At 72.9% G+C, this 55082-nt stretch carries 55 protein-coding genes (1 of these 55 only partly in view); 27 read left to right on the top strand and 28 right to left on the bottom strand.

Going from position 1 to position 55082, the window contains the following annotated elements; genetic code table 11:
* On the top strand, window positions 1-267 hold the 3' end of the coding sequence (locus tag BMX74_RS27630) for a DUF47 domain-containing protein (protein WP_055504887.1). Its footprint begins 351 nt before the window's first position; 267 of the gene's 618 nt are visible here — the last part of the coding sequence; its start codon lies off the left edge, out of view; the stop codon is at window positions 265-267.
* A 5-nt stretch (window positions 268-272) separates the two neighbouring features.
* Entirely contained in the window at window positions 273-1277 is a 1005-nt protein-coding gene (locus BMX74_RS27635; RefSeq protein ID WP_055504886.1) for an inorganic phosphate transporter, read from the top strand.
* A gap of 151 nt (window positions 1278-1428) precedes the next feature.
* On the opposite strand, the gene mshD is transcribed toward BMX74_RS27635, so the two are convergent.
* Window positions 1429-2346 (bottom strand): mycothiol synthase, encoded by a 918-nt coding sequence (gene mshD / locus BMX74_RS27640; RefSeq protein WP_256257291.1) that lies wholly within the window; start codon window positions 2344-2346, stop codon window positions 1429-1431.
* Window positions 2347-2454: 108 nt separating this feature from the next.
* On the opposite strand from mshD, the gene BMX74_RS27645 reads away from it, so the two are divergent.
* Window positions 2455-4266, top strand: coding sequence for a bifunctional metallophosphatase/5'-nucleotidase (locus BMX74_RS27645; protein ID WP_091103643.1), 1812 nt, complete (start codon window positions 2455-2457; stop codon window positions 4264-4266).
* Window positions 4267-4298: 32 nt separating this feature from the next.
* Here the strand turns inward: BMX74_RS27645 and BMX74_RS27650 are convergent, their stop codons facing one another.
* Together BMX74_RS27650 and BMX74_RS27655 are read right to left on the bottom strand one after the other, a co-directional pair.
* Window positions 4299-4622, bottom strand: coding sequence for a MazG nucleotide pyrophosphohydrolase domain-containing protein (locus BMX74_RS27650; protein WP_055504883.1), 324 nt, complete (start codon window positions 4620-4622; stop codon window positions 4299-4301).
* Window positions 4623-4682: 60 nt separating this feature from the next.
* The gene (locus BMX74_RS27655; protein ID WP_055504882.1) at window positions 4683-6044 is read right to left on the bottom strand and encodes a sensor histidine kinase; all 1362 of its coding nucleotides are present in this window, start codon (window positions 6042-6044) and stop codon (window positions 4683-4685) included.
* Window positions 6045-6326: 282 nt separating this feature from the next.
* On the opposite strand from BMX74_RS27655, the gene BMX74_RS27660 reads away from it, so the two are divergent.
* Window positions 6327-7313 (top strand): NAD-dependent epimerase/dehydratase family protein, encoded by a 987-nt coding sequence (locus tag BMX74_RS27660; RefSeq protein ID WP_091103645.1) that lies wholly within the window; start codon window positions 6327-6329, stop codon window positions 7311-7313.
* A gap of 124 nt (window positions 7314-7437) precedes the next feature.
* Here the strand turns inward: BMX74_RS27660 and BMX74_RS27665 are convergent, their stop codons facing one another.
* Window positions 7438-8841: an MFS transporter gene (locus tag BMX74_RS27665; RefSeq protein WP_256257292.1), complete on the bottom strand. Its 1404-nt coding sequence runs from the start codon at window positions 8839-8841 to the stop codon at window positions 7438-7440.
* 167 nt (window positions 8842-9008) lie between these two features.
* Between BMX74_RS27665 and BMX74_RS27670 the strand changes: the two genes are divergently transcribed.
* Window positions 9009-10406 carry a purine-cytosine permease family protein gene (locus BMX74_RS27670; RefSeq protein ID WP_055504879.1) on the top strand — a complete coding sequence of 466 codons (1398 nt, stop codon included), beginning with the start codon at window positions 9009-9011 and terminating at the stop codon, window positions 10404-10406.
* 16 nt (window positions 10407-10422) lie between these two features.
* Here BMX74_RS27670 and BMX74_RS27675 read toward each other — a convergent pair whose 3' ends face one another.
* Window positions 10423-12231: an alkyl/aryl-sulfatase gene (locus tag BMX74_RS27675; protein ID WP_055504878.1), complete on the bottom strand. Its 1809-nt coding sequence runs from the start codon at window positions 12229-12231 to the stop codon at window positions 10423-10425.
* A 152-nt stretch (window positions 12232-12383) separates the two neighbouring features.
* On the opposite strand from BMX74_RS27675, the gene BMX74_RS27680 reads away from it, so the two are divergent.
* Complete coding sequence (locus tag BMX74_RS27680) at window positions 12384-13022, top strand: HAD family hydrolase (protein WP_236714853.1); 639 nt, start codon at window positions 12384-12386, stop codon at window positions 13020-13022.
* Between the two features lie 66 nt (window positions 13023-13088).
* Window positions 13089-14027 (top strand): ribose-phosphate diphosphokinase, encoded by a 939-nt coding sequence (locus BMX74_RS27685; RefSeq protein ID WP_055504876.1) that lies wholly within the window; start codon window positions 13089-13091, stop codon window positions 14025-14027.
* Between the two features lie 22 nt (window positions 14028-14049).
* Here BMX74_RS27685 and BMX74_RS27690 read toward each other — a convergent pair whose 3' ends face one another.
* On the bottom strand, window positions 14050-14865 hold the full coding sequence (locus BMX74_RS27690) for an SDR family NAD(P)-dependent oxidoreductase (protein ID WP_055504875.1): 816 nt from the start codon (window positions 14863-14865) through the stop codon (window positions 14050-14052).
* Window positions 14866-14979: 114 nt separating this feature from the next.
* Here BMX74_RS27690 and BMX74_RS27695 point away from each other — a divergent pair, with 114 nt between their 5' ends.
* Window positions 14980-15708, top strand: a complete 729-nt coding sequence (locus BMX74_RS27695) for a nucleotidyltransferase domain-containing protein (RefSeq protein WP_055505422.1) — start codon at window positions 14980-14982, stop codon at window positions 15706-15708.
* Between the two features lie 45 nt (window positions 15709-15753).
* Here BMX74_RS27695 and BMX74_RS27700 read toward each other — a convergent pair whose 3' ends face one another.
* Window positions 15754-16302, bottom strand: coding sequence for a helix-turn-helix domain-containing protein (locus BMX74_RS27700; RefSeq protein ID WP_082535233.1), 549 nt, complete (start codon window positions 16300-16302; stop codon window positions 15754-15756).
* 79 nt (window positions 16303-16381) lie between these two features.
* Between BMX74_RS27700 and BMX74_RS27705 the strand changes: the two genes are divergently transcribed.
* The 3 genes from BMX74_RS27705 to BMX74_RS27715 are packed head-to-tail and all read left to right on the top strand — an operon-like array spanning window position 16382 to window position 18000.
* Entirely contained in the window at window positions 16382-17035 is a 654-nt protein-coding gene (locus BMX74_RS27705; protein ID WP_091103793.1) for an FMN-dependent NADH-azoreductase, read from the top strand.
* Window positions 17032-17346, top strand: coding sequence for a DMT family transporter (locus tag BMX74_RS27710; protein ID WP_055504872.1), 315 nt, complete (start codon window positions 17032-17034; stop codon window positions 17344-17346). Before BMX74_RS27705 ends, BMX74_RS27710 begins: the two co-directional genes overlap by 4 nt.
* Before the next feature lie 18 nt (window positions 17347-17364).
* Window positions 17365-18000 carry a maleylpyruvate isomerase N-terminal domain-containing protein gene (locus tag BMX74_RS27715; protein WP_091103646.1) on the top strand — a complete coding sequence of 212 codons (636 nt, stop codon included), beginning with the start codon at window positions 17365-17367 and terminating at the stop codon, window positions 17998-18000.
* 37 nt (window positions 18001-18037) lie between these two features.
* Here BMX74_RS27715 and BMX74_RS27720 read toward each other — a convergent pair whose 3' ends face one another.
* A complete protein-coding gene (locus BMX74_RS27720) occupies window positions 18038-18607 on the bottom strand; it encodes a TetR/AcrR family transcriptional regulator (protein ID WP_091103648.1) in 570 nt (189 codons plus the stop codon).
* 73 nt (window positions 18608-18680) lie between these two features.
* On the opposite strand from BMX74_RS27720, the gene BMX74_RS27725 reads away from it, so the two are divergent.
* Window positions 18681-19859 (top strand): FAD-dependent monooxygenase, encoded by a 1179-nt coding sequence (locus tag BMX74_RS27725; protein ID WP_055504869.1) that lies wholly within the window; start codon window positions 18681-18683, stop codon window positions 19857-19859.
* A 4-nt stretch (window positions 19860-19863) separates the two neighbouring features.
* On the opposite strand, the gene BMX74_RS27730 is transcribed toward BMX74_RS27725, so the two are convergent.
* Window positions 19864-21030 carry an alpha/beta hydrolase family protein gene (locus BMX74_RS27730; protein WP_177227536.1) on the bottom strand — a complete coding sequence of 389 codons (1167 nt, stop codon included), beginning with the start codon at window positions 21028-21030 and terminating at the stop codon, window positions 19864-19866.
* A gap of 149 nt (window positions 21031-21179) precedes the next feature.
* Between BMX74_RS27730 and BMX74_RS27735 the strand changes: the two genes are divergently transcribed.
* Both BMX74_RS27735 and BMX74_RS27740 read left to right on the top strand, forming a co-directional pair.
* On the top strand, window positions 21180-22361 hold the full coding sequence (locus BMX74_RS27735) for a sensor histidine kinase (protein WP_055504867.1): 1182 nt from the start codon (window positions 21180-21182) through the stop codon (window positions 22359-22361).
* Window positions 22358-23005: a response regulator gene (locus tag BMX74_RS27740; RefSeq protein ID WP_055504866.1), complete on the top strand. Its 648-nt coding sequence runs from the start codon at window positions 22358-22360 to the stop codon at window positions 23003-23005. The genes BMX74_RS27735 and BMX74_RS27740 overlap by 4 nt, the downstream gene beginning before the upstream one ends.
* A 54-nt stretch (window positions 23006-23059) precedes the next feature.
* Here the strand turns inward: BMX74_RS27740 and BMX74_RS27745 are convergent, their stop codons facing one another.
* From BMX74_RS27745 to BMX74_RS27765, 5 genes are read right to left on the bottom strand one after another with little or no spacing between them, the layout of a single operon-like run.
* The gene (locus tag BMX74_RS27745) at window positions 23060-24100 is read right to left on the bottom strand and encodes an ABC transporter ATP-binding protein (protein ID WP_091103651.1); all 1041 of its coding nucleotides are present in this window, start codon (window positions 24098-24100) and stop codon (window positions 23060-23062) included.
* Window positions 24097-25071, bottom strand: coding sequence for an ABC transporter ATP-binding protein (locus tag BMX74_RS27750; RefSeq protein WP_055504865.1), 975 nt, complete (start codon window positions 25069-25071; stop codon window positions 24097-24099). The genes BMX74_RS27745 and BMX74_RS27750 overlap by 4 nt, the downstream gene beginning before the upstream one ends.
* Entirely contained in the window at window positions 25068-25952 is an 885-nt protein-coding gene (locus tag BMX74_RS27755) for an ABC transporter permease (RefSeq protein ID WP_091103652.1), read from the bottom strand. The genes BMX74_RS27750 and BMX74_RS27755 overlap by 4 nt, the downstream gene beginning before the upstream one ends.
* Complete coding sequence (locus tag BMX74_RS27760) at window positions 25949-27010, bottom strand: ABC transporter permease (protein WP_091103653.1); 1062 nt, start codon at window positions 27008-27010, stop codon at window positions 25949-25951. The genes BMX74_RS27755 and BMX74_RS27760 overlap by 4 nt, the downstream gene beginning before the upstream one ends.
* Complete coding sequence (locus BMX74_RS27765) at window positions 27007-28818, bottom strand: ABC transporter substrate-binding protein (protein ID WP_055504863.1); 1812 nt, start codon at window positions 28816-28818, stop codon at window positions 27007-27009. The genes BMX74_RS27760 and BMX74_RS27765 overlap by 4 nt, the downstream gene beginning before the upstream one ends.
* 147 nt (window positions 28819-28965) lie before the next feature.
* Between BMX74_RS27765 and BMX74_RS27770 the strand changes: the two genes are divergently transcribed.
* The 3 genes from BMX74_RS27770 to BMX74_RS27780 all read left to right on the top strand — a co-directional run bounded on the left by BMX74_RS27770 (window position 28966) and on the right by BMX74_RS27780 (window position 31606).
* Window positions 28966-29331: a ribosomal maturation YjgA family protein gene (locus BMX74_RS27770; protein ID WP_091103655.1), complete on the top strand. Its 366-nt coding sequence runs from the start codon at window positions 28966-28968 to the stop codon at window positions 29329-29331.
* Window positions 29332-29364: 33 nt separating this feature from the next.
* Entirely contained in the window at window positions 29365-29910 is a 546-nt protein-coding gene (locus BMX74_RS27775) for a type 1 glutamine amidotransferase domain-containing protein (protein ID WP_091103657.1), read from the top strand.
* 154 nt (window positions 29911-30064) lie between these two features.
* Window positions 30065-31606 carry an amino acid permease gene (locus tag BMX74_RS27780; RefSeq protein WP_055504860.1) on the top strand — a complete coding sequence of 514 codons (1542 nt, stop codon included), beginning with the start codon at window positions 30065-30067 and terminating at the stop codon, window positions 31604-31606.
* A gap of 47 nt (window positions 31607-31653) precedes the next feature.
* On the opposite strand, the gene lipB is transcribed toward BMX74_RS27780, so the two are convergent.
* The 4 genes from lipB to BMX74_RS27800 form a co-directional block, all read right to left on the bottom strand.
* Window positions 31654-32295: a lipoyl(octanoyl) transferase LipB gene (gene lipB, locus BMX74_RS27785; RefSeq protein WP_055504859.1), complete on the bottom strand. Its 642-nt coding sequence runs from the start codon at window positions 32293-32295 to the stop codon at window positions 31654-31656.
* A 45-nt stretch (window positions 32296-32340) separates the two neighbouring features.
* Entirely contained in the window at window positions 32341-32532 is a 192-nt protein-coding gene (locus BMX74_RS27790; protein WP_091103658.1) for a PspC domain-containing protein, read from the bottom strand.
* Window positions 32533-32593: 61 nt separating this feature from the next.
* Window positions 32594-33100 carry an HAD domain-containing protein gene (locus tag BMX74_RS27795; protein WP_236714852.1) on the bottom strand — a complete coding sequence of 169 codons (507 nt, stop codon included), beginning with the start codon at window positions 33098-33100 and terminating at the stop codon, window positions 32594-32596.
* On the bottom strand, window positions 33097-34017 hold the full coding sequence (locus BMX74_RS27800; protein WP_091103660.1) for an AraC family transcriptional regulator: 921 nt from the start codon (window positions 34015-34017) through the stop codon (window positions 33097-33099). The genes BMX74_RS27795 and BMX74_RS27800 overlap by 4 nt, the downstream gene beginning before the upstream one ends.
* Window positions 34018-34092: 75 nt before the next feature.
* Between BMX74_RS27800 and BMX74_RS27805 the strand changes: the two genes are divergently transcribed.
* The 3 genes from BMX74_RS27805 (at window position 34093) to BMX74_RS27810 (ending at window position 35867) form a co-directional block, all read left to right on the top strand.
* Window positions 34093-34638, top strand: coding sequence for an SDR family oxidoreductase (locus tag BMX74_RS27805; RefSeq protein WP_256257293.1), 546 nt, complete (start codon window positions 34093-34095; stop codon window positions 34636-34638).
* 56 nt (window positions 34639-34694) lie between these two features.
* Complete coding sequence (locus tag BMX74_RS45860; RefSeq protein ID WP_256257294.1) at window positions 34695-34907, top strand: hypothetical protein; 213 nt, start codon at window positions 34695-34697, stop codon at window positions 34905-34907.
* Window positions 34908-35036: 129 nt separating this feature from the next.
* Window positions 35037-35867 carry an undecaprenyl-diphosphate phosphatase gene (locus tag BMX74_RS27810; protein ID WP_055504855.1) on the top strand — a complete coding sequence of 277 codons (831 nt, stop codon included), beginning with the start codon at window positions 35037-35039 and terminating at the stop codon, window positions 35865-35867.
* On the opposite strand, the gene BMX74_RS27815 is transcribed toward BMX74_RS27810, so the two are convergent.
* On the bottom strand, window positions 35836-37137 hold the full coding sequence (locus tag BMX74_RS27815; RefSeq protein ID WP_091103661.1) for a serine hydrolase domain-containing protein: 1302 nt from the start codon (window positions 37135-37137) through the stop codon (window positions 35836-35838). The genes BMX74_RS27810 and BMX74_RS27815 overlap by 32 nt on opposite strands.
* 91 nt (window positions 37138-37228) lie before the next feature.
* Here BMX74_RS27815 and BMX74_RS27820 point away from each other — a divergent pair, with 91 nt between their 5' ends.
* Complete coding sequence (locus tag BMX74_RS27820; protein WP_177227537.1) at window positions 37229-37786, top strand: PadR family transcriptional regulator; 558 nt, start codon at window positions 37229-37231, stop codon at window positions 37784-37786.
* Here BMX74_RS27820 and BMX74_RS27825 read toward each other — a convergent pair.
* Window positions 37738-38886: an MFS transporter gene (locus BMX74_RS27825; protein WP_055504852.1), complete on the bottom strand. Its 1149-nt coding sequence runs from the start codon at window positions 38884-38886 to the stop codon at window positions 37738-37740. The genes BMX74_RS27820 and BMX74_RS27825 overlap by 49 nt on opposite strands.
* Before the next feature lie 93 nt (window positions 38887-38979).
* On the opposite strand from BMX74_RS27825, the gene BMX74_RS27830 reads away from it, so the two are divergent.
* From BMX74_RS27830 to BMX74_RS27840, 3 genes are read left to right on the top strand one after another with little or no spacing between them, the layout of a single operon-like run.
* On the top strand, window positions 38980-39330 hold the full coding sequence (locus BMX74_RS27830; RefSeq protein ID WP_055504851.1) for an ArsR/SmtB family transcription factor: 351 nt from the start codon (window positions 38980-38982) through the stop codon (window positions 39328-39330).
* Complete coding sequence (locus tag BMX74_RS45865; protein WP_091103664.1) at window positions 39327-42068, top strand: ATP-dependent RNA helicase; 2742 nt, start codon at window positions 39327-39329, stop codon at window positions 42066-42068. Before BMX74_RS27830 ends, BMX74_RS45865 begins: the two co-directional genes overlap by 4 nt.
* Window positions 42065-42811 carry a hypothetical protein gene (locus tag BMX74_RS27840; RefSeq protein WP_218154081.1) on the top strand — a complete coding sequence of 249 codons (747 nt, stop codon included), beginning with the start codon at window positions 42065-42067 and terminating at the stop codon, window positions 42809-42811. The genes BMX74_RS45865 and BMX74_RS27840 overlap by 4 nt, the downstream gene beginning before the upstream one ends.
* A 15-nt stretch (window positions 42812-42826) precedes the next feature.
* Here BMX74_RS27840 and BMX74_RS27845 read toward each other — a convergent pair whose 3' ends face one another.
* Window positions 42827-44062 carry a threonine synthase gene (locus tag BMX74_RS27845; protein ID WP_256257296.1) on the bottom strand — a complete coding sequence of 412 codons (1236 nt, stop codon included), beginning with the start codon at window positions 44060-44062 and terminating at the stop codon, window positions 42827-42829.
* 7 nt (window positions 44063-44069) lie between these two features.
* Here BMX74_RS27845 and BMX74_RS27850 point away from each other — a divergent pair, with 7 nt between their 5' ends.
* Window positions 44070-45512 (top strand): amidase, encoded by a 1443-nt coding sequence (locus tag BMX74_RS27850; protein ID WP_091103668.1) that lies wholly within the window; start codon window positions 44070-44072, stop codon window positions 45510-45512.
* Between the two features lie 9 nt (window positions 45513-45521).
* Here the strand turns inward: BMX74_RS27850 and BMX74_RS27855 are convergent, their stop codons facing one another.
* The 4 genes from BMX74_RS27855 to deoC are packed head-to-tail and all read right to left on the bottom strand — an operon-like array spanning window position 45522 to window position 48919.
* Window positions 45522-46367, bottom strand: a complete 846-nt coding sequence (locus BMX74_RS27855) for an aldehyde dehydrogenase family protein (RefSeq protein WP_055504847.1) — start codon at window positions 46365-46367, stop codon at window positions 45522-45524.
* Window positions 46360-46557 carry a hypothetical protein gene (locus BMX74_RS27860; RefSeq protein WP_055504846.1) on the bottom strand — a complete coding sequence of 66 codons (198 nt, stop codon included), beginning with the start codon at window positions 46555-46557 and terminating at the stop codon, window positions 46360-46362. Before BMX74_RS27860 ends, BMX74_RS27855 begins: the two co-directional genes overlap by 8 nt.
* Window positions 46547-47971, bottom strand: a complete 1425-nt coding sequence (locus BMX74_RS27865) for an aldehyde dehydrogenase family protein (protein WP_055504845.1) — start codon at window positions 47969-47971, stop codon at window positions 46547-46549. The genes BMX74_RS27860 and BMX74_RS27865 overlap by 11 nt, the downstream gene beginning before the upstream one ends.
* Window positions 47972-47977: 6 nt before the next feature.
* Entirely contained in the window at window positions 47978-48919 is a 942-nt protein-coding gene (gene deoC, locus BMX74_RS27870) for a deoxyribose-phosphate aldolase (RefSeq protein WP_055504844.1), read from the bottom strand.
* Between the two features lie 186 nt (window positions 48920-49105).
* On the opposite strand from deoC, the gene BMX74_RS44370 reads away from it, so the two are divergent.
* Both BMX74_RS44370 and BMX74_RS46355 read left to right on the top strand, forming a co-directional pair.
* Window positions 49106-49252 carry a hypothetical protein gene (locus BMX74_RS44370; protein WP_176573425.1) on the top strand — a complete coding sequence of 49 codons (147 nt, stop codon included), beginning with the start codon at window positions 49106-49108 and terminating at the stop codon, window positions 49250-49252.
* Between the two features lie 94 nt (window positions 49253-49346).
* The gene (locus BMX74_RS46355; protein WP_091103669.1) at window positions 49347-52211 is read left to right on the top strand and encodes an ATP-binding protein; all 2865 of its coding nucleotides are present in this window, start codon (window positions 49347-49349) and stop codon (window positions 52209-52211) included.
* Between the two features lie 55 nt (window positions 52212-52266).
* On the opposite strand, the gene BMX74_RS27880 is transcribed toward BMX74_RS46355, so the two are convergent.
* From BMX74_RS27880 to BMX74_RS44375, 3 genes are all read right to left on the bottom strand, one after another.
* A complete protein-coding gene (locus BMX74_RS27880; protein ID WP_082535152.1) occupies window positions 52267-52839 on the bottom strand; it encodes a TMEM165/GDT1 family protein in 573 nt (190 codons plus the stop codon).
* A 240-nt stretch (window positions 52840-53079) separates the two neighbouring features.
* On the bottom strand, window positions 53080-54117 hold the full coding sequence (locus tag BMX74_RS27885) for a UDP-N-acetylmuramate dehydrogenase (protein WP_055505417.1): 1038 nt from the start codon (window positions 54115-54117) through the stop codon (window positions 53080-53082).
* 11 nt (window positions 54118-54128) lie between these two features.
* Entirely contained in the window at window positions 54129-55028 is a 900-nt protein-coding gene (locus BMX74_RS44375) for a hypothetical protein (RefSeq protein WP_091103671.1), read from the bottom strand.
* Window positions 55029-55082: the final 54 nt, after the last annotated feature.

A 55082-nucleotide genomic window follows, 5' to 3' on the forward strand; every position in this document is an offset into this window, starting at 1 on the left:
CTGGAGCGGGCGGCCGAGCTCACGGCCGAGGCCATGCCCCGGCTGCGGTCGATGAAGAACCTCAACGAGTACTGGATCGAGGTCAACCGCCTGGAGAACCAGGGTGACCAGGTCTACAGAAGGCTGCTGGCCAAGCTGTTCAGCGGCGAGTACGACGCCCTCACGGTGATGAAGATGAAGGAGGTCGTCGACGCGCTGGAGGAGGCCGCCGACGCCTTCGAGCACGTGGCCAACACGATCGAGTCGATCGCGGTGAAGGAAAGCTAGGCCCAGTGGACCTCACGCTCGTCCTCGTCATCGGCGTGGTCGCCACCGCCCTGGCGTTCGACTACACCAACGGGTTCCACGACGCGGCGAACGCCATCGCGACCTCGGTCTCGACCAGGGCGCTCACCCCCAGGGCCGCGCTGTTCATGGCGGCGGCCATGAACTTCATCGGCGCCCACCTGGGCACCCAGGTCGCGCAGACGGTGGGCAAGGGCATCATCGACGCCCCGAACGGCTCGCACGGTCTGGTCATCGTGGCCTCCGCGCTGATCGGCGCCATCGTCTGGAACCTGATCACCTGGTATTTCGGTCTGCCCTCCTCCTCCAGTCACGCGCTCATCGGCGGCCTGGTCGGCTCCGCGCTCGCCTCGGCCAGCGTCGTCCACTGGGACGGCGTCGTGGAGAAGGTCGTCATCCCGATGGTGATCTCGCCCGTGGTCGGGTTCACGCTCGCGGCAGCGATCATGATCGCAATTTATTGGATCTTCCGCAACAGCCAGCCGGGCAGGACCAACCGGGGCTTCCGCTACGCGCAGACCCTCTCCGCCGCCGCCATGGCGCTGGGGCACGGCCTGCAGGACGCGCAGAAGACCATGGGCGTGATCTTCCTGGCGCTCACGGTGGGCGGGTACGCCAGTCCGGGCGAGGAGATCCCGCAGTGGGTCATCCTGTCCGCGGCGGGCGCGATCTCGCTCGGAACGTACGCGGGCGGCTGGCGCATCATGCGCACGCTGGGCCGCAGGATCATCGCGCTCGACCCGCCCCAGGGCTTCGCGGCCGAGTCGGCGGCGGCGACCGTCCTGTACGGGGCGGCCATCGGGTTCGGCGCTCCCATCTCCACCACCCACACCATCACCACGGCGATCATGGGTGTCGGCGCGACCAAGCGGCTGAGCGCCGTGCGGTGGGGCGTGGCCGGCAACATCGTGACGGCGTGGGTCCTCACCATCCCCGCCGCGGCCCTCGTGGCCTCCCTGTCCTACTTCGTCCTCCACTGGATCATCGAGTAGAGGCCCCCGTCACGGGACGCGCGTCACCCGGACGCGCGTCACCCGGGCCTGCGTCTTCAACAACGCGTCATCAACCGCACGTCATCAGGCGAACGTCGTCAAGCGCGCGTCATCAAGCGAACGTCGTCAGGCGCGCGTCATCGGTCGTGCGTCATCGGTCGTGCGTCGCGGGGGCGTACATCACGTCCACGTCCCACCGCTCGAACCCGAGTCGCTCGTACAGCCTGACGGCGGCCGGGTTGGCCTCGTCCACGTAGAGCATCACCTGGGCGAGGCCGCGCGAGCGCAGGTGGCGCAGCCCGACGAGGGTGAGCGCCCTGCCCAGGCCGGTGCCCTGCTGGGAGGGGTCGACGCCGACGACGTAGACCTCCCCCAGCGGCTCGTGGCCGTGCTCGGACGAGCCGTGGATCTTCGTCCAGTGGAAGCCGACGAGCCGGTCGCCGCGCTGGGCGAGGAAGAAGCCCTCGGGGTCGAACCACGGCTCCCGCTCGCGTTGCCGCAGGTCGTCGAGCGTCCACGCGCCCTGCTCGGGGTGGTGGGCGAAGGCGGCGGCGTTGACGGCGAGCCACGCCTCCTCGTCCCGGCCTGGGACGAACGTGCGCACCAGCACCCCGTCGGGCAGCGCGACGTCGGGCAGCGGGGCGGACAGCGGGCGGCGCATCCGCCACAGCGAGCGCATCCGGTCGAGCCCGAACGCGGCGGCCAGCGCGGCGGCGCCCGGGTGGTCGCCATGGGCCCACAGCCGCGCCCTGCCGCCGGTCACCTCCAGGACGGCGCGCAGGAGCGCGGCGCCGTGTCCCCTGCGGCGGTGCGCGGGGTGCACGACGAGTTCGACGCTGGGCCCCTCGGCCTCGTCGGCGGGGTCGACGTGGGCGTACCCGACGGTCGTGCCGTCGGCGTCGAGCAGGAGGGAGCGCGCGCGGGGGTCGCCGCCGTAGCGCAGGTGGAGCATGGCGTGCTCGTTGAGCGGCCGCACGCCGTCGGCCTCCGTCGCCGCCTCGACGACGCCCAGCGCGTCGGCGATCTCTCCGTCATCGAGCCGTTCGCTGATCTTCACGTGCGCACTCACAGGTGGAACTCTAGGCGTCCGGCTGGCAAATACCGCCATCCACCCGCCCGACAAATCGTTACCTTTGCGACATTGGTTGCATAGCCGACCCCCGTAACGTCTTCCACCATGACGTCTCGTTCCTTCCTCCGGCTCGCAGTGGCCGGAGCCGTCGCCACGGGGTCGGCCCTCCTGGCCACCCTTCCGGCGGACGCGAACACCGCACCCCCGACGGTCCCCGTCCGGCTGCTCGCGCTCAACGACTTCCACGGCAACCTCGAACCCCCGTCCGGCACCTCCGGGCGCATCGTGGACGAGCACGGCCAGACCGTGGACGCCGGCGGCGCCGCCTACATCGCCGCCCACATGGAGGGACTGACCGACCAGAACACCATCAAGGTGGCGCAGGGCGACCTGATCGGCGCCACCCCGCTGATCTCCGCCGCCTACCACGACGAGCCGTCCGTCGAGTTCCTCGGCAAGCTGGGGCTCAAGGTGGCCGCCGTCGGCAACCACGAGTTCGACGAGGGCTACGCCGAGCTGCGCCGCATCATGGACGGCGGCTGCCACCCGGTGGACGGCTGCTCCCCCGCTGGTGAGTGGAAGGGCGCCGCGTACGACTACGTCGGCGCGAACGTCCTGTTCAAGAACCCGAACGAGAAGAGTGACGCGCTCGACGGCCTCGGCGACTCACCCGCCACCAAGCAGCTCCTCGCCTCGCCCAAGGTCAAGCAGCTGCTGGCGGACTGGGGCGTGCCCGCCCTGCCGCCGGTCAGCGTCCAGTGGATGAACGGCGTGCCCATCGGCTTCATCGGCCTGGTCACCCAGACCACCCCGAACATCGTCACGCCCGGCGGCATCAAGGACCTCAAGTTCGTGGACGAGGTCAAGGCGGCGAACGCGGCGTCCAGGCTGCTCAAGTTCCTGGGCGTCAAGGCGCAGGTCGTGCTCATGCACGAGGGCGACCAGGTCAACACGAGCCAGTCGCCCGACGCGTGCAGCGCCGTCCCCGGCGCGGGCAACCGCATCGCCACCCAGGTGGACCCCGAGATCGACGTCGTGCTGAGCGGCCACTCGCACCAGGCGTACCTGTGCACGGTCAAGGACCCGGCGGGCAACGACCGGCTGTACTCGCAGGGCGGCTCGTTCGGGCGCGTCATCACCCAGGTGGACCTGAAGGTGAACGTCCGCAGCCGTGACATCGTCCGTTCCTCCGTCGTGGCCGACAACCACGTCGTGACCAGGACCGTCAAGCCGGACGGTGACATCGACACGTTCGTGCAGTGGTGGAAGGACAAGGTCGCCGGCGTCGCGGACAAGCCGGTAGGCAAGATCACTGCGGAGATCACGAACAAGGTCACCGCGGCCTCCGGCGAGTCGCCGCTCGGCGACCTCATCGCCGACGCCCAGCTCGCCGCGACCAAGACCGGCGGCAACGCGCAGATCGCCCTGATGAACCCGGGCGGCGTGCGCACGCTGCTCAGCTACCCCAGCTCGCCCGCCAAGGAGGGCGACGGCGTGGTGACGTACGGCGAGGCGTTCGCCGTCCAGCCGTTCAACAACCTCATGCAGGTCGTCACCCTGACCGGCGCCCAGCTGAAGACGGTGCTGGAGCAGCAGTTCACCGGCGGCCCGAACGCCCAGCCGTTCCAGAAGATCCTGCAGCCCTCGGCGAACCTCACCTACACCTACAGCAAGAGCGCGGCCTGGGGCTCGAAGGTCTCCAACCTCAAGATCGACGGCGTGCCGGTGACGGACACGCAGACGATCCGCGTGGCGGCCAACAACTTCCTCGTGGGCGGCGGCGACGCGTTCCTCGCCTTCCGGGACGGCACCGACGTGTGGAGCGGCCAGCTGGACATCGACGCCTTCGTCGACTACCTGGGCAAGAACAGCCCGGTGGCGCCCCCGGCGACGAACCGCATCACCGTCGTCGACTGATCACCTGACCCTGGCGGCCGTGAGGCGCCCGCTCACCCCTGGTCGGCGGGCGCCTCCAGTCTTTCCAGCCACTTGCGCGCGACCTCGGCCTCCAGGTCCACGCCGTGGTGGCGGGCCATGAGCAGCACCTGACACAGCACGTCGGCCAGCTCCGCGCGGAAGCCGGCGTCGATCTCCTCCGGCGTGAGCCCGCGCGTGCGCGCCCGTCCCGACTGCATGAGGAACGCCTGCGTCAGCTCGCCCACCTCCTCCTGCAGCTTCAGCAGGAACCAGGTGTCGTCCCGCTCGATGCCGAGGTGGGCCGCGTAGCGGCGCGACACCGCTTCCAGGTCGTCGGCGAGGCTGCGGAGTTCCATGCCTGGAGTGTAGGCGGGCGTCAGGGCTTGTACAGGGGCAGCCGGACGACCAGGCGGGCGTCAGGGCCTGTACAGGGGCAGCCGGGCGACCAGGCGGGCTCCCGGCTCGTGCTCGGCGACCACCAGGCTGCCGCCGTGCGCCACCGCGATCTCGCGCGACAAGGGCAGGCCCAGCCCGCTGCCGTCCTTGTCCATCCTGCGGGCGTCGGGGAGGCGGGTGAAGCGTTCGAAGACGCGCTCCCTGTCCTCGGACGCGATGCCGCCGCCGTCGTCCGTCACCGTGACCACCACCGCGTCGCCCTCCACCGCGACCTCCAGGTCGATCCGGCTCGTGGCGTGCCTGGTGGCGTTGTCCAGCAGGTTGGTGAGCAGCCTGTCGAGCTGGACGGACGAGCCGTGGACCAGGGCGGGACCGCAGGGGTGCAGCACGACGGGCACCCTGCCGCCCTCGCGGCGGCGCGCCTGCTCCTCGGCCAGCCGGCACAGGTCCACCGCCCGGCGGTCGGGCACCGCGCCCGCGTCGAGCCTGGCCAGCATCAGCAGCTCGTCGATGATGGACGCCAGCCGCTCGGCGCTGGCGAGCGTCCTCGCGCCGGTGGCGCGCCAGTCCGTCTCGTCCGGGTAGGCGTTGGCGACCTCCAGCTGGGTGCGCAGCGCCGAGATCGGGCTGCGCAGCTCGTGGGAGGCGTCGGCGACGAAGCGGCGCTGGGTCTCGGCGGAGCGTTCGAGCCGGTCGAGCGTGTCGTTCGTGGTGGCGGCGAGCTGGCTGATCTCGTCGTCCGTGGTGGGGACGGACACGCGCCTGCTGAGGTCCTGACCGGTGATCACGGCCAGCTCCGACCTGATGCGGCTGACGGGACGCAGCGCCGCGCCCACGGCGAGCCACGTCAGGACGCCGACCAGCACGATCACCAGCGGGACGCCCAGGGCGATGACCGTGTGGATCAGGCGGGTGGCGCGGTTGACCTCGCTCAGCGACGCGGCGGCGTACACGGTGACGGGGCCACGCGGGGTGTCCACGCGCATGGCCTTGATCAGGTAGTCGGCCTCCGTCTCCTCCCTGGCGCCGGTCAGCTTCCGCTCCGCCGAGTAGACGACGTCCGACCGGGCGATGGGGAAGGCCGGCAGGTGGCGCCCGTTCAGCCCGGGGCTGACGCCCATGATCCGGCCCCTGTCGTCGACGGCCTCGATCAGCTGCACCCGAGAGGGGACGTCCAGCGCCTGGGGCAGCCGCCCCACGCGGGTCTCGCCGGCGACGCGGCGCACCGCCAGGTCCACGCGGCCGTCCACCGCGCCGTACAGGTTGTCGGGGACGTTGATGAGGACGAGGGCGGAGGCGACCGCGAACACCACCGCCGCGACGACCGTGGCGATGGTGGTCAGCCGCGCCCGGATCGAGCGCGGGTAGAGCCGCTTGAGCATGGGATCCCCCGAGTCACCATCGGTGACAGTCTCCCCGCAGTCGGCCAAGGCCACACAACTGTCACCCATCTGGCCATATCAGTGGCCGGGTTTCGGTAACCGGGGTGTGAAGGGCGGCGGCGTCGCAGGCGCACCACCGCCCGCGCGGGCCCCGCCGGACCGCCACGTCGCACCGGGATCGCCGCGCCGCGGCGCCCGCCCGGGGAGGTTTCGCCACGGGCGATTCCGCTGAGGGCGTGCGGGGCTTCCGCAGGCGCCGCCGGACCGCCACAGTGAGGTGCCATGAGACTTCTCGTGCTGGGCGGCACGGAGTTCGTGGGCCGGGCCTTCGTCTCCGAGGCGCTGGCCCTCGGCTGGGACGTGACGGTGTTCAACCGGGGCAGCCACCCGCCGCCCCCGGGCGTGACGGCGCTCGTCGGCGACAGGTCGCGGCCCGGCGGGCTGGCGGCGATCGAGCGTGGCGAGTGGGACGTCGTCGCCGACACCTGGTCGTGGGCGCCGTCGGCGGTGCGCGACTCGGCGGCGCTGCTGTCCGGCCGCGCGGGCCGCTACGTCTACGTGTCGAGCAGGTCCGTCTACGCCTACCCGGCGCCGGTCGGCGCCGACGAGAGCGCGCCGGTCGTCGAGGCGTCGCCGGACGACGACGACGCGAGCGACTACGCGAGGAACAAGGCGGGCGCGGAGCTGGGCGCCGTGGCCGCGTTCGGCGACCGGGCGCTGCTGGCCAGGGCGGGGCTGGTCCTGGGCCCGTACGAGAACATCGGACGGCTGCCCTGGTGGCTGACGCGCGTCGCGCGCGGCGGCCCGGTGCTCGCGCCCGGCCCGGAGGAGCTGGACATCCAGTACGTCGACGCCCGCGACCTGGCGGCCTGGTGCCTGCGCGCGGCCGGGCAGGGGCTGGGCGGGCCGTTCGACGTGGTGAGCGGGGCCGGGTTCGCCACGATGGGCGAGCTGCTCCGCGCCTGCGTCGAGGTCACGGGGTCCGGCGCGGAGCTGCGCTGGACGCCGCCCGAGACGATCCTCGCGGCGGGCGTGGAGCCCTGGATCGACCTGCCCGTGTGGCTGCCGCCGGGCGAGACCTACGGCCACATCCACGGCGGCGACGTCTCGAAGGCGCTCGCGGCGGGGCTGCGGTGCCGCCCGCTGAAGGAGACGGTGGCCGCCACGTGGGCGTGGCTGCGGAGCCTCGGCGGGCAGGCGCCGCTGCGGCCCGACCGGCCCGCCGTGGGCCTGGACCCGGCCGTGGAGTCGGCCCTCCTCTCCGCCTGACACGCCCTCAGCCGAACTCCTCCTCAGACGGGCTCCCTCTCAGGCAGGCTCGCCCTCACACAGGCTCCTGCCTGAGGACGAGCTCGCCCTCAGGCAGGCGGGCTCACCGGCGGAGGGCTCGCCCTCAGGCGGGTGGGTCGGCGCGGGAGCGGAGGAGGTCGTACGCGGCGGCGATCAGGGCGGCCAGCACGAAGCCGATCACCACGAGCAGCCCGTGCCGGAAGGCGTGCGCCCAGCCGCCGCCGAACGAGCCGAAGAAGACCGAGCCGGCCGCGGCGATGCCGATGGCTGAGCCGAGCCGCTGCCCGGTCTGGAGCACCCCGCCGGCGCTGCCTCCGCCCGCCGGGGGCACCTCCGAGAGCGTGATCGCCTGGTTCGGGGAGATCACCAGGCCGCTGCCGATCCCGGCGACGAGCAGCGGCAGCGCGGTGGCCGCACCGACGCCGTGGCCGGGCACGAGGGTGGTGGCGCCGATGGTCGCGGCCAGCCCGGCGATGACGGCGGCCAGCCCGACGGCGACGAGCCGCCGTCCGGCCCGCCAGACGAGCCGGCCGCCCGCGACGGAGGCCACGGCCGAGCCGAGCGCGAACGGGGTGATCGACAACCCGGCCAGCAGCGGGCTGTAGCCCTCGCCGCTCTGCAGGTACAGCGTGAAGATGAAGAAGATCCCGGTGAATCCGGCGAAGTAGAACAGCGCGATGGCCGACCCGAGGCTGTAGGAGCGCTTGCGGAACAGCGCGAGGTCCACGACGGGCTCGCGCCGGTAGCTCCGCTCCCACAGGACGAAGCCGCCCAGCACGGCGAACGCGGCGGGGACGAGCAGCCATTTGGCGTTGCCCGGCCACTGGTGCTGCTGGATGAACGGCAGCAGCAGCGCGGCCACGCCCACGCCGAGCAGGAGCACACCCACCGGGTCGACGCTCTCCCTGCGTCCGGCCTCCTGCTGCTGCGCGGGCAGGAACCTGCGGGCGAGCGGCAGCAGCGCGATCCCGATGGGGACGTTCACGAGGAACACCCAGCGCCAGCCCTGCGCGGGGCCGAACGCGGTGACGAGCGCGCCGCCGATCAGCGGCCCCGCCGCGGTGGACAGCCCGATGGTGGCGCCGAGCGCGCCGAACGCGCGGCCCCGTTCGCGGCCCTGGAACATCTGCTGGATGAGCCCGGAGACCTGCGGGATGACCAGGCCGGCGGCCAGGCCCTGGAGCAGCCGCGACACCACGAGCACGCCCATGGTGGGCGCCATGCCGCAGGCGGCGCTGGCGGCGGTGAACAGGGCGACGCCCCAGACGAAGACGGTGCGCCGGCTGCGCGCGTCGCCGATCCTGCCGGCCGGGACGAGCAGCAGGCCGAACGTCAGGGCGTAGCCGGAGAGCGTCCACTGCAGGCCGTCGGCGCCGGCGTGCAGGCCGGCGCGGATGGACGGCAGCGCGACGTTGACGATGCTGACGTCGAGTCCGGACATGAACGCCGCCGCCAGGCACACGGCGAGCGCGCGCCTGCGCGTGTCGACTCCCGACGTCTGGATCACGGGGCACCTCTCCGCGGCCGCCGTGGTCTGGCCGGCGAATGCGGCCGCCGTGGTCTGGCCGGCGAGGGCGGCCGCGGGTGGGTCTCGCCGGCGGGGGCGGCCATGACGGAAAAGCTTCCCCCGACCCCCTCTCCAGAACCTACAGAAACGGGTGTAACGTCCCGATCATGGACACAACGGGCGTCGAGCGGAACGGCATCAACGCCGTCCCGCAGGCCGAGCGGCACGGCAAGCCGGCGGATCTCTTCTGGCCCTGGGCGGGCTCCAACCTGTCGCTCTTCGGGGTGGCCTTCGGCGTCTACATCGTCGGGCTCGGCCTGGGCGTCGTCCCCGCGATCGCCGCGGGCGCGCTGGGCTACCTGCTGTCGTTCGCGCTGGTGGGGCTGGTCGCGATCGGCGGCTCGCGCTCGGGCGTGCCGACGATGACGCTGGGCCGCGCGCCGTTCGGCCACCAGGGCAACAAGCTGCCCGCGGCGCTGTCGTACGTCTCGAACGTCGGCTGGGAGATCGTGCTCGTCACGCTCTCCGCGCAGGGCGGCGCGGCGATCCTCGCGCGGGTCGCGCCCGGCGTCCCGCGCACCACGGCCACCGCGGTCTGCTTCGCCGTCGCCGCGCTCGTCACGATCGTGGTCGGCGTGTACGGCCACGGCCTGATCATGCGCGTGCAGCGCTACCTGACGTACGCGTTCGTGGCGCTGACCGTGATCTACATGGTCCTGATGCTGCCGAAGCTCGGCACCTCGCTGGAGACGACGGCGGGTTGGGGCGGCTGGCTGGGCGCCGTCATCTTCGCCATGACCCTGCTCGGCCTGGGCTGGGTGAACTGCGGCGCCGACTACTCCCGCTACCTGCCCGCCGACTCCCCGCCCAGGTCGGTGGCCCTGTGGACGACGCTGGGCGGCGCGCTGCCCCCGATGGCGCTGCTGGTGTTCGGCGTGCTGCTCGCGGGCGGCGACGCCAAGCTGGCCGGGGACGCGGCGGCCGACCCGGTGGGCGCGCTCGCGACCGCGCTGCCGACCTGGTTCCTGCTGCCGTACCTGCTGACCGCGATCGGCGGGTTCCTGGCCGGGGCGATCATGGACATCTACTCGTCAGGGCTGTCGATGCTGGCGCTGGGCGTGCCGGTCAGGCGGCACTACGCGGTGCTGATCGACGGCCTGCTGATGGTGCTCGGCGGCTACTACCTGCTGTTCGTCTCCGACAGCTTCTTCGGCACCTTCCAGGCGTTCCTGGCGGTGATCGGCGTCGTCATGGCCGCCTGGGTGGCGATCTTCCTGGTGGACATGTGGCGGCTGCGCGCGGGCGGCGGCGCCTACGACGAGAGGCTGCTGCGGCCCGGCGCCCCGGCGCTGAACGCGGCCGGGCTGGTCTCGCTGGTCGTGGCGTCCGTCGTCGGGCTCGGGCTGATCACCTCGGCCGACGAGAACATCGCCGGGTTCGTCGGCTTCCTCATGAGCGACGAGCTGAAGGCGAGCACGTTCGGCGCGGCCAACATCGGCGTGGTGATCGCGCTGGTGCTGGCCGGGGCGCTCTACTTCGGGCTCACCCTGCGCAGGCGGCGCTGACACCCTCCTGGCGGGGTCACGGCGTCACCACCGCGAAGCCGTTCAGCGGCGGGTCGAGCACCGCGACCAGCCGTTTCAGCGCCGTCGTGTCGCCCTCGCGCTCGACCCCCTCGACGTTCCTGCCCGCCAGCAGGCCCACGAGCTGGGCCTTGGTCAGCTTCAGCGTGAGGTCGGCGGGCTCGTCCGGCGGGGTGGCCTGGTGGATCAGCGCGCCGTTGGAGAGCGTGGTGCGGTGCCGCTCCCCCAGGTCCGGCAGGTACCAGTCGACGGACAGCCGTTCGCGCCACGCCCGCGGGCCGTTCACCCTGCTCGCGATCAGGTCGAAGACCTGCTCGACGCTCATCGCGGCGAGCACCTCGGTCGGCACCGCGTACGGCGCCGCCGGGGCTATGCCCTCCACCAGTTCCTTCGCGCCGGTGAGGTAGCAGTCGCGCCAGGCGCCGCTCTCCACGGCGTGGCCGAGCCGGGTGTAGACCTCGGCGAGCAGGTCGCGGGCTTCCTTGTTGCCCTCGTCGGCGAAGACCGCCTGGTTGAGCAGCTGGGCGGCGAAGCGCAGGTCGCCCGCCTCGGCGTAGCGCCTGGCGTGGGCGACGACGGCGGCGCCGCCTCCGAGGCACTCGACGTACCTGGTGGCGCTCTCCCTCGGCGGGTGCTCCCACAGGTGCGCGGGGTTGCCGTCGTACCAGCCGAGGTAGCGCTGGTAGACGGCCTTGACGGTGTGGACGGCCGTGCCGTGGAGGCCGCGCGTGCACGCGGCGCGCTCCAGCTCGGGCGGCAGCGGCAGCGCCTCGGCGATCTCGGTGCCGGTGAGCCCGCTGTTCATCAGGCGCAGCGTCTGGTCGTGCAGGTAGGCGTACAGGTCGCGGTGGGCCGACAGCAGCGCGACGATGCGGTCGCGGCCCCAGGTGGGCCAGTGGTGGGAGGCGAGCGCCACGTCGGAGCGGCCGGCGAAGAGCGCGGCGGCCTCGTCGAGGTGGCGGGACCAGGCGCGGGCGTCGCCGACGGGCGCGCCGCGCGGTCCGAGGACGTCGTGCAGGGCGCGGGTGGCGTTGTCGGCCAGGAACAGCGCGGACCGGCCGGGCAGGTGGAGGTTCATCCCGGTGGGCGCCGCGGTGCCGGGCGTGAGCTGGAAGACGATCCTGACCCCGTCGATCGTCTCCTCCTGGCCGGTACGGTCGACGGCCACGGTGGGCGGGATGAGCGAGACCGTGCCGGTGGAGAGCGCGAGGCCGAGGCCGGTGCCGATCTGGCCGGAGGGGTCGCGGTCGAGGGCGGTGCCGTTCGCGTAGACGGACCTGCGGGCCGTGGCGGGGCCGGCGTGGACGTGCTCGGCGATGACGTGCTCCAGGAAGCCGGCCGGGGCCACGATCGGCACGCCGCCGCCGGTGACGCCGCGTACGCCGCCGAAGTGGTCGACGTGGGAGTGGGTGTGGACGACGCCGGTGACGGGGCGGGGGCCGCGGTGCGCACGGTAGAGGCCGAGCGCGGCGCGCGCGCACTCGGTCGAGCCCAGCGGGTCGATCACGACGACGCCCTCGTCGCCCTCGACCAGGGTCATGTTGGCCAGGTCGAGGCCGCGGACCTGGTAGACGCCCTCCGTGACCTCGTACAGGCCCTGGCGGGAGCAGAGCCGGGCGTGGCGCCAGAGGCCGGGATGGGCGGTGGGCGGGCACTCCTGCCGGAGGAAGGCGTAGGAGTCGGCGTCCCAGATGACGCGGCCGTCGGCGGTCGTGACGACGCCGGGGGTGAGCGCGGCGACGAAGCCCCGCTCGGCGTCGGCGACGGTGTCGGCGTCGCCCTGGTCGTGAAGTGGAAGGTTCCGCATGCCCGCTCTCCTTCCCGGACATTAAGCGTGAAAAGCCCAACAAACCACAGGAACAGCATGAATCTCGGGCAATACGGACGTGGGGTGGTTTCTCCCTCGTATCGGGGCATGTGATTGGCTGGACCCCCGGACCTCACCAGGAAGTGATGCCCATGGAAGCCTGCGTGTTCGACCTCGACGGCGTGCTCGTCGACTCCGAGCCGGTCTGGGAGGAGGTGCGGCGGGAGTTCGTCGCCGAGCACGGCGGTACTTGGCAACCCGACACGCAGTCCAGGCTCATGGGCATGAGCACCCCCGAGTGGGCCGCGTACCTGCACGAACTGGGCGTCGCGATGCCGGCCGACCAGATCGCGCGGGCCGTGATCGAGGAGATGGCCGACCGCTACCGGCTGGAGATGCCCCTCATGCCCGGCGCCCGCGAGACCGTGCGGCGGCTCGCCGCCCACTACACGCTCGGGCTCGCCAGCTCGTCGCCGCACGCGCTCATCGACGTCGTCCTGGACGAGTCGGGACTGCGCGAGTACTTCGTCACCACCGTCTCCACCGAGGAGGTGGGCCGCGGCAAGCCCGCCCCCGACGGGTACCTGGAGGCGGCCCGCCGCCTGGAGATCTACCCCAAGGACTGCGTGGCGATCGAGGACTCCAGCAACGGCCTGCGCTCCGCGTACGCCGCCGGGATGCGGGTGATCGCGGTGCCCCACCCGCGCTACCCGCCCGCGCCCGACGCGCTCGCCCTCGCCTGGCGCGTCCTGCCCGGCCTCGACGCCCTCACCCCCGACCTCCTGGCCTGAGCCGCACCACGCCCACCACCCCCTGCCAAGGTGGTGGCCGGGGCGGCCGGGCTATGCTCTGGGAAAGTGCGAGACATCACCGTTTTCAGCGGCAGCGCCCATCCTGAGCTGGCCGAGGAGATCTGCGCCCACCTCGGCACGCCGCTCCACCCGGTCAGGATCGACCGGTTCGCGAACGACGTGATCCAGGTCCAGCTCCAGGCCAACTGCCGCGAGCGCGACGTCTTCCTCATCCAGCCGCTCATCCCGCCGACGCAGGAGCACCTGGTCGAGCTGCTGCTCATGCTCGACGCCGCGCGAGGGGCGTCCGCCGCCAGGATCACCGTCGTGATGCCGCACTACGCCTACGCCAGGAGCGACAAGAAGGACGCCCCCCGCATCTCGATCGGCGGGAGACTCGTGGCCGACCTGCTCGTGGCCGCCGGCGCGAGCAGGGTGCTCACCATGACGCTGCACTCGCCGCAGGTGCACGGCTTCTTCAGCGTCCCCGTCGACCACCTGCACGCGCTGCGCGAGCTGGCCGCGCACTTCCGCAGGTACGACCTGTCGAACACGGTCGTCGTCTCGCCCGACCTCGGCGGCGCCAAGGAGGCCGCCCACTTCGCCCGGATGCTCGGCACCGACGTCGCGATGGGCGCCAAGCAGCGCTTCAGCGACGACCGCGTGGTGATCTCCTCGATCATCGGCGACGTCTCCGGCAAGGACGTCATCGTCATCGACGACGAGATCGCCAAGGGCAGCACCGTCATCGAGCTGCTCCAGCGGCTGCGCGAGCGGGGCGCGCGGACCGTCCGGGTGGCCTGTACGCACGGCCTGTTCTCCGGCGGGGCCGTGGAGCGGCTGAGCGCCGTCCCCGAGGTCGAGGAGATCGTCTGCACCAACACCGTGCCGCCGCCCAAGCCGAGCGACAAGCTCACCGTCCTGTCGATCGCCCCCGCCCTGGCCGACGCCATGCGACGCATCCACGACGGCGAGTCGGTGAGCTCCCTGTTCGACACCGTGTAGGCGTGGAGGCGGACGCCCGCCGTCAGTGCAGCCTGACGCGCTGGCCCGTCACGCACCTGGCCTGCTCCGAGGCGAGGAACGTGATCAGGTCGGCGACGTCCTCGGGCCGGCCGACGTGCCGCAGCGGGCTGTTCGCCACGACCGCGCGCTCCACCTCCTGGTTCACCCAGCCGGTGTCGGTGGCGGCCGGGTAGACCATGTTGGCGGTGACGCCGTACTGGCCCAGCTCGTACGCGGCCGACATGGTGTAGTTCTCCTGGGCGGCCTTGGCCGCGCCGTACGAGACCTCGGTGGGGAAGCCGTCGGGGCCGCCCGAGGTGAGGCCGATGATGCGGCCCCAGCGCGCGCCGCGCTCGATGTGCCGCCTGGCGAACTCGGCGATCAGCAGCGCGGCGGCGCGGGCGTCCACGGCGAACTGCCGGTCGAACGTCTCGGCGTCCAGCCGCCTGAGCGGGCGGCCGAAGTGATCGTGGTGGCTCGGCGAGAACGTGTCGCTGAGCCAGCCGCTCGCGTTGTTCACGAGGATCTCCACCGGCCCGAGCGCCTGCTCCGCCTGGTCGAACAGGTCCTCGGGGGCGCCTGGGGCGGTCAGGTCGGCCTCGGCGGCCACGGCGGTGCCGCCCGCCTCGCGGACGCGCCGCAGCACCTCGTCGGCGCCCGCGCCCCTGGCCCGGTCGTACGCCTCGGGGTAGGCGCGGTGGTTGACGGCTTCGAGCCGCTTGTAGGTGAGGAAGACGGCTACGCCCTGGGCCGCGAGGGCGACGGCCGTGGCCGCGCCGATGCCGTGGTTGGCGCCGGTGACCAGCGCGACCCTCCCCCGAAGCTGCGTGTCGATCATAAGAGCCATCATGCACGCGACAACAGAACTCCGCTCGGTCGTTTTCCGAGCAGGCCGCCGGGGAGTGATCGACGCGACTTCCCCTGAAGGCGCGCGTGGATCATAGTGACCATCATGCACGCGGCGACCGAACTCCTTCTCAGCCGGTTCCTCGACGGACTGAAGCCGGCGGTCCCCCTGGTGGCGCTGTGGGCGCACGGCTCGCTCGCGCTGGGCGACTACCGTCCGGGTCGCAGCGACCTGGACCTGATCGCCGTGCTGGAGACGCCCGTCACGATGGACCAGTGGCGGCGGCTCAAACGCCTGCACCGGTCGCTCGACCCGCCGCTGGCGGAGCGGCTGCACTGCTCGTACCTGGCGAGGGAGGAGCTGGCCGGGCTCGGCGCCGAGCACGTGACGTGGGCGCACGAGCGGCTCTTCCGCCGCCCGGTCACCGCCGTGACCCGCCGCGAGCTGCACCTGGGCGGGCTGGAGCTGTACGGGCCGCCGCCCGCCGCCCTGCTGCCGCCGGTGACGGACGACGAGCTGGCCGCGTTCGTCCGCTCGGACCTGCGGGACTTCTGGCTGGCCCACACGCGCGCCCGCAGGTACTGGCTGCGGGAGATCTGGGTGGACCTCGGCATGGTGACGGTGGCCAGGGCCGCGGTGACGCTGCGGGACGGCCGCCTGATCACCAAGCGGGAGGCGCTGGACGTGCTGCCCGAGCTGGACGCGCCCGAGGTCGTCGTGGCCGACGTGCGGGCCCGCAGGTACGGGGAGGAGCCGCCGAGGCTGAGCAGGTTCCGCAGGGGCACGCTGACGCGCACGTTCATCAGGTCGGCCATCAGGAAGATCCTGACCTGATCCGAGCCCACCGGCGGGCCGGGACGGCCCTGATCCACTCCGGCGTCAGGCCAGCAGGGCGGCGAGGCGGGTCAGGGCCGCCGTGATCCGCTCCGGGGTCAGGCCCAGGGCCTCGCGCTGCCGGCCGTACACGTCGGGGGCGAGCGGCGCGAGCAGCGGCTCGACCAGGGCGTCGGGATCGGGCGCCCCGGCCGCGACGATCAGGGCGCGTACGTGCGCCCGCCAGAACCCGTACGCGCCGGTCTCGAACCTGGAGCGGCCCACCTCCGTGCCCAGCACCAGGTGGCGGTGGTCCTCCAGCAGCTCCACCATGGCCGCGTAGAAGGCGGCGAGGCGCGCGGCGGGCGGCGCGCCGGGCCCGAGCGGCGGGTCGCCGCGCAGCAGCCGCTCCTGCAGCGCCCGCTCGTGCTCGTCGAGCAGCGCCACCGCGATGGAGGCCCGGTCGGGGTAGCGGCGGTAGAGCGTGCCCCGGCCGACGCCCGCGGCCTTGGCGATGTCGTCCATGGTGACGTCCTGCGGAGGGCGTTCGGCGAACAGCCGGGACGCCGCCTCCAGGATCCTCGCGCGGTTGCGTGCCGCGTCGGCTCTCTCCATGCCGCCCATTGTAGGTGGACACGATGTCCGGTTACGCTTAAGCGGACATCGTGTCCACCTATTGCCCATGGAGACGACCATGCTGCTGCACCTGGACGCCAGCGCCCGGCGGGCCTCCTTCTCCCGCAGGCTCTCAGCCCTGTACGCCGAGACCTGGCGGGCCGCCCACCCCGGCGCCGCCTACGTCCACCGCGACCTCGCCGCCGACCCCGTCCCCCACATCGGTGAAGCCTGGACCGAGCTGTGCGACCACGTCATGGCCCACCAGATCACCGACATCTCCCGCTACGAGGAGGCGGCGCGCACGCCCGCCCGGCGGGCCGCCTGGGAGATCGTCAAGCCGCTGCTCGACGAGGTGGTGGCGGCCGACGTCGTGCTGATCGGCACGCCGATGTACAACTACTCGATCCCGTCGTCGCTCAAGGCGTGGATCGACCAGATCACCTTCCCTCGCATGTCGCTCGCCGGCCGCTCGTTCGTGGTGACCGGCGCCCGAGGCGGCGCGTACGGCCCCGGCACCCCGCGCGAGGCCATCGACCACCAGGAGCGCTACCTGCGCGACTTCTTCAAGGGGCACTTCGGGGTGGAGGACGTCACGTTCGTCCACGCCGAGCTGGTCAACGCCCGCATCGACCCGGCGCTCGCGCACCTGCGGGAGCGGCACGAGGAGTCGCTGGCCACGGCCCTGGACGACGTGGTGCGGGTGGCGGCGGCGCAGGAGGTGGCGCGGTGAGCTGGGCGGTCCTGATCCTGGCCGGGCTCGTGGAGGTGGCCTGGTCGCAGAGCATCAAGCCGACGCAGAACTTCACCAGGCCCGTGCCCACGCTGGTCTGCCTCGCCCTCATGGCGGCGGCGGTCTGGCTGCTGTCGCAGGCGATGAACACCCTGCCGGTCGGCACCGCGTACGCGGTGTTCACCGGCATCGGGGCGGTGGGGGCGATCGGGCTCGGCATCGTGCTGCACGGCGACCCCGTCTCCGTGGGCAGGGCGGCGGCGCTCACGCTGATAGTCGGAGGGATAGTCTTGGCGCGAATTACCACCTGAAGTCGGAAAGGTCGGCACATGGGGGAGATCAGGGAGTCCTATCTGGTGGCGGCGCGGTCCGCGGTGGCCCTGCTGGGCGACCCGGCCGTGGCGGCCGCCTGGGAGAAGCCGAGCGCCCTGACCGAGTTCAGCGTCGGGGGACTCGCCGTGCACCTCGCCCACCAGATCGTCAGGGTGGCCGACGCGCTGGCGGCCGAGGGCGCGCGGGAACCCGTCCCGCTGCTCGACCACTACTCGCGCTCCCCCTGGGTGCAGGCGGGGCTCGACCACGAGAGCAACGTCAGCGTACGCAGGGGCGGCGAGGCCGCCGCCGCGAGCGGCCCCGACGCCCTGCTGGATCGCACCCGCGCCCTGCTCGACGAGCTCGCGCGGGCGCTGCCCGCCGAGCCCGAGGACCGCGTCGTGCACCTGCCCTGGACGGGCTGGTCGCTGCGGCTCGACGACTTCCTGCTCACCCGGGTGATGGAGCTCGTCGTCCACTCCGACGACCTGGCGTCGAGCGTGGGCGTGGAGACCCCGGCGCTGCCGCCTTCCGTGGTCGACCCGGTGGTGGAGCTGCTCGCCAGGCTCGCCGTGCACCGCCACGGCGCCACCGCCGTGATCAGGGCGCTGAGCAGGACCGAACGCGCCCCCGCCACCATCAGCGCCTTCTAGCCCGCCCCCCGAGGCGGTCAACGTCATTCAGTGCCGTCTAGTGCTCCGCCGCCGCGCGTAGGGCCGCGGCCACCTCGCGGCCCGTCAGCGCGCTGTCCGGGTCGAGGAGCCACTGGGACAGGAACCCGGTCAGCACCGCCTGGTAGAACGCGCCCGTGAGCCTGGCCCGTTCGGGGTCGGCCTCCGGATCGACGCCGGCGAACAGCTCGGCCAGGCCCAGCCGCGCCTCCTGGACGCCCCGTACGAGCTGCTCGCGCACCTCGGGCAGGTGGTCGATCTGCCCGAGCAGCTCGAACTGGGTGAGCCACAGCGGCCTCAGCCGCGTGAACGACTCGATCACGCGGTCCCAGGCCGCCTCGAACCGCTCCAGCGGCGTCGCCGCCGGATCGACGTCGGCGGCCAGCGTGGCCCCCAGGTCGTCGCCCCACTCCCGCATCGCCTCGAAGAGCACCTCGTTCATCAGCGCCTCCTTCGACTTGAAGTGGTAGCCGATGGCCGCGAGGCTCACGCCCGACGCGTTGACGATGTCGCGCGCCGTCGTGCGCGAGTAGCCCTTCTCCATCAGGCAGCGCTTGGCTCCGGCCAGCAGGTCTTCGCGGTTTCCCATGCCCAGACATTAGCACGAGCGTCTGAGATTTCCGTACTAGACAAGCGTCTTAGACGTCTGTACCGTTCCGGGCATGACGAAGAGCATCCTCATCTCCGGCGCCGGCGTCGCCGGCGCCGCCCTCGCGTACTGGCTGCGCCGCCACGGCTTCACCCCGACCGTCGTCGAGCGCGCGCCCGCCCTCCGCACCGGCGGCTACAAGGTGGACATCCGGGGAGCCGCGCTCCAGGTGATCGAGCGCATGGGGCTCATGGACGCCGTCCGCGCGAGGAGCACGGACATGCGCGTCGTCCGGCACTACGACGCCCGGGGCAGGCAGGTCGCGACCATGGACGCGGCGCTGTTCGGCGGGCGGCAGGGCGACGACGTCGAGATCATGCGGGGCGACCTGAACGAGCTGCTCTACGACCTGACCCGCGACGAGGTCGAGTACGTCTTCGGCGACTCCGTCACCGGCATCGCCGACGACGGCACCGTCACCTTCGAGCGCTCCGCCCCGCGCCGCTTCGACCTGGTCGTCGGCGCCGACGGCGCGCACTCCACCGTGCGGGCGATCGCCTTCGGCGAGGAATCGGCGTACGCCCGCCACCTCGGTCACCACGTCGCGATCTGCTCGGTGCCCGACCTGCTCGGCCTGGACCGCGAGGAGGCCGTGCACGCCGCGCCAGGACGCACCGCGAACGTCTACCGCACCAAGGGCGACGCGGGGGCCAAGGCGCTGTTCATGTGGAGATCACCCGCGCTGTCGTACGACCACCGCGACCTCCCCCGGCAGAAGGAGCTGCTGGCCGAGGCCATGGCGGGGATGGGCTGGCAGGTGCCCGCGCTGCTCGCCGCGGCGCGCGACGCCGACGACCTCTACTTCGACGCGCTCACCCAGATCCACATGGACCGCTGGTCGAAGGGGCGGGCGGTGCTCGTCGGCGACGCCGCCCACTGCGCCTCCCCCGCCTCGGGCCAGGGCACCAGCCTGGCGCTCGTCGGCGCGTACGTGCTGGCGGGCGAGCTGGCCTCCGGCGGCGGCGTCGAGGGCTACGAGCGCGTGATGCGGCCGTTCGCTGAGGCGAACCAGGCGCTCGCCCCCTCCAACCTCAAGGGCATGGTCATCGCCTCCCGGCTCGCCCTGTGGTTCCAGCTCAGGATGATCCGGCTGCTCCCCCACCTGCCGGGACGCGACAGGATCGTCGAGCGCGTCGCGGGCGCCATCCACCGGGCCGCCACCGCCGTCGACCTCAAGGACTACCCCGCCTGACCCCTCAGCCGTGCGTCTCGACCTCGGGAAACGCCGGCTCCGGCGTGCGCCCGCCCCGCAGGTGCCGGTCGAGGAAGGCCGCGAGGTGCGCGCGGGTGACGCGCAGCGCCCGCTCGCCGTCGAGCTCCTGCGCCGGCAGGCCGAGCTGCGGACGCAGCACCGCGTGGTCCACGAACGCCGCGTGGTCGGCGCCCGCCACCGTGATCCACCGCCTCGGCCCGGTCAGGCCGGGCCACGACGTGCGCCACGAGGCGTCCGTGCCGCCGGGCGCATGCGTCTCCGGGGCTCCCACCAGCATGAACGGCCGCGCGAGCGGCCCGGAAGGCAGCGGGATGATCGTGCCGTCGAGGTTGACCCCCGCCTTGATCCTGGAGTCGGCCCGCATCGCGTGGAGCGCCGTGTTGCCGCCCATCGAATGTCCTGCCATCGCGATCCTGTCGCCGTCGACGGCCGCGCCCCAGCGTCCCCTGGTCAGCTCGTCCAGGACGAACCGCACGTCGGCCACCCTGCTCTCGGCCACCTTCGCGCCGTCCTGGCCGCGCACGCAGGCCAGGCATGAGGTCGTGCGGCCGTCGGGGAACGTGGTGGCGACCGACTCGTACGTGTGCTCCACCGCCGCCACCAGGTAGCCCCTGGAGGCCAGGTCCTCGGCCAGGGAGGTCAGGGTGGCGCGGGGGAAGCTGAAGCCGGGCGACATGAGGACGAGGGGCAGCCCGCCCCTGGGGGACCGTACGGGGGCGTCGAGCCAGGCGTGGGTCCTGGTCCCGGTGAGCGTGCCGGGAGGGAGGTCCTTCCCTCCGGGCGCGGACGCCAGGATCGCGGCGGACTCCTGCGGGGTCACGTAAGGGGCGCGCCTGCCCGTCGCCTTCGCCGCCGGGTACCAGAGCGACACCATGAGCTCGCGCCTGGCCGCGTCGCGGTTCCAGGGGTCGCGCCGCGCCGGGTCGACGAGGTGCAGCCGCGCCGTCCCCACCAGCGCCTTCCCGGTGGGAGCGGGCAGCGCGGGCCGCAGGGGGGCCTCGACGGCGGAGTCGGGCGTCCCCGGCCCCGACGCGAGGGCCGAGGCCGGAGGGGTCAGGTGGACGGCGGCCGCGAGCGCGGTCAGCACCAGGGCGACGCTCTTCGTCACGGCCTTCGTGTTCGTGGGGGTCTTCGTCAGGGTCTTCGTCATGGGGTTCCGCAGGATGGTCTTCCGCGTGGTCGGTGACATGGCGACCACCCTCGCCGCGTCGCGGCTCCCGCAGTGAGCGGCGAACGTCTACCGGGAGTTACGACTTTCGTCGTAAAGCACCACAGACGTCCGCCCATACGCTTCTGACCATGGCGTTCGGACTTCTCGGCGTGGCGGTCGCCGTCCTGTCGCTTGCCGTGCTCACCGGGCAGGCCGGGCTGCAGGCGGACCTGCCGTTGCCCGCTCGGCTCCTGGTCGCGGCCGTCGCGGGGCTGGCCGCCGCCAGGGCGGGCCGGTCGTGGTGGCCGCTCGCCGCCGTCGGCGCCGCCGCGTACGTGTGGCTGCTGCTCTGGCCGCCGCTGCTGGCCGCCTCGTACGTCGCGGGCACGCGGCTGCGCAGGGGCAGGGACGTCGCCGCGTACGTGGCGGGCGGCGTGGCCGCGTACCTGCTGGCGGCGCTCGTGGGCGGGTGGCGCGGCGGCCTGCACGCCGTGATGTCCGGCCTGCCGGGCAACGGCGCGCTGCTCGCGCTGGCCGTGATCGTCCTGCCGCTGGCGCTCGGCCTGTGGGTACGGGCCAGGCGCGAGGTGCGCGAGGCGGCCGGGGAGCGGGCCGCGCAGCTGGAACGCGAGCAGGTCATGCGGGCTGAGCGGGCCAGGGCCGCCGAGCGGGCGCGGATCGCCAGGGAGATGCACGACGTCGTCGCGCACCGGGTGTCGCTGATCGTCCTGCACGCGGGGGCGCTGGAGCTGCGCGCCGCCGACGAGGAGACGGCCGGGGCCGCCGCGCTGATCGGCGAGATCGGCAGGGAGGCCCTGGCGGAGCTGCGCGGGGTGCTGGGCGTGCTGCGTGAGCCAGGCGGGACGCCCGCGCTGCGGCCGCCGCCCACGCTGGGCGACCTGGACGCCCTCCTGGACCGCACCCGCGCGCTCGGCGTCGAGGTGAGCAGGCGCGACGAGGGCGAGCCCAGGGCGATCGGGCGGGCGGCCGAGCGCACCGCGTACCGCGTGGTGCAGGAGGCTCTGACGAACGTGCACAAGCACGCCGGTGGCGCGGGCGCGGAGGTGCTCGTCCGCTACCTGCCGGACGAACTGCGCGTGGAGGTGCGCAACCAGCCACCGAAGGCCGACCGGAGGGAGACCTCGCCGGAGGAGGGACCGCCGCTCGACGACGGCGGAGGCGCGGTGGGGGCGCGGGAGCGGGCCGAGCTGCCCGGTGGCGGGTGGGGGCTCGTGGGGCTGCGGGAGCGGGTCGAGCTGCTGGGCGGCACGCTGCGCACGAGCCGGCAGGACGGCGGCGGCTTCCTCGTCAGCGCGAGGATCCCGGCGTGATCAGGGTCCTGGTCGCCGACGACGAGGCGCTGGTCCGCTCGGGCCTGCGGATGATCCTGGAGGCCGCGGGCGGCATCGCGGTCGTCGGCGAGGCGCGCGACGGCCGCGAGGCCGTCTCGGCCGCCGCCCGGCTGCGGCCCGACGTGGTGCTCATGGACGTCCGCATGCCGGGCGCCGACGGCCTGGCCGCCGCCGCCGCGATCCTGGCCGCGACCGAGCCGCCGAAGGTCGTCATGCTCACGACGTTCGACCTGGACGAGTACGTCCACGAGGCGCTGCGCCTCGGCGTGGTCGGTTTCCTGCTGAAGGACACGCCGCCGAGGGAGCTGGCCGCCGCCGTCCGCACGGTCGCGGACGGCCAGGCCATGCTGTCGCCGTCGGTGACGCGGCGGCTGCTCCTGTCGTACGCGGACCGGCCGCCCTCCCGGGCGGAGGCGGCGCGCAGGCAGCTCGCCGCCCTGACGGGGCGCGAGGAGGACGTCGTCAGGGCGGTCGCCCGCGGCCTGTCCAACGCCGAGATCGGCCGCGAGCTGCGCCTGTCGGAGGCCACGGTGAAGGCGCACGTCAGCCGGGTGCTGGCCAAGCTGGGCCTGGCCAACAGGGTGCAGGCGGCCATCCTGGTGCACGACGCCGACCTCGGCTGACGCCCCGCCGCCCCCAGCCGGCCGCAGCCGCCCCGGGCCGGGCGCGGTGGGGCGTCAGGCTCCGGCGCCCTCCGGGGCCGGCTCGACGGCGCGCGCCCAGTGGCAGGCGACGTGCGCCTCCGGGGTGGCGGGCAGGACGTCGAGCAGCTCCGACCTGCAGCGGGCGTCCACGCCGGCCTCCGCGGCGCGGCCCGAGGCCAGCACCTGGCAGCGCGCGTGGAAGCGGCAGCCGCCGGGGATGCGGGTCGGGTCGGGCGGCTCGCCGGTCAGCACCACGCGTTCCGGCGACTCGGGCAGCACCGACATGAGCGCCTGCGTGTACGGGTGCCGCGGCGCGGTCAGCACCTGCTCGACGGGCCCGGACTCGACGATCCTGCCGAGGTACATGACCGCGACCCGGTCGGCGATGTTCCAGGCGAGTCCGAGGTCGTGGGTGACGACCAGCGCGGACAGCCCGAGGTCCTGCCTGAGCTTGAGCATCAGGGCGAGGATCTCGCCGCGTACGGACGCGTCGAGCGAGGCCACGGGTTCGTCGGCGATCAGCACCTTGGGGTTCAGCGCGAGCGCTCCGGCGATCACGACGCGCTGGCGCTGCCCGCCGGACAGCTCGTGCGGGTAGCGCAGGAAGAATCGCTCGGGCGGGCGCAGCCCGGCCCTGGCGAGCGCTTCCGCGACGATCTCCCGCTCGCCGGCCAGGCCGTGGATGCGGGGGCCTTCCGCGACGGCCTCGTACACGGTGTGCCTGGGGTTGAGCGAGCCGGTCGGGTCCTGCAGGACGAGCTGCACCTCCCTGCGGTACGCCTTCAGCGCCTTCGAGCCGTGGTCGAGGACGGCGCCGTCGTACCTGACCTCGCCGGAGGTGGGCCGTTCGAGGCCGAGCAGGGTGCGGGCGAGCGTCGTCTTGCCGCAGCCGGACTCGCCGACCAGGGCCACGATCTCGCCCTCGCCGACGGCGAGGTTCACGCCGTCCACGGCGCGGGCGCGGCGCCCGCGCGAGGGGAACTCGACGCGCAGGTCGCGCGCCTCCAGCAGGGCGCGGCGGGTGGCCGGCGCCGTGGCGGCCGCGGTGTCGGCGGCCGGCTGCGTCTCGGTCACGGGGTCTCCTCCTTCGCCCTGACGTGTACGCAGGCGGCGGCTCTGCGCTCGCCAGCGGGCCACAGCTCGACGTCGAGCGACGAGCACTCGTCCAGCGCCACCGGGCAGCGCGGGTGGAACGAGCAGCCGGTCGGCAGCGCCATCGGGTCGGGCGGGTCGCCGCCGAGACCCTTGGGCGCCATGCGCGAGACCGGGTCGCCGACCGTGGGGAACGCGGCGGCCAGCGCGCTGCTGTAGGGGTGCCTGGCGTCGCGGAACACCTCGTGGGAGGGTCCGTGCTCGACGACGCGTCCGGCGTACATGACGGCGAGCCGGTCGCACACGTCGGCGAGCACCGACAGGTCGTGGGAGATCATGATCAGGGAGATGCCGCGCTCGGCGACGAGGTCCTTGATCAGGGCCAGGACCTGGGCCTGCACCATCACGTCGAGCGCCGTGGTGGGCTCGTCGGCGACGATGAGGCGGGGCGAGCAGGCGAGCGCCATGGCGATCATGACGCGCTGGCGCTGGCCGCCCGACAGCTCGTGCGGGTAGCTACGCGCGCGCCAGGCCGGCAGCCCGACCTGTTCGAGCAGTTCCGCCACCCGCTTGCGGGCGCCGTCTGGCTTGGCCAGGTCGTGCACGAGCAGCGGTTCGGCGATCTGCTCGCCGATCCTGCGCACCGGGTTGAGCCCGTGCTGCGCGCCCTGGAAGACGATCGACGCCTCGGCCCAGCGCACCGCGCGCAGCCGCCCCCACTTCATGGCGAGGACGTCCTCGCCGTCGAGCAGGATCCTGCCGCCGACGCGGGCGTCCCTGGGCAGGAGCCGCAGCAGCGCCATGGCGAGCGTGGACTTGCCCGACCCCGACTCGCCGGCGACCCCCAGCGCGGCGCCGGCGTCGAGCGACAGCGACACGCCGCGCACGGCCGGCACGTCGCCGGAGGCGATGCGGTAGGTGATGGAGACGTCGTCGAGTTCGAGCAGGCTCATGCGCCCGCCTTCCTGAGCCGCGGGTTGAGCACGGCCTCCAGCGCCCGCCCCGCCACGGTGAACGCCATGACGACGGCGAGGATGCACAGGCCGGGGATGAGGATGTACCACCAGGCGCCCTCGGTGGCGGCGCCGTAGTCGTACGAGCCGCGCAGCATCGTCCCCCAGGAGGTCTTGTTGGCGCTGGCGCCGAGGAAGGCCAGCGTGGACTCCGTGACGATGGCGCTGGCCACCTCCAGCGTGGTGCTGGCGAGCAGCAGCGGCGCGACGTTCGGCAGGACGTGCCTGGTGGTGATGTGCCAGTGTCCGCCGCCGAGCGCCTTGGACCGCTCGATGTACGGCCTGGCCTCGACCGACAGCGTCTGCGCCCGGATGAGCCTGGCGGTGGACGGCCAGGTGGTGACGCCGATCGCCACGATGATGGTGAACGTGCTGCCGCCCAGGATGGCGGCCAGCACCAGCGCCGTCACCAGCGAGGGCAGCACGAGGAACCAGTCGGTGACACGCATGAGCGCGGCGCCGGCCCAGCCTCGGAAGTGCCCGGCGGCGATGCCGACGACCATGCCGATCACGATGCTGAGCAGCGCGGCGAGGAACCCGATGAGCAGCGACGTGCGAGAGCCCCACCAGGCCATGAGCAGGATCGACCGGCCCGACTCGTCGGTGCCGAACGGCTCGTCGAGGCTGGGCGGCGCCCAGCGGGCGCCGGTGCCGGTCACCACGCTGGTCACGTTCTCGTCGATGAACAGCGGCGCGATCAGCGCCAGCACCACCGCGACGGCCAGCACCACGAGCCCTGCCATGCCGGCGCGCTGGCGGCGGAAGTCGGACCAGAAGCGGCCGAGCGCGAGCTTCCTGCGGTCCCAGGCGACGCTCGTCATGCCGACCTCACCCTCGGGTCGAGCCAGTGGTACACCACGTCGGCCAGCGTGTTCATGATGATCACCGACACGGTGATCAGCATGAACGTGCCCTGCATGAGCGTGAAGTCAGGCACCCTGACCGCCTCGTAGAAGAGCTGCCCGAGGCCGGGCCAGCTGTAGATCGTCTCGACGGTGACCGCGCCGCCCACCACGAAGCCGATGCGCATGAAGACCAGCGTCACCGTGGGCAGCAGCGCGTTCGGCACCGCGTGGCGGCGGCGCACCTCGTCGTCGCGCAGGCCCTTGGCGCGGGCGGTGGTCACGTAGTCCTGCCCGACCTCCTCCAGCAGCGACGAACGCATGACCAGCAGGTACTGCGCGTAGACGACCGCGACGAGGGTCAGGCACGGCAGCACCATGTGCATGCCGACGTCGAGGAGGTACGCGAAGCCGTCGGGGGCGTCCACGCTCTCGATGCCGCGGGTCGGGAACAGGCCGGGGATCGGCCCGATGCCGACGCCGAACACCATGAGCAGGAGCAGGCCGAGCCAGAATGTCGGCACCGACCACAGCACGAGCGACAGGCCGGTGGAGAACCGGTCGAACCGGCTGCCGCGCCGCCAGCCGGCCCGCGTGCCCTGCCAGATGCCGAGGCTGACGGCGATGATCAGGCCGGTGCCCGCGAGCAGCAAGGTCGGGCCGAACCGCTCGCCGATCAGGTCGAGCACCGGCCGCTTGTACTCGTACGAGGTGCCGAGGTCGAGCCGCAGCGTGGCGCCGACGAAGTCGACGAACTGGTCGATCAGCGGCTTGTCCAGGCCCAGCCGGTGCCGTTCCAGGTCGAGCTGCGCGGGCGTCATGTTGCGGCCCTGCGCCAGGTTGCGTACGGGATCGCCGGGCAGCAACCGGAAGACGAAGAACGTGCCAACGATCACCATGGCGATGCTGAACAGCGCCCCGCCGGCCTTCGACAGCGCGTAACGCAGCGTGCCGTGGCCGGAGGGGCGCTCCTCGTCGCGCCCGGCGGGGCCCGCCGCCTGGACGGCGGGCTCCGCTGCGTCGAGCGGTGCTGTCATTCGCGCTCGTCCGCGGCGCCCTTGCGCCGCCTGGTCAGGAAGAAGGCGGCCAGACCCACGACCACCACGCCGCCGACCACTCCGGCGATGAGGCCGGTGTTGGAGCCGCCGTCGCCGCCGGAGCCGCCGGCGGAGGAGGCCACGACGTCCACGGTGTAGAACGGCCAGTAGCCGCTGCCGCCGTACAGCAGGCCCTTGTCCTCGGGGATCGGGGTGATGCTGGTGATCCGGTCCTTGCGGTAGCCCTCCAGGTCGTTGGTGTAGTAGAGGGCGATGACGGGGGCGTCGGTGTAGAGCTGCTCCTGCATCTTCTTGATGAGCTCGGCGCGCTTGGGCCGGTCGAGCTCCTTGAGCTGCTCCTGGTAGAGCTTCTCGTAGGTCTCGTTGCAGTAGAACGACTCGGTGCCGCCGCCCTCGCCGGCCGCGTTCGGCCTGCGGCTGCACAGGTGCGTGGCGAGCACCTCCTCGGGGTCGGGGTTGACCGACCAGCCGCTGATCGCGATGTCGAACAGCGCGGTGACGCCCGTCTCCTCGGTGAACTTGCTGGAGTCGAGCTTCTTGGTGGTCAGCGTGACGCCGATCTCCTTGAAGAAGCCGGTCAGGTACTCGGCGAGCTTGTCCTCGATCGGGGTGTCGGTGTGGATGCTGAAGCGGAACTCCAGCTTGCGCTTGCCGTCGGGCGTCGTGCGGACGCCGTCGGAGCCCTTCTTGTAGCCGGCGTCGTCGAGGATCTGGTTGGCCTTGGCGGGGTCGTAGCCGACCTTCTCGTCGCCGGTGGCCTCCCAGAAGAAGTCCTTGAACATCGGCGGGATGATCGAGCCGTCGGCGGGCTTGGCCAGGCCGTTCTGCACCTCGGCGACGATCTTCTGCTTGTCGATGGCGTAGTGGAGCGCCTGGCGGACCTTCGGGTCCTTCAGCGCGGGGTGGCCGTCGCCGATCGGCTTGTCGTCACTGGTGGTGGCGCCGTGGTTGATCTGCAGGTACGCGGCGCGGCGGCCCTGGGTGTTCCAGGCGACGATGTTCGGGTCGTTCTGGATCGACTGGAACTCCGGCGGGTTGAGCCGGCCGATCAGGTCGATGTCGCCCTTCTTCAGACCGGCGATGGCGGCCTGCGGGTTGTCGTAGAAGATGACCTGCAGCTCGTCGATCTTCGGCTTGCCCCGCCAGTAGTTCGGGTTGGCCTGCAGCTTGACGTACTGGTCCTTCTTGTGCTCGACCGCGATGTACGGGCCGCTGCTGACGGTCGGGTACTTCTCGGCGTCGTAGTTGGCCATGTCGGTCACGCTCTCCCAGACATGCTTCGGCATGATCGGGATCGGGTTGTCGAGCATGGACGCCTGCGGGGACTTGAGCTTGATCGTCAGGTCCTGGCCGGAGGCGGTGACGCTCTCGAAGTTCTCCACGACGGGGCCGTTGGCGGTCTTGGCCGCCTCGTCCGTCATGATCTTGTTGAAGGTCCAGGCGGCGTCGTCGGCCGTGACGGGCTGCCCGTCGGACCACTTCGCGCTACGGATCTTGAAGGTCCACGTGAGCCCGTCGGGCGAGGTGGTCCAGGACTCCGCCAGGTCGGGGCTCGGCTGCAGCGTCTTCACGTCGGGGACCGTGAGGAAGCCGTACATCCAGCGGTGGATCTGGGTCGAGACGACCCGGACCGCCAGGAACGGGTTCATGGAGTCCACCGCCTGGGTGGCGCCGACCCGGAGGACCTTCTTCCCCGCCGCCGGTTCCTGCGCCAGGGCCGCTGGAGCCTGACCCGCGACTAAGACTGCTATGCCCAGCGCAGCCAGGCGCGCGAACCATTTCCTCATATGTGCCTCACCTTCAGGCGGGGGGTTCCTGTGTAGAAGAAGGCACACCATAGGGAGTCGGCATGTCAACGAGGTGCGGAAAATTGTTTCATCTTCGTTTCTTTGGGCGGTGTAAATTTTCAGTACCCTTGGCGCTAGCGTGATCCGGTGCCCCGCCTGCCCGTCGCGCTCGCCGCCGCCCTCACCGTGGCGCTCGGCCTCGCCGTCCGCGTCGCCTTCGACGGCCCGTTCGCCAAGTACGCGGGCGACGCGCTCTACACGGTACTGATCTACGCGTTGATCCTCCTCGCCAGGCCCGCCACCCGCCCCTGGGTCACGGCGCTCGCGGCGACGGCCCTGAGCTGGGCCATCGAGTTCGCCCAGCTCGGCGACATCCCCGCGGTGCTGCGGCCGGTGCTCGGCAGCACCTTCAACCCGCCCGACCTGTTCTGGTACGCCGCCGGCGCCGCCGCCGCGGCGGCCGTCCACGCGCTCGCGCGGCCCGGCAGGCTTACCCCCGCCAGGCCCGGATAGGGGGAGGGAACACCGACTCCGAAGGGGGTTCCCATGATGGAAGGCAAGACGATCGCGTTCCTCGTCGCTCCCGAAGGGACCGAGCAGGTGGAGCTCACCGAGCCGTGGAAGGCGGTCAAGCAGGCGGGCGCCACGCCGAAGCTGATCTCCACCGACTCCGGGCGCGTCCAGGCGTTCAACCACCTGGACAAGGGCGACAAGTTCGCCGTGGACGCCACGGTGGACGACGTCTCCCCTGACGACTTCCAGGGGCTGGTCCTGCCGGGCGGCGTCGCCAACCCCGACTTCCTGCGCACGGTGCCGCAGGCGGTGCGTTTCGTCCGCGGCTTCTTCGACGCCGGCAAGCCGGTCGCCGTCATCTGCCACGGCCCGTGGACGCTCGTCGAGGCGGACGTCGTCCGGGGGCGTACCGTGACGTCCTGGCCGAGCCTGCGGACCGACCTGCGCAACGCCGGCGCGACATGGGTGGACAAGGAGGTCGTGGTCTGCACGGAGGGCCCGAACACGCTGGTCAGCAGCCGCAAGCCGGACGACCTGAAGGCCTTCTGCCAGGCCACGGTCGACGCCTTCGCCGCATAGGGTTCGCGCAGGTGGGCGCCCCGGACGTGCGCGCCGGGGCGCCCACGTCCCGCTTGACGAGATCGAAACCGACCCGTAACGCCTTGTCGCCCGGAAGGAAATGGTCTAGACGTAGACCAAATAGAGCGTCCTCCACGCCCCCCAGGGAGACCTCATGACCACCGACGAGGATTCCAGGCGTCTCGCCGAGCTCGGCTACAAGCAGGAGCTGGCCAGGACCTGGAGCGGTTTCTCCAACTTCGCGATCTCCTTCTCCATCATCTCGATCCTGGCCGGCTGCTTCACGACGTTCGGGCAGGCATGGAACAACGGCGGCCCCATCGCCATCTCCTGGGGCTGGCCGGTCATCTCGGCCTTCATCCTGATCATCGGTTTCTGCATGTCGGAGCTGGTGTCGGCGTACCCGACGGCCGGCGGCATCTACTGGTGGGCCGCCAAGCTCGGCAAGCCGATCCACGGCTGGTTCACCGGCTGGCTCAACCTCATCGGGCTCATCGCCGTCACCGCCTCGGTGGACTACGGCTGCGCCACCTTCCTCAACATCACCATCAACCGGCTCACCGGCGGGGCCTGGGAGGCCACGCTCCCGCAGGCGTTCCTGCTCTTCGTGATCATCCTCGTCCTGCACGCGCTGATCAACATCTACAGCCACAGGCTCATCTCGCTGCTGCAGAACGTCTCCGTCTGGTGGCACGTCGCGGGCGCCGCGATCGTGATCGCCATCCTCGTCTTCGCGCCCTCCGACCACCAGAGCGTCGGCTTCGTCTTCACCGAGACGATCAACAACTCGGGCTTCGGCGACGGCGACCAGGGCCTGCCGTTCTGGCTGTACGTACTGCCGCTCGGCTTCCTGCTCACCCAGTACACGATCACCGGCTTCGACGCCTGCGCCCACGTCTCGGAGGAGACGCACGGCGCGGCCAGGACCGCCGCCCGCGGCCTGTGGCAGTCGATCTTCTACTCGGCGATCGGCGGGTGGGTCCTGCTCCTGTCGTTCCTGTTCGCCGCCACCCACGTCGACGAGATCAACAAGCAGGGCGGGTTCGTCGGCGCCATCTTCGACACCGCGCTGTCCGCGCCGCTCGCCACCGCGATCTTCGCGATCTCCACGATCGGGCAGTTCTTCTGCGGGATGAGCTGCGTCACCTCGATGTCGCGCATGACGTACGCGTTCTCGCGCGACGGCGCCGTGCCCGGCTGGCGGCTGTGGTCGAAGGTGGACCGCAACCGCACCCCCGTCTGGGCCATCCTCGGCGGCTGCGTCGTGGCCGCCCTGATCACCCTGCCCGCCCTGTACGCCCCCGCGGGCACCGAGACGCCGGTCGCGTTCTACGCCGTCGTGTCGATCGCCGTCATCGGGCTCTACCTGGCGTTCCTCATCCCGATCTGGCTGCGGCTGCGCATGGGCGACGCGTTCAAGCCCGGCCCGTGGACGCTCGGGAGCAAGTACAAGGCGCTGTGCTGGATCGCCTGCGTCGAGATCGTCGTCGTGTCGATCTACTTCGTCATGCCGTTCTCCCCCGCCGGGGTGCCCGGCGACGCCGGCTTCACCTGGACGTCCGTGAACTACGCGCCGATCGCCGTCGGCGTGGTGCTCATCGGCATCGCCCTGTGGTGGAGCCTGTCGGCGAAGAACTGGTTCACCGGCCCCCGCCGCACCATCGACGAGGAGGTGCCGGCCTCCGAACCGCGGTAGCGATCACGGCGAGGGGGCGCGGCACGTCGCCGCACCCCCTCGCCGGCTCAGGACGCCTCGAAGGCGGCGGCCACCGCCGTGCGGACCTCGTCCATCGACGGCGTCGCCCCGCCCAGCTCGCGCTTGAGCGAGGTCATGTCGACGTCGGGCATGCCGCACGCGACCGCCCAGTTCCACGGGTCGAGATCACCGTCGACGTTGAGCGCGAAGCCGTGGCTGGTGACGCCGCGGCTCTGCCGCATGCCGATCGAGATGATCTTCCTGCCGGTCTCGACCGTCCACACGCCCGTCAGCAGCTCGGACCCCGGCGGCGTGTCGCGGCGCTCCGCCGGCAGGCCCAGCTTGCCGAGCGCCTCCACCAGGCGCAGCTCCACCTCGCGGACGTAGTCGACGATGCCCTGGTCCTCCGCCAGCTTGACCACCAGGTAGCCGACGAGCTGCCCCGGGCCGTGGTAGGTGAGCTGGCCGCCGCGCCCGGTCTCCACCACCGGGATGCCGCGCGACGGGTCGGGCAGGTGCGACATCGGCGTGCGGCGCCCGATCGTGTAGACCGACGGGTGGCTGAGCAGCCACAGCGTGTCGGGTCGCGCGTCGGCCTGGCGCTGCGCGACGAGGTCGTTCATGCGCTCCATCGCCTCGTCGTACGCGACGAGGTCGTCCTGGATCAGTGTCAGCGGCCTTGCCCTCATCCTTCGAGGATAAGGCGGCCGCCGACACGCCCGGGCGCGGGGAGGTCAGGAGGTGCGGTAGCCCTTCGGCGCCTCCGGCATCAGGACCCACAGGACGACGTAGACGACCCACATCGGGCCGGGGAAGAGCGACAGGATCAGCCACAGGATGCGGGCGAGGGTGGGCGGCAGCCCCCACTTGTCCGCCAGGCCGCCGCAGACGCCTGCCAGGATCCGGTGCTCTCGTGAGCGGTACATGGTGTCCCTCCGTGTTCGTGACCTGTAAGGAGAACGCACGGCCGGTCGCCGGTTTCTCCCCTCAGCGACCCTGAGAAAACCCCGACAGGGTCAGCCACTCCTGCGCGAGAGCCAGATGTTCCCTGGTCAGACCGTGCTCCGGGTCGACGCGGACGAGCAGGAAGTCCGCCAGACCCCGATGGACCCTGAGATACTCCTCGTCCTCCGTCCACACCTGGTCGTCGAACCACACGAAAGGCCGCCGCCCCGCGTACGCCGCCACGCTCGGCGTCTTCGCGGCCTCGCCGTGCTCGCTCGACCGCCTGCGCTCCATCGGGACGACCGGCAGCCTGGGCAGCCCGAGCCGCGGGGAGATCCACTCGTTGGCGTGGTGCTGCCAGGTGGTGGCCCACGCCAGTTCCGCGCCGGTCGCGAGCGCGAGGTCGAGCAGCCGGGTGCCGTGCGCGGGATTGAGATGCACGGTGTACGTGACGGCCCCCAGCGTGCACCGGTACCGGCGGAAGTCGGGGGCCGGCCTGCCCATCGGGTTGAGCACGCCGTCGACGTCCACCAGCAGCAGGGGCCTCACGACGCCGCCCCCGCCCGGTAGCGCTGCGGGCTGACGCCGTGCACCCGTTTGAACGCGGCGCTCAGCGCGAACGGGCTGCCGTAGCCGACCTTCCTCGCGACCGAGCCGACCGTCGCGTCGGGCGTGCGCAGCAGGTCGGCGGCCAGGGCGAGACGCCACTCCGTGAGGTACGCCATCGGCGGCTCCCCCACCAGCTCGGTGAACCGCCTGGCCAGCGCCGCGCGCGAGACGCCCACCTCGGCGGCCAGCGCGCCGACCGTCCACCGATGGGCGGGGTTGTTCTGCAGCATCCGCATCGCCCGTCCCACGACCGGGTCGCCCAGCGCCCGGTAGCGGGCCGGCGCCTCCCCCGTGGCGAACCACGACCGCAGCGCCGAGATGAGCAGCAGGTCGAGCAGCCGGTCGAGGACGGCCTCCTGGCCCGGCTCGTCCTTGACGATCTCCGCGCCGAGCAGCGGGATGACCGGGTCGCCCGAGCGCACGAGCAGCGGCGGCAGCGCGTCGAGCAGCCGCCTGCTCACCTCCCCTTCGAACTGGTACGTGCCCGTGATCAGCACGGTGCCGCCGCCCGGGTCGTTGCCCCAGGTGCGTACGCCGAGGTCCATGGCCTGGTGGAGCGGCTCGCCTTCGAGCGTGGCGCAGCGCTGACCCGGGTGGATGACGACCTGCGGCCCGGTGGCGGGATGGTCGGCCACCGTGTACGGGTCGGGCCCGCGCAGGATCGCCACGTCGCCGGGCGCGAGCCGCACCGGCTCGCCCGCGTCGGGCACCACCCAGGCGTCGCCGCGCACCATCGCGGCCAGCGTGAGCGGCGCCTCGTCCTCGATGCGCAGCGACCACGGCGGCGTCAGCAGCGACCGCAGCAGGAACGCCCCTCGGGCGCGCGGGCCGTCGAGCAGCGCGGCGAGCTGATCCATAAGTTAGACGATCGCATATGCCGATGCGCTTCTCAACCATGGATCGTCTCGGCTCCCTGCGGCTTACTTGGAGTCATGACGAATCTCGTTGTGGGCGGCACGGGCAAGACCGGCCGCCGCGTCGCCGACCGGCTCACCGCTCTCGGCCTGCCCGTGCGGGCCGTCTCCCGCTCCTCCTCGCCCTCCTTCGACTGGGCGGACCGCGCCGGCTGGGGGGCCGCGCTCGACGGGGCCGAGGCGGCGTACGTGACCTACCAGCCCGACCTCGCCATGCCCGGCGCGGTCGAGGACGTGCGGGCCTTCACCGAGCTGGCGGCGGCGCGCGGGGTGCGGAGGATCGTGCTGCTGTCCGGCAGGGGCGAGGCGGGGGCCGAGGCCGCGGAGCAGGTCGTGCGGGCGTCCGGGCTGGAGTGGACCGTCGTCAGGTGCGCCTGGTTCATGCAGAACTTCAGCGAGGGTCACCTGCTGGGGCCCGTGCTGGACGGCGTGGTCGCGCTGCCCGCGGGCGAGGTGGCCGAGCCGTTCGTCAACGCCGACGACATCGCCGACGTGGCCGTGGCCGCCCTCACCGGCGACGGGCACGCCGGCCGCGTGTACGAGCTCACCGGGCCGAGCTGCTGACGTTCGCGCAGGCGGCCGACGAGCTGGCGAAGGCCGCGGGCAGGCCCGTCACGTACGTGCCGGTGACGGCGGCCGAGTACGCGGCGGGCGCCGTCGCGCAGGGCCTGCCAGAGGAGGAGGCGGAGGGGCTGGCCGCCCTGTTCGAGGAGGTGCTCGACGGCCGCAACGCGTACCTGGCCGACGGCGTGCGCGAGGCGCTCGGCCGGGCACCGCGCGGCTTCGCCGCCTACGCCGCCGACGCCTCCGCCGCCTGGTCGCCCACGTCCTGACCCGGCCACAACGCGCCAGGTCGCCCCCGGTCCCGGCCCGTCCGGGGGCGGCCCGTGGTGGCGCGTCCTGGTTGTTCACCTGTTTCCGCTAGCCTCACCTCGTCAATCCCGCGTACGGAAGGTGTCGTCGTGATCGGCTGGCTGGAAGCGGTTGTCTTGGGGCTGGTCCAGGGGCTCACGGAGTTCCTGCCGATCTCCTCCAGCGCCCACATCCGGGTGGTCTCCGCGTTGGCCGGCTGGCAGGACCCCGGGGCGGCTTTCACCGCGGTCATCCAGCTCGGCACGGAGGCCGCGGTGCTCATCTACTTCCGCAAGGAGATCTGGGAGATCATCTCCACCTGGACCCGCTCCCTGTGGAACCGTGAGCTCCGCAACGACTGGGCGGCCCGCATGGGCTGGTACGTCATCGCCGGCACCCTGCCCATCGGCGTCCTCGGCCTGCTGCTGAAGGACCAGATCGAGACGGTCTTCCGCGACCTGCGCCTGGTGGGCACCACGCTGATCGTGTTCGGCGTGATCCTCTGGGTGGCCGACCGCACCGCCCGCAACAAGCTCACGCTGGAGAAGCACCTGAGCTTCACCCACGCCATCGTGTACGGCTTCGCCCAGGCGCTCGCGCTGATCCCCGGCGTGTCCCGCTCGGGCGGCACCATCACCGCCGGCCTGCTGCTCGACTACCGCCGCGAGGACGCCGCCAAGTACTCCTTCCTGCTGGCGATCCCCGCGGTGCTGTCGTCCGGGCTGCTGGAGGTGAGCCAGATCGGCGAGAGCGCCGCGCCCGACTGGGGCCCGACGATCCTGGCGACGCTGATCTCGTTCCTCGTCGGGTACGCGGCGGTGGCGTGGTTCCTGCGCTACATCAGTCAGCACCGCTTCACCGGCTTCGTCGTCTACCGCATCGCGCTCGGCTTCTTCGTCATCCTGGCGGTCACCATGGGCTGGATCCCGGCGATCGGCTGACGCGTCCGGCCCGCACCGGGTGGCCCGCCCAGTTCAGCAGGACGTGCGAGCCGTCCGCGGCGAACTCCAGCTCGACCTCGCCCTTCATACTGGCGAAGTAGCGGGTGGGCGACATCGGCCGCAGTTCCGTCCTGGCCAGGCCGTGCACCTCCGCCACGAGGTGGTCGCCGTCCTGCGTGACGTCCATGGTGGAGGAGCGACCCATGTAGCGCATCGCGTAGCGGCCCAGGTAACGCTGGAAGACGCCGGGGTCGACGGTGACGAAGACGCGCGCCGAGGGCGGCTCGTATGGTTCGTCGCGGGCGATGGCGGCCAGCCCGTGTCCGATCTCCGCGTACGCGCCGTTCTCGATGTTCGACAGCACGGTGACGAAGAGGTCGTCGCGCGGGTGGCGCGTCGAGACGCTGACGAAGCCGATGGTCCCGCCTGAGCTCTCGATGCGGTCCGGGCTCACGAGGCAACCGTAGCCGTAGGAGCCGTCCTCGGCCGTGACGTGCGCGTGGGTCAGCGCGGCCAGCGAGTCCGGCCGCAGCAGGCCGCCGTGCCACAGGCCGCGCTGCCAGCGGTGCAGGTCCTCGACCGAGGAGCGCAGCGCGCCCGCGGCGTCCTGGTTCGAGTCGTCGAGGTGCGGGGTGGGGGCGAACCGTCCGTCCACTGACATGTAGCCGGTCGCGACGTCGTGCGTGACGTCCAGGCCGGTGCGCTCCATACCGAGCGGTGCGAGGACGCGCTCGCGCAGGTGATGGCCGTACGGGCGGCGGGAGACGCGCTCGATCACCTCCCCGAGCAGCACCCAGCCGGAGTTGCTGTAGCTCATGCGCTCGCCGGGCGGGAACAGCGGCGGCAGGTCGCGGAAGCTCGCGATCACCTCCTGCCTGGTGCGGCGCGTCCCCATGACCCGGGTGAACCCCTCGGCGGTGATGTAGTCGGGGATTCCCGAGGTGTTGGTCAGCAGGTGGTGCAGGGTGATGCGGTCGCCGCCCGGGTAGCCCGGCAGGTACGCCGCGAGGGGGTCGGAGACCCGCAGCAGCCCGCGCTCCTGGAGCAGCAGCACGTCAATCGCGGTGAACGTCTTCGTCTGCGAGCCGATGCGGAACGCGGTCGCGGGCGTGTTGGGCAGGCCCCGCTCCTGGTCGGCCTGACCGTACCCCTCGCTGAACAGCACGGTGTCGCCGCGTGCCACCAGGACCGCGCCGCTGAACCTGCCCAGCTCCACGTATGCCCGCACCAGCGCGTCCATCCGCTTGGCCGGGCGCGGTCGGAAGAGCATGACGCCTCCATATTCAAGTTTGACTATTCAAGTTGGAGTATGAGAGCACGAGGGGACTGGTATGGTCAAGCTCGACTATCGAGGAGGTGGGATGTCCGCGACGCGGCTACTCGTCCTGGGCCTGCTCAACGAGGACCCCCGGCACGGGTACGAGATCAACCAGCTCGTCGCCGCGGGGGCGCTCGAACGGTGGACCGACGTCAAAGCGGGGTCTGTCTACCACGCGCTGACCAGGTTGGAAGCAGAAGGGCTCGCGGAGACCCGCGCCGAGGAACGCACCGGCGACCGGCTGCGCCGCGTCTACGCCATCACCGAGGAGGGCCGCCGCGCCCTGCGCGTCCTGCTGAAGAAGGCCCTGGCCGGGCCGCCCCACTCCACCCGCTCCGACTTCGCTCTCGCGCTGTGCTGGCACGACCTGCTCAACCCGGCCGAAGCAGAGGAGGTGCTGGAGGCGGCGGCAGGCGCCGTGGAGGAGCAGCGCGCCGCCTTCGCCGCCGGACGCACCGCCAAGGCCGGGCTGTCGCCGCTGGCCGACGCGCTGTTCGCCAACGCCGAGGCGCACCTCGCGGCCGACGCCGAGCTGCTGCACGAGGTCAAGCGCTACCTGACCCGCACGCGCTCGGGCACCGCGGCCGGCTCCGGGCGGTAGGTGAGCAGGGTGAACAGCAGGGCCAGCAGGCCCATCCCGGCCGCCACCGCCACCACGCCCGTCCTGCCGTACCAGCCGAGCACCCCGCCGCCCGCCAGTCCCGCGACGAACAGCCCGAGGTACTGCGCCGACGACAGCAGCCCGAGCCCGATCGGGACGTTGTCCGGCACCGCCGCCACCGTCCTGTACTGCTGCGCGGGCGCGGTGAGCCAGCCCAGCGCGCCCCACAGGAACGCCCACGCCAGCGCGATCGGCAGAGCCAGGTTCGCCACCGGGATGAGCGCCAGGCACAGCGTGCCCGCGCCCAGACCGGCCAGCACCATCCTGCGCGGCCCGTACGCGTCGGTGAACCGCCCGCCGAGCTGGTTGCCGACGATGCCGCCGATCCCCCACGCCCACAGCACGGCGGGCAGCGGCAGGTCGATGAGCGACCCGATGTAGGTGTAGGCGGTGAACGCGGCCGTGAACATCAGCAGCTGCGTCGTCAGCACCGCCAGCACCCGCCGGTCCGCCAGCGGCGCGAACCGCTCCGACAGCCGTCCCGTCGTCGGGACGCGCGCGTCGGGCACCAGCGCCGCGACGCCCGCGAACCCCGCCACGCCGAGCACGACGACCAGCCAGATCGTCGTCCGCCAGCCCGACACGCCGCCCAGCCAGGTGCCGAGCGGCACCCCGATCGCCGACGACACGGTCAGCCCGCCCATGACCAGCGCCAGCGCCCGCCCGCGCCGTTCCGGCGTGCTCAGCGCCGTCGCCACGCCCGACGCGGTGGGGGTGAACATCGCCGCGCCCGCCGCCGCGACGACCCGTGTGGCCATCACCAGCTCGTACGTGGGCGCGAGCGCCGTGAGCGTGTTGCCCAGCACGAACACGCCCAGGGCCAGCAGCAGCACGCGCCGCCGCGAAAGCCGGGCCGTCAGCGCCGCCAGCAGGGGGGACAGCACCGCGTACGCGAGGGCGAACACGGTCATGAGCTGCCCCGCGGCCGACGGCGACACGTGCAGCTCGGCCGAGATGGGCGGGAGCAGCCCCGCGGTGACGAACATGCCGGTGCCGACGGCGAAGTTCCCCGCCGCGAGCGGGTACAGCCGTGAACTCATGGGTGACGACCTCCGCCAGATTGTTGGGCGTTCATCAAACTGACGTATAGTTGGATTGTTGTCAAACAATTAGACGGAGGTAGGGTCAGCACCATGCGTCTGCTGCCGCATCCCGCCGCCGCGGACATCGAGCTCACCGAGGTCCTGCGCGCGCTGTCCGACCCCGTACGGCTGGCGGTCGTCGGCAGGCTGGCCGTCCGGGGCGAGATGAGCTGCAGCGACGCGGGCGACGAACTGGGCGTCCACAAGTCCACGGCCTCGCACCACTACCGCACGCTTCGCGAGGCCGGCGTGGTCCTGACCAAGCAGGAGGGCCGCCTCCATCTCATGAGCCTGCGCCGCGCCGACCTCGACGCCCGCTTCCCCGGCCTCCTCGACGCCGTCCTGACCGCCTGCTCCCCGTGGCCGAGCCCCGTGGCCGAGCCCTGTGACCAAGCCCCGTGACTGAGCCCCTGCCCATCTACGGCGTGCTGCCCGAACTGCTCGACGTGCTCGACCGGCACCGCACCGCCGTGCTCACCGCCCCGCCCGGCACCGGCAAGACCACCGTCGTGCCGCTGGCGCTCGCCGAGTCCGGCCTGCGGGTGCTCGTCGCCGAGCCGCGCCGCCTCGCCGTACGAGCCGCCGCCCGGCGCATGGGCGTCAGCTACGCCGTACGCGGGGAGCGCCGCACCGGCGCCGACCGCAGGGTGGAGGTCGTCACCACCGGCATCCTCCTCCAGCGGCTCCAGCGCGACCAGGAGCTGACCGGCGTCGACGCGGTCATCCTCGACGAATGCCACGAACGCCACCTCGACGCCGACACCGCGCTCGCGTTCCTGCTCGACGTCCGCGACACGCTCCGGCCCGACCTGCGCCTGCTCGCGACGTCCGCCACGGCCGACGCCGGGCCGTGGTCGCGCCTGCTCGGCGGGCCCGTCGTCGCCGCGACCGGCGCGACCCACCCGGTGGAGACCGTCTGGGCGCCGCCGCCGCGCCCCGTCGCGCCGCCCCACGGCCTGCGGGTCGATCCCGCGCTGCTCGCCCACGTGGCCGCCGTCGTCGGCCGCGCACTCGCCGAGCACGACGGCGACGTCCTGTGCTTCCTGCCCGGCGTGGGAGAGATCGCCCGGGTCGCGGGCCTGCTGGCGGGCTCCCTGCCGGGCGGCGTCGAGGTGCTGCAGGTGCACGGCCAGGCCCCGGCGCGCGTCCAGGACGCCGTCCTGTCGCCCGGCGCGGGCCGGCGCGTGGTGCTCGCCACGTCGGTCGCCGAGTCGAGCCTCACCGTCCCCGGCGTACGGGTCGTCGTCGACTCGGGACTGGCCCGCGAACCCCGCACCGACCATGCCAGGGGGCTGGGGTCGCTCGTCACCGTACGCGTGTCGAGGGCGGCGGCCGACCAGCGCGCGGGCCGTGCCGGACGGGAGGCGCCCGGCACGGTGTACCGCTGCTGGACCGAGGCCGACCACGCCCGCCTGGCCGAGCAGCCGCGCCCGGAGATCGCGCTCGCCGACCTGACGGGGTTCGCGCTGCAGGCGGCCTGCTGGGGCGTGTCCGACCCGTCCGCTATGGCCCTCCTCGACCAGCCGCCCGCCGCCGCCTTGTCCACCGCGACCCGCACCCTCCAGTCCCTGGGCGCCCTCCACCCGACCCCCTCGCCGCAGAACGCCAGCCCCTCCCCCTCACCCCAGCAGGACAGCAGCAGCCTCGATCCCGCCCCCTCACCCCAGGACAGCACCACCCGGCACCCCACCCCCTCACCCCAGCAGGAGAGCAGCGGCCTCGATCCCGTCCCTTCCTCGCAGGAGAGCAGGGCCCTTCGTTCCGCCTCCTCATCCCGGGAGGACGGCAGCGGCCTCCTGGCGGAGAGGGGCGCGGGCCCGGCCGAGACGCCCGGGGACGGGGTCGCGGCTCGCGGGCGGGTGATCCCGGCGGTGACGGAGCGGGGCCGGCGGATGGCGCTCGCCGGGGTGCACCCCCGGCTCGCCCGCGCGCTGCTCGACCTCGGCCCCGAGGCGGCCGAGGTGGTGGCGCTCCTGTCGGAGCAGCTTCCCGGGGACGCGGGCGACGACCTGGTGGAGGCGTGGCGCGCGGCCCGCAGGGGCGGCACCCCCTTCGCCGCCCGCTGGCGCCGCGAGGCCGCCCGCCTCACCCGCACGGCGGGGGAAGCCACCGAAACCACCGGGCCGTCCACCGGGCCGTCTGCCGTGGCGGGCGGGCGCGGGCGGGTGTCCGGGGGCGCTGGCGGACGGTACTCCGAGGAGGCGCTGGCCGGGACGGTGGTGGCGCTGGCGTTCCCCGAGCGGGTGGCGCGGCGCCGCGGCGGCGGGTACCTCATGGCGTCCGGCACGCAGGCGCAGCTCGCCGACGGCTCCCGGCTGGCGTCCGCGTCGTGGCTGGCCGTCGCCGTGGCCGACCGTCCCGCCGGGTCCGCCTCGGCCAGGATCAGGCAGGCGGTCGCCGTGGACGAGGAGATCGCCCGGCTGGCCGTCCCGGTGACGGTGAGCGAGGAGGTCGCCTGGCGGGTGCCTCCCGGCGAGCGGCGCGGCGACGTGTCGGCGCGGGTGGTGGAGCGGCTGGGCGCGATCGAGCTGTCGTCCGCCCCGCTCCCCGACGCCGACGTACGCGAGGCGCTGCTGCGCGGCCTGCGGACGGAGGACGTCCTGACCTGGACGCGCCAGGCCGTGGAGCTGCGGCACCGGCTGGCGTTCTGCCGCCGCGCCATCGGCGACCCCTGGCCCGACGTGGACGACCTGGTCGCCCTCGCCGACCGGTGGCTGGAGCCCGAGCTGTCGCGGGCGCGCCGCCGCGCCGACCTGGAGCGCATCGACGTGGCCGCGGCCCTGCGCAGGCTGGTGCCGTGGAGCGAGCGGCTGGAGGAGGTCGCGCCGGAGCGGATCGAGGTGCCGAGCGGCTCGTCCGTGAGGATCGACTACTCAGGCGAGCAGCCGGTGCTGGCGGTGAAGCTGCAGGAGCTGTTCGGCTGGGACGAGGCGCCGCGGATCGCCGGGGTGCCGCTGCTGGTGCACCTGCTGTCGCCCGCGGGCCGGCCGGTGGCCGTCACGGCCGACCTCGCGTCGTTCTGGCGCGACGGCTACCGTTCGGTACGGTCCGAGCTGCGCGGCCGCTACCCGAAGCATCCGTGGCCGGACGACCCCCTGACCGCCGAGCCCACCCGCCACGTCAAACGGAGCCGCCCATGACCAGCCAGCCCCCGCCGCCGAACCCGAGCGGCACGCCGCACGAGCGGGGCCGCGTGGACGAGCGCCTCGCCCTCGCCGTACGCGACAACGCCGAGTGGTGCGAGCGGATGTGCCGCGCGCACGGCCTGCCCGGGGCATTCGGCGAACGAGTCTGGACGAACCCCCGCAGAACCCCCCTCTACTACCCCGACGCGGTGACGCTGTCGCCGCAGGCGACCGCCGCCGACGTCCTCGGCGCGATCGACACCGGCTCCGGGGCGTCGGTCAAGGACAGCTTCGCGCTGCTCGACCTGCCGGGCTTCGAGGTGCTGTTCGACGCCCAGTGGATCCACCGCGAGGCGCCCGAGCCGGGCGAGCTCCCCGGCCGGGACGACGGGGAGCTCGTCTGGGAGGCCGTCGCCGACGCCGGCGGCCTGGCGGAGTGGGAACGCGCCTGCTTCTCCGGCGAGGTGACGGGCCTGTTCCCGCCCGCGCTGCTGCCCGAGGTGACCGTCCTGGCAGGCAGGGCCGCGGGGGACGTGGTGTGCGGCGCCGTGCTCAACCCGGGCGAGCACGCGGTGGGCGTCTCGAACGTCTTCGCCGTGCCCGGCCACGACCTCGGCGCCGCCTGGGCGGGCGTGCTCACCCAGGCCGCCGCGCTGTTCCCCGGCCTGCCCCTGGTCGGCTACGAGTCAGACCCGGCCGCGGCCGAGAAGCACGGCTTCCGCACGATCGGCCCGCTGCGGATCTGGCTCAGACCCTGACCGCGCGCCGGCGGCTCAGGCGTCCTGTTCCAGGAGCGCGGCGACGTCCCGCGCCGTCAGGCCGGCCCTTGCCGGGTAGGAGCGCGTCCCCACGCCGACGTCCTTGAAGCCGCTGGACGTGGCCACGCACACCACGGGGCCGTCGAAGGCGCGTGCCAGCTTCCGGTACCCGGCCAGGCCGGCCGCGCCCGACAGCTCCTGCCAGACCCCCAGCCGCGCGAGCCGGCGCTGCGCCGCGCGCATCTCGTCGTCGGTCACGAGCACCGCCTCGCCGCCGCTGTCGCGGACGGCCCGCACCCCGCGGTGCCCGCCCACGGGCCCGGCGATCCCGTACGCCTGGGTGGGCCCCAGCTCGACGATCGCCGCGGGCGCCCCGGCGGCCAGGGCGCGGGCGTGGGGACCTCCGGCGGCGGGCTCGCAGGCGAACATCCTCGGCACGTCGCGGGTCAGCCCCAGCAGCCGCAGCTCGGTGAACCCCTTCCACACGCCGTACAGCAGCTCCGCGTAGCCGGTGGGGGAGAACACGGCGGCGGGCACCCGGCCGAGCTGCAGGAACAGCTCGTACGCGATGGTCTTGTAGCCCTCCGGCCCGTACGGGTGGCCGGTGTGGGTGACGGTCTGGTTGCTGACGGGGTGGTAGCCGAGCCGGTCCACGATCTCCCGCAGCAGCGGCCAGCGCTCCTCCACGGGAACCGACAGCACGGTGGCGCCGTACGCGCGGGCGAAGTCCTGCACGGCGGGCGGCGAGCCGGCGGAGGTGAGGACGACGGCGCGCAGCCCGGCGCGGGCGGCGTACGCGGCGGCGGACGCCCCGTGGTTGCCCGACGAGGCGACGACGACGCCGGGCGCCCCCTCGGCGAGCGCGGCGCTGACGGTGACCCGGTTGAGCCGGTCCTTGTGCGACCAGGTGGGGTTGCGCGACTCGTCCTTGAGGTGGAGCCCGTCACCGAGGTCCAGCAGCGGCGTCCCGCCCTCGCCGAGCGTGGGCGCGTGCAGGGGCGGCAGCAGCGGCGCCCAGCGGGCGATGTCGGGGCCCGGCTCCTGCTCGAACAGCCGCGGGTCGAGCCGCTCGTGGTCGTAGCCGACCTCAAGCGGGTAGGCGAGGTCGTCGGTGCTGGTGCGCGGGCAGCCCCTGGTCAGCGGCGGCGACAGCGGGTAGGTGAGCGACGGGTCGCCGAGGGAGCGCTGGTGGGTGGCGAGCGACGCGCCGGTCTCCCGGACACTCGCACCAGAAGGTGAAAAGCTGCACACTCTAGGCATGCTATGGGCAGGCAGGTCCGCCATCGAGATCGCGACGGCCGTCCGCCACGGCGACGTGACGCCCGTGACCGTGGTGGAGGAGCACCTCGACGTCATCGCCGCCCGCGACCCGCGCGTGGGGGCCTTCCGGCTGGTGCGGGAGCGGGTGCTGGAGGAGGCGCGGGCGCTGGAGCGGCGGCCCGACCTGGAGCGGCTGCCGCTCGCGGGCGTGCCGGTCGCGGTGAAGGACAACCTGGCGGTGGCGGGCGAGTCCACCCGCCTGGGGTCGGCCGCCACCTCCCCCGACCCCGCCGCCGAGGACCACGAGACGGTGGCCAGGCTGCGGGCGGCCGGCGCGCTGGTCGTCGGCCTGACGAACCTGCCGGAGCTGGGCCTCGTCGCGTTCGGCGACAGCGTGTACGGCACCGTGCGCAACCCCTGGAAGCCGGACCGCACGGCGGGCGGCTCGTCGTCGGGCAGCGCGGCGGCGGTCGCGGCGGGCATGGTGCCGATCGCGCTCGGCAACGACGGCATGGGGTCGCTGCGCATCCCGGCCGCCTGCTGCGGAGTGCTGGGCTTCAAACCGGGGCCGGGCGTGGTGCCGCGTCCCGAGGACGACTGGGGCGGCCTGACCGAGAACGGCCCCATGGCGCGGACGGTGCCCGACCTGGCGCTGGCGCTGTCGGTGCTGGCCGGCGACCCCACGCTGGCGGAGGCATGGCGGGGCGGCAGGCGGGTCGAGGCGCAGCCGCCGCCGCTGCGCTCGGTGTGGGCGGGCGACGACGAGGTGTGGGAGCCCGCGCCGCCGCAGGACGGGCCGGAGCCGTTCGACCTGCGCGTGGCGTACGCGCCGCAGCCGCTGCCGTTCGGGCTGACCGTGGACCGGGAGTTCCAGGCAGCGGTGCGTGCCGCGGCGGAGACGCTGCGGGTGGCCGGCCACACCGTGGTCGAGCACGGCCGCAGGCTGCCGGCCTGGCTCGGCCCCTCGACGATCGCGGTGTGGCTGGGCCGGGCGGCGATCTCGGCGCGCGGCCTCGACCGGCGGCGGCTGGAGCGCCGCACCCGCGGGCTCGCCCGCGCGGGCCGGGTGCTCGGCAGGCTCGGGCTCGACGGCGTGCGCGGCCGCGACCGGTGGAGCGCGTACGGGGCCGACCAGTGGTTCGGCGACGCGGACGTGCTGCTCATGCCGTCGCTGGCGGCGCCGCCTCCTCCGGCCGACCGGTGGGGCGAGCGGGGTTTCCTGCGCAACGCGGTCGCGAACGTCAGGTACTCGCCCGCCGCCGGCCCGTGGAACATGTCCGGCTGGCCCGCCATGAGCGTGCCCGTGGCCACGCACTCCACGGGCCTGCCCATCGGGGTGCAGCTCGTGGCGCCGCCCGGGGGCGAGCCGCTGCTGCTGGGCCTCGCGGCCCAGCTGCAGGCGGCCAACCCGCCGCTCAGCCCGCCGGGTCTCTCGTCCTGACGACCGGGCTCAGACGCCCGTGGGGTGCCACACCGTCTTCGTCTCCAGGAACGCGGTCATGCGGCGCAGCCCGGGGTCGGCCGTCCAGTCGCCGGCCGTCGGCCGCAGGACCCTCTTGAGGTTCTCGGCCGCCGCCTGCTCGCAGCGCAGCGCCAGATCGGCGTCCTCGACGCCGGTCAGGTCGAGCGCGTTGACGTCCATGTGGCCGGCCAGCCACGGTGCCAGCTCGGCCTGCCGCCCGGTGAGGACGTTCACGACGCCGCCCGGCAGGTCGGACGTGGCCAGCACCTCGGCGAACGTGATCGCCGGGAGCGGCGACGGCTCGGAGGCCACCACGACGCAGGTGTTGCCGGTGACGATCGCGGGCGCGACCACCGACACCAGCCCCAGCAGCGGATCGGCCGGGGCGACGACGGCGACGACGCCCGTGGGCTCCGGCGACGACAGGTTGAAGTACGGCCCCGCGACCGGGTTGGCCGTGCCGTGCACCGCCGCGATCTTGTCGGACCACCCGGCGTACCAGACGAGCCGGTCGACGGCGGCGTCCACGGCCTCCAGCGCGGCCTTCCTGGCCCCGCCGAGCTCGTCGGCGAACTGCCCGCGCCGGCCCTCCAGCATCTCGGCGACGCGGTAGAGGATCTGCCCCCGGTTGTACGCCGTGGCCCCCGACCAGCCGGGGAACGCCTTGCGGGCCGCCACCACGGCGTCGCGGGCGTCCTTGCGCGACGCCTGCGAGGCGTTGGCGAGGAAGTCGCCCTTGGCCGAGGTCACGGGGTAGGACCTCCCACTCTCCGAGCGCGGGAACGCCCCGCCGATGTACAGCTTGTAGGTCTTTCTGACGGACAACCTACTCATCGCCCCGACCCCTCCACGTGGACTCCTGCGACGACTGGACCGGGACGAACACCTGGCCGCACCGGCTGACGCCGCAGCGGTGGGCGTACCAGCCGACCCGGACGGGCCGCCCGGCGCGGGCGAAGGCGTGGCCGCGGGTGGCCTGGTCGCGCCTGGCCCTGCGGCCGGCGCGGCGATGCTCACACGTCAAGGTAGGCCTCCAACCCGTGCAGCCCGCCCTCGCGGCCGTGGCCGGACTCCTTGTAGCCGCCGAACGGCGACGCGGGGTCGAACCGGTTGAAGGTGTTGGCCCAGACGACGCCGGCTCTGAGCCGCTCGGCCGTCCAGAGGATGCGCGAGCCCTTCTCCGTCCAGATGCCGGCCGACAGCCCGTACGGCGTGTTGTTGGCCTTCTCGACGGCCTCGGCCGGGGTGCGGAACGTCAGCACCGACAGCACGGGGCCGAAGATCTCCTCGCGGGCGACGCGGTGCGACTGCGCCACGCCGGTGAACACGGTGGGGGGGAACCAGTAGCCGCGTTCGGGCAGCTCGCAGGCGGGCGACCAGCGCCGCGCGCCCTCGGCCTCGCCGCTGTCGGACAGCTCGCGGATCCTGGCGAGCTGCTCGGCCGAGTTGATCGCGCCGATGTCGGTGTTCTTGTCGAGCGGGTCGCCGAGCCTGAGCGTGCCGAGCCGCCGCTTGAGCGCGTCGAGCAGCTCGTCGTGGATCGACTCCTGCACCAGCAGCCGGGAGCCCGCGCAGCAGACGTGGCCCTGGTTGAAGAAGATGCCGTTGACGACGCCCTCGACGGCCTGGTCGATGGCGGCGTCCTCGTACACGATGTTGGCGGCCTTGCCGCCGAGCTCCAGCGTGAGCTTCTTGTCGGTGCCGGCGACCGCCCTGGCGATGAGCCGGCCGACCTCGGTGGAGCCGGTGAAGGCCACCTTGTTCACGTCGGGGTGCGCCACCACGGCCGCGCCGGTCTCGCCGGCTCCGGTGACGATGTTGACGACGCCCGGCGGCAGGTCGGCCTGGCGGCAGATGTCGGCGAACAGCAGCGCGGTGAGCGGCGTGGTCTCGGCCGGCTTCAGCACCACCGTGTTGCCGGTGGCCAGCGCGGGCGCGACCTTCCACGCGAGCATCAGCAGCGGGAAGTTCCAGGGGATGACCTGCCCGGCCACGCCCAGCGGGCGAGGGTCGGGGCCGAACCCGGCGTACCCGAGCTTGTCGGCCCAGCCGGCGTAGTAGAAGAAGTGGGCGGCGACCAGGGGGACGTCGACGTCGCGCGACTCGCGGATGGGCTTGCCGTTGTCGAGCGTCTCCAGCACGGCCAGCTCCCTGGCCCGCTCCTGGATGATCCGCGCGATGCGGAACAGGTACTTGGCCCGCTCGGAGCCCGGCAGGGCGCTCCAGACGCCGAACGCCTTGCGCGCCGCGCGCACGGCACGGTCGACGTCGTCGGACGACGCCGTGGCGATCTCGGCGAGCTGCTCCTCGGTGGCGGGGTTGACGGTCTTGAACGACGGCCCCGAGCCGTCGACGAACTCGCCGTCGATGAACAGCCCGTACGCGGGCTTGATGTCGACGACGTCGCGGGACTCCGGCGCCGGTGCGTACTCGAACATGCGGCCTCAGTCCAGAGTGAAGTAGTCGGGGCCCGCGTAGCGGCCGGTGGCGAGCTTCTGGCGCTGCATGAGCAGGTCGTTCAGCACGGAGGACGCGCCCAGGCGGAACCACTCGGGCGTGAGCCACTCGTCGCCGGCGATCTCGTTGACGAGGACGAGGTTCTTGATGGCGTCCTTGGTGGTGCGGATGCCGCCCGCCGGCTTGACGCCGACCTGGCGGCCGGTGCGGTCGCGGAAGTCGCGCACCGCCTCCAGCATGACGAGCGTGACGGAGGGGGTGGCCGCGGGCGACACCTTGCCGGTGGAGGTCTTGATGAAGTCGGCGCCGGCGAGCATCGCCAGCCAGGACGCGCGGCGCACGTTGTCGTAGGTGGACAGCTCGCCGGTCTCCAGGATCACCTTCAGGTGGGCGTCGCCGCAGGCGGCCTTCACCGCGACGATCTCCTCGTAGACCTTCGTGTAGTCGCCGGACAGGAACGCGCCGCGGTCGATCACCATGTCGATCTCGTCGGCGCCGGCGGCGACGGCCAGCGCCGTGTCGCTCACCTTCACCTCCAGCGAGGAGCGCCCGCTGGGGAACGCGGTCGCGACCGAGGCGACCTTGACGCCCGAGCCGGCCAGCGCCTCGGCTGCGACCGCGACCAGGTCGGGGTAGACGCAGACGGCGGCCACGCGGGGCGCGCCGTCGCCGGGGTGAGCCGCCTTGGCGCACATCGCGCGCACCTTGCCGGGGGTGTCGGCGCCTTCGAGCGTCGTGAGGTCGACCATGGAGATGGCCAGGTCGATGGCGTGGGCCTTGGCGGTGGTCTTGATGGAACGGGTGCCGAGCATCGCCGCCCGCTGGTCCGCGCCGACCCGGTCGACACCGGGCAGGCCGTGCAGGAATGCCCGCAGCGTCGCGCCGGACGAGGCGACGTCCGCGAGCGAAGTAGTCAGAGTTGACACCATCACAGCATCGCCGACCAGGGCCGCTACCTCCAAACCGGGCCGACTAAGGCAGTCGGGACGCGGCTCCTAGGTATGCGGGAGCCCTGCGGTGACCGGAGATAGGGCATCCACCCGATGTGGCGGGGCGGGCCTTAGCGCGAGTCTTAAAGCTGTCAGCAAGAAGCACGAAATATCAGGAGAAACACCGTGAATCCCGAGATCGAGTACGAGCTCATGAAGAGTCACGCGAACGAGCTGCGCCGCGCCGCCGCCGAGCACCGGCGCGCCCGCGAGGCGGAGCGCGGCAACAAGGCCGAGCGCCGCTCGGTCTTCGGCAAGCGCCGCTCCTCATGACCGCCCCACGAAGGCCCGGCCTGAGCATCTCCGGCCGGGCCTCTGTGCCCCCGTAACCCCACAAACGCGTCGAAAGCAATAGAAGAGGCATGACATGCTGGACGACATGCTGGGACGTTCGGTGAGTCCCGTCTTCGTCGGGCGGGAAGAGGAGCTCGCGACCCTCTTCGAAAGCTTCGACGAGGCCAGGAAGGGCACCGTGACGGCCGTCCTGGTGGGCGGCGAGGCCGGAGTCGGCAAGACCAGGCTCATCCAGCGCTTCGCCGACCAGGCGGCGGCCCGGGGCGCCCACGTCCTCGCCGGCGGCTGCGTCGAGCTCTCCACCGAGGGCCTCGCGTACGCGCCGTTCACCGCCGCGCTGCGCCAGCTCGTCAGGGAGAAGGGCCGCTCCCAGGTCGCCGCCCTCCTCCCGGAGGGCGCGGAACGCGACCTCGCCCGCCTGCTGCCCGAGTTCGGCGAGCCCAGCGGCGACGGCGAGACCGACGCCGGCCGCGCCCGCCTGTTCGAGCAGTTCCTCTCCCTGCTGGAACGCCTGGCCGACGCCCGGCCCACCGTCCTCGTCATCGAGGACATCCACTGGGCCGACCGCTCCAGCCGCGACCTCATCGCCTTCCTCAGCCGCAACCTGCAGACTCCGCAGGTGCTGCTCGTCATGACGTACCGCTCCGACGACCTGCACCGGCAGCACCCGCTGCGGCCCGTCATCGCCGAGCTGAGCCGCGTCGGCGGCGTCCTCAGGCTCGACCTGCCCCGCCTGTCGCGGGACGAGGTCGCCCAGCAGATGACCGGCATCCTCGGCCGCGACCCCGGCTACTCCAAGGTCCAGAAGGTCTACGAGCGCAGCGAGGGCATCCCGCTGTTCGTGGAGGCGCTGCTGGAGAGCGACGACTGCGGCTTCCCCGAGTCGATGCAGGACCTCATACTCAACTCCGTCGCCCGGCTGCCCGAGGACACCCAGCGGGTGCTGCGCGTCGCCGCCGCCGGAGGCACCCGCGTCAGCCACGCCCTGCTCGCCGCCGTCAGCGGCCTGTCGGACTACGAGCTGGAGGCCGCGCTGCGGCCGGCCATCGCCGGCAACGTCCTGCAGATCGCCGACAACCGCGCGTACGTCTTCAGGCACTCCCTCATCCGCGAGGCCGTCCACGACGAGCTGCTGCCCGGCGAGTACCAGCGGCTGCACGCCAGGTACGCCGAGGAGATCTCCAAGGACCGCTCGCTCGTCCCGCCCGGACGCGCCGCCGTCGAGCTGGCCCACCACTGGTACGGCGCGCGCAACGACCTGTGGGCGCTGGTCGCCGCCTGGGAGGCCGCGCAGAAGTCGTTCATGGCCTTCGCCTACACCGAGGCGGTGCCGCTGCTGGAACGCGTCCTCATGCTGTGGGACCGGGTGCCGGACGCCGCCGAGCGCATCGGCGCCGACCACACCGCCGTGCTGGAGCGCGCCTCGGAGGCCGCGAGCGCGGGCGGCGAGCTCGACAAGGGCGTGAAGTTCGTCAAGGCGGCGCTCGCCGAGCTGGACGAGGCCCGCGAGCCCGGCCGGGTGGCGCAGCTCGTCGTCCGCCTGGCCAACATCAAGATCTCCAAGGGCCAGATGGGCGCGACGGAGGCGCTGCGCCGCGCCCTGCACCTCGTGCCCGAGCCCGGCCCCGTGCGGGCCGAGGTCGTGACGCCGCTCAGCCGGCACCTCATGCTGCGCGGCGACATCGACGAGGCCGAACGGCTCATCGCCGAAGGGCTGGAGCTGGCGCGCCGGTTCGGCGACCGCTGCCTCGAAGGCGACCTGCTCATGAACCTGGCGCTCGGCCACTCCCTCAGGGGCGAGCTGGACAAGGTGATCGCCACGAACGAGCAGGCGCTGCGCATCGGCCGGGAGGGGGGCTCGGGCCGCATCATCACCCGGGCGATCGGCAACACCATCGACGCCCTCATCGACATGGGCCGCCCCGACGACGCCCTGCGCATGTCCGAGGACGGCTGGCAGCTGGCCAAGAAGTACGGCAGGCTGCGCGGCAGCGGCCTGTTCATCAAGAACAACTGGGCCGAGGCGCTGGAGTCCATGGGCCGCTGGGACGAGGCCATCGAGATCGTCGAGGGCGCGCTCAGCCACGGCCCGTCGCTGCGCACCAAGTTCGCCCTGCTGCGGGTGCGCGCCGACATCGCGCTCGCCAGGGGCGAGGTGGCGCTCGTCGAGGGCATCCTGTCGGAGATCGGGGTGCTGAAGGACCGCCCCGAGGACTTCGTCCAGGACGTCACCAGCAACGCCCGCCTGCACATCGGCTGGCACCAGCTGCGCGGCGAGCCCGACGCCGCCCTCGCCGTCGCCGAGCGGGTGCTCGCGCGGCCGTCGCAGTCGAGCAAGGCGATGCTGGGCTGGCGGCTGCTCGCGCTGCTGCGCAACGTGTGCGACGCGGCCGAGGCGAGCGAGCCGGAACGGGCGCGGGCGGTGCGCGAGCAGGCGGCGGCGCTGGCGGCCGACCTGTCCGTCATCGGGCCGGTGGCCGAGGCGTACCGGCTGTCGTACTCGGGGGACTTCGACGCCGCCGCCGCGAGCTGGGAACGGCTCAAGCGCCCCCACAACCAGGCCAAGGCGCTGCTGCGGGCCGCCGTCGTCGCCGCGCGCTCCGGAGACCGCGAGGGGGCCGCCACGCGGCTGACGGCGGCGCTGCCGCTCGCCACCGCGCTGCGCGCCACGCCGCTCATCGAGGAGATCGAGGCGCTGTCGCGACGGGTGGGCGGCGCCCACCACCAGCAGGAGCCGCAGGAACTGCTGACGCCGCGCGAGCTGGAGGTGCTGCGGCTCGTCACGCTCGGGCGGACCAACAGGGACATCGCCGCCGAGCTGTTCATCTCGGCCAAGACGGTGAGCGTGCACGTCTCCAACATCCTGGCCAAGCTGGGGGTGACCAGCCGGGGCGAGGCGGCCGCCGCCGCACACCGGCTGTCGCTGCTCTCGCACTGACCGCCCCCCGGCACCGCCCGTCAGAACGCCGGACCGCCTGGCCGCCACCGGCCGGTCAGGACGCCAGGACCGCCTCGGCCAGCAGCGCCACGCCGAAGACCGCGAACGCGGCCGCCGCGCCGTAGCGGATGACCTTCTCCGGCAGGTGCCTGCCCAGCATGCGGCCCACCACGATCGCCAGGGCGTCCGCGGCCACCATGCCGACCGTCGAGCCGATCCACGTCCCGAACCAGCCGTGCTGGGTGGCCAGCGTGATCGTGGCCAGCATCGTCTTGTCGCCCAGCTCGCTCAGGAAGAACGCGACGGTCACCGCGATGATCGCGTTCCTGGTGGTCCGCTGCGCCTTCAGCGACTCCTCCTCGGAGAGCTCGTCACCGCGCAGCGTCCACAGGGCGAACCCGAGGAACGCCAGACCGGCCACCGCCGCGATCACCTTCGTCGGCAGGGCGTCGCCGATCAGCCCGCCCACCGCCACGCTGCCCAGGTGCACGGCGGTCGTGGCGATCGTGATGCCCGCCAGCACCGGCCACATCTTGAAACGGGTCGCGAACGTCATCGCCATGAGCTGGCTCTTGTCACCCAGCTCGGCCAGGAAAATGACACCGAGACTGATCCAGAACGCTTCCAACGGTCCTCTTCCGCGCGCCGGACCGTGAGCGAGCACCCGGGGAGTGAGGCGGGCACGGCTTCGGCCCGGCAGCGACTTGTCGCATGACTGCCAGGCCGAAGGTCTCGTCCGCCCTCGCGGGCCCGCGTGACCGGGCGCGAAGCCGCGCCAGCATGTCGATCACGCGATTAGGGACTACTCCCCTTCGGGTGTTTCCGACACACTCTAACAGCCGCGAACGGCTGTTCCATTCCCCCGCCGCTACCCCTCCAGGGCGCAGCCCACCATGACCGGCTCGTTCACCAGCGTCACGCCGAACTTCTCGCGCACCCCGTCGCGCACCTCCCTGGCCAGCGCCAGCAGGTCGGCCGTGGAGGCGGCGCCGCCCGGGTTGGTGAGGGCCAGCGTGTGCTTGGTGGAGATGCGCACCGGGCCGCGCTCGTAGCCCTTGGGGAAGCCCGCCTGCTCGATCAGCCACGCCGCGGGGACCTTGACCCGCCCGCCCGGCATGTCCCAGCGCGGGTGGCCGGGGGCGCGCACCGCCAGCGCCTCCGCCTCCTCGGCGCTGATCACGGGGTTGGTGAAGAACGACCCGGCGCTGCGGGTGTCGGGGTCGGCCGCGTCGAGCACCATGCCCTTGCCGCGCCGCAGCTCCAGCACGGCCTGCCTGGCCAGGGCGAGCGGCACCCGGTCGCCCTGCGAAACGCCCAGCCGCCCCGCCAGCTCCTTGTACGCCACCGGCCCCGACAGCGCGGAGACGTCCAGCGCGTACGTCACCGACAGCACGACGTGCCGCCCGGGGTCGCGCTTGAACGCGCTGTCGCGGTAGGCGAAACCGCACTGCCGCGCCTCCAGGTCGGCCACCTGCCGCGTACGCCGGTCGTAGACGCGCACGCACCTGACCGTCTGCGCCACCTCCTGCCCGTACGCCCCCACGTTCTGGATGGGCGTCGACCCGACCAGGCCGGGCACGCCCGACATGCATTCGAGGCCCGACCAGCCCTCGGTCACCGCCCGCGTCACCAGGACGTCCCAGTCCTCCCCCGCCTCGGCGGTGACCAGCGCCTGGTCGCCGTCGCGCGACACCGACACGCCCTCGGTGGCGACCCTGACCACCAGCCCGTCGAACCCCGCGTCGGACACCACGAGGTTGCTGCCGCCGCCCAGCACCAGGACGGGGACGCCCTCGGCGTCGGCCCGCGCCACGAGGGCCACGAGCTCCTCCGACGTGGTGGCCTCGGCGAAGTCGCGGGCGGGACCGCCCAGGCCGAGCGTGGTGTACGGGGCGAGCATCTGCATGGGCACCAAGCTTAGGAGGCGCGCAGCAGCCTCAGCACCCCGTCGTAGTTCCTGCGGCCCTCCCGTTCCCGGTAACCGGCCGCGACCTCGTGCGGGCGGATCTCCCGCACCGGCAGCGGACCCACCGGCACGACCAGCTCGCCGTGCAGCCCCAGCGACAGCTCCAGGTCGGCGTTGCGCCCGTAGTTGGCGTCCTCGGGCACGGCGCCGATCGCCGCCGACCTGCGCACCGCCATCAGATCGCCGAGCAGCGCCCGTACCCGCCCCGGACCGGCCTCGCGCCAGGCCGCCTCGCCCTCCGGCTCCACGCCCCGCCACCCGGCCGCCACCGCGCCCTCCACGACGGCGGCGACCAGCGGCGTCAGCGCGTCGCCCACCAGCTCCAGCGACGTCTCCATCAGCACGTGCACCTCGGAGGAGTCGAGCCGCAGCAGCTTGGCGCGGCTCTCGCCCCACGTCGCCGTCCCGCCCCGCCAGTGCGGCGGCTCGGCGACGTGCCAGACGGCCAGCCTGTCGGGGTACGCGGCGGCCAGCTCGCGCAGCACGCCGCCGGCGCCGTCCACGTCGCCCAGGTCGAAGGCGAGGACCCTGGCCTCGGTGTGCTCGATCAGCGAGCGGACGCACCGGTCGACGTCCTGCGGCCAGCCGTCCGCGAGCAGGCCCACGCCGACCGTGACGTCCCTCGTCTCCACGCGCTGCCGCTCGGTGTTGACGCCGGCGTCGTCCAGGCGGTTCGTGGCCAGCGTGCCGTCCCACACGCGCTGGGCGTGCAGGAGGTCGTCGTCGGGGACGCCGTGCTGCCCCGGGTCGCCGGAGAAGCCCATCTCGGCGGCCGGGTTGCCGCGCGCGCCCGCGCCGCGCGGCGGGGCGCCGACCGGCTTGGCGCCCGCCGTGCCCACGCCCGTGCCCACACCGGCCGCCGCTCCTTCTGCCGGGCCTGTGCCTCCTGCTGTGCCTCCTGCTGG

Source organism: Nonomuraea pusilla (assembly GCF_900109355.1).
GTDB classification, from domain to species: Bacteria; Actinomycetota; Actinomycetes; order Streptosporangiales; family Streptosporangiaceae; genus Nonomuraea; species Nonomuraea pusilla.

Excerpts from the sequence above, each read along its gene's own strand:
- BMX74_RS27645 (WP_091103643.1), top strand. The coding sequence starts at position 2,455 with ATGACGTCTCGTTCCTTCCTCCGGCTCGCAGTGGCCGGAGCCGTCGCC.
- BMX74_RS27650 (WP_055504883.1), bottom strand. The coding sequence starts at position 4,622 with ATGGAACTCCGCAGCCTCGCCGACGACCTGGAAGCGGTGTCGCGCCGC.
- BMX74_RS27655 (WP_055504882.1), bottom strand. The coding sequence starts at position 6,044 with ATGCTCAAGCGGCTCTACCCGCGCTCGATCCGGGCGCGGCTGACCACC.
- BMX74_RS27660 (WP_091103645.1), top strand. The coding sequence starts at position 6,327 with ATGAGACTTCTCGTGCTGGGCGGCACGGAGTTCGTGGGCCGGGCCTTC.
- BMX74_RS27670 (WP_055504879.1), top strand. The coding sequence starts at position 9,009 with ATGGACACAACGGGCGTCGAGCGGAACGGCATCAACGCCGTCCCGCAG.
- BMX74_RS27675 (WP_055504878.1), bottom strand. The coding sequence starts at position 12,231 with ATGCGGAACCTTCCACTTCACGACCAGGGCGACGCCGACACCGTCGCC.
- BMX74_RS27680 (WP_236714853.1), top strand. The coding sequence starts at position 12,384 with ATGGAAGCCTGCGTGTTCGACCTCGACGGCGTGCTCGTCGACTCCGAG.
- BMX74_RS27690 (WP_055504875.1), bottom strand. The coding sequence starts at position 14,865 with ATGATCGACACGCAGCTTCGGGGGAGGGTCGCGCTGGTCACCGGCGCC.
- BMX74_RS27695 (WP_055505422.1), top strand. The coding sequence starts at position 14,980 with ATGCACGCGGCGACCGAACTCCTTCTCAGCCGGTTCCTCGACGGACTG.
- BMX74_RS27700 (WP_082535233.1), bottom strand. The coding sequence starts at position 16,302 with ATGGAGAGAGCCGACGCGGCACGCAACCGCGCGAGGATCCTGGAGGCG.
- BMX74_RS27705 (WP_091103793.1), top strand. The coding sequence starts at position 16,382 with ATGCTGCTGCACCTGGACGCCAGCGCCCGGCGGGCCTCCTTCTCCCGC.
- BMX74_RS27715 (WP_091103646.1), top strand. The coding sequence starts at position 17,365 with ATGGGGGAGATCAGGGAGTCCTATCTGGTGGCGGCGCGGTCCGCGGTG.
- BMX74_RS27720 (WP_091103648.1), bottom strand. The coding sequence starts at position 18,607 with ATGGGAAACCGCGAAGACCTGCTGGCCGGAGCCAAGCGCTGCCTGATG.
- BMX74_RS27725 (WP_055504869.1), top strand. The coding sequence starts at position 18,681 with ATGACGAAGAGCATCCTCATCTCCGGCGCCGGCGTCGCCGGCGCCGCC.
- BMX74_RS27730 (WP_177227536.1), bottom strand. The coding sequence starts at position 21,030 with ATGACGAAGACCCTGACGAAGACCCCCACGAACACGAAGGCCGTGACG.
- BMX74_RS27735 (WP_055504867.1), top strand. The coding sequence starts at position 21,180 with ATGGCGTTCGGACTTCTCGGCGTGGCGGTCGCCGTCCTGTCGCTTGCC.
- BMX74_RS27750 (WP_055504865.1), bottom strand. The coding sequence starts at position 25,071 with ATGAGCCTGCTCGAACTCGACGACGTCTCCATCACCTACCGCATCGCC.
- BMX74_RS27755 (WP_091103652.1), bottom strand. The coding sequence starts at position 25,952 with ATGACGAGCGTCGCCTGGGACCGCAGGAAGCTCGCGCTCGGCCGCTTC.
- BMX74_RS27760 (WP_091103653.1), bottom strand. The coding sequence starts at position 27,010 with ATGACAGCACCGCTCGACGCAGCGGAGCCCGCCGTCCAGGCGGCGGGC.
- BMX74_RS27765 (WP_055504863.1), bottom strand. The coding sequence starts at position 28,818 with ATGAGGAAATGGTTCGCGCGCCTGGCTGCGCTGGGCATAGCAGTCTTA.
- BMX74_RS27775 (WP_091103657.1), top strand. The coding sequence starts at position 29,365 with ATGATGGAAGGCAAGACGATCGCGTTCCTCGTCGCTCCCGAAGGGACC.
- BMX74_RS27780 (WP_055504860.1), top strand. The coding sequence starts at position 30,065 with ATGACCACCGACGAGGATTCCAGGCGTCTCGCCGAGCTCGGCTACAAG.
- lipB (WP_055504859.1), bottom strand. The coding sequence starts at position 32,295 with ATGAGGGCAAGGCCGCTGACACTGATCCAGGACGACCTCGTCGCGTAC.
- BMX74_RS27790 (WP_091103658.1), bottom strand. The coding sequence starts at position 32,532 with ATGTACCGCTCACGAGAGCACCGGATCCTGGCAGGCGTCTGCGGCGGC.
- BMX74_RS27800 (WP_091103660.1), bottom strand. The coding sequence starts at position 34,017 with ATGGATCAGCTCGCCGCGCTGCTCGACGGCCCGCGCGCCCGAGGGGCG.
- BMX74_RS27805 (WP_256257293.1), top strand. The coding sequence starts at position 34,093 with ATGACGAATCTCGTTGTGGGCGGCACGGGCAAGACCGGCCGCCGCGTC.
- BMX74_RS27815 (WP_091103661.1), bottom strand. The coding sequence starts at position 37,137 with ATGCTCTTCCGACCGCGCCCGGCCAAGCGGATGGACGCGCTGGTGCGG.
- BMX74_RS27820 (WP_177227537.1), top strand. The coding sequence starts at position 37,229 with ATGTCCGCGACGCGGCTACTCGTCCTGGGCCTGCTCAACGAGGACCCC.
- BMX74_RS27825 (WP_055504852.1), bottom strand. The coding sequence starts at position 38,886 with ATGAGTTCACGGCTGTACCCGCTCGCGGCGGGGAACTTCGCCGTCGGC.
- BMX74_RS27830 (WP_055504851.1), top strand. The coding sequence starts at position 38,980 with ATGCGTCTGCTGCCGCATCCCGCCGCCGCGGACATCGAGCTCACCGAG.
- BMX74_RS27840 (WP_218154081.1), top strand. The coding sequence starts at position 42,065 with ATGACCAGCCAGCCCCCGCCGCCGAACCCGAGCGGCACGCCGCACGAG.
- BMX74_RS27850 (WP_091103668.1), top strand. The coding sequence starts at position 44,070 with ATGCTATGGGCAGGCAGGTCCGCCATCGAGATCGCGACGGCCGTCCGC.
- BMX74_RS27855 (WP_055504847.1), bottom strand. The coding sequence starts at position 46,367 with ATGAGTAGGTTGTCCGTCAGAAAGACCTACAAGCTGTACATCGGCGGG.
- BMX74_RS27865 (WP_055504845.1), bottom strand. The coding sequence starts at position 47,971 with ATGTTCGAGTACGCACCGGCGCCGGAGTCCCGCGACGTCGTCGACATC.
- deoC (WP_055504844.1), bottom strand. The coding sequence starts at position 48,919 with ATGGTGTCAACTCTGACTACTTCGCTCGCGGACGTCGCCTCGTCCGGC.
- BMX74_RS46355 (WP_091103669.1), top strand. The coding sequence starts at position 49,347 with ATGCTGGACGACATGCTGGGACGTTCGGTGAGTCCCGTCTTCGTCGGG.
- BMX74_RS27885 (WP_055505417.1), bottom strand. The coding sequence starts at position 54,117 with ATGCAGATGCTCGCCCCGTACACCACGCTCGGCCTGGGCGGTCCCGCC.